Annotated in this window: 53 protein-coding genes, 1 tRNA gene and 1 rRNA gene (1 of these 55 only partly in view); 30 read left to right on the top strand and 25 right to left on the bottom strand. The window is 71.7% G+C overall.

Features of this window, described 5'->3' with window-relative positions:
* The first annotated feature begins 152 nt into the window (after positions 1–152).
* The 3 genes from rrf to KSO98_RS06025 all read left to right on the top strand — a co-directional run bounded on the left by rrf (position 153) and on the right by KSO98_RS06025 (position 2,162).
* Positions 153–269, top strand: a 5S ribosomal RNA gene (rrf, locus tag KSO98_RS06015).
* Between the two features lie 74 nt (positions 270–343).
* Positions 344–1,459 (top strand): tetratricopeptide repeat protein, encoded by a 1,116-nt coding sequence (locus tag KSO98_RS06020; RefSeq protein ID WP_225284162.1) that lies wholly within the window; start codon positions 344–346, stop codon positions 1,457–1,459.
* A gap of 172 nt (positions 1,460–1,631) precedes the next feature.
* Complete coding sequence (locus KSO98_RS06025; protein WP_225284163.1) at positions 1,632–2,162, top strand: DUF3145 domain-containing protein; 531 nt, start codon at positions 1,632–1,634, stop codon at positions 2,160–2,162.
* Positions 2,163–2,282: 120 nt separating this feature from the next.
* Here the strand turns inward: KSO98_RS06025 and KSO98_RS06030 are convergent, their stop codons facing one another.
* From KSO98_RS06030 to KSO98_RS06060, 7 genes are all read right to left on the bottom strand, one after another.
* A complete protein-coding gene (locus KSO98_RS06030; protein WP_225284164.1) occupies positions 2,283–2,813 on the bottom strand; it encodes a hypothetical protein in 531 nt (176 codons plus the stop codon).
* Between the two features lie 168 nt (positions 2,814–2,981).
* On the bottom strand, positions 2,982–4,442 hold the full coding sequence (locus KSO98_RS06035; protein WP_225284165.1) for an acyl-CoA carboxylase subunit beta: 1,461 nt from the start codon (positions 4,440–4,442) through the stop codon (positions 2,982–2,984).
* Positions 4,442–5,716, bottom strand: a complete 1,275-nt coding sequence (locus tag KSO98_RS06040) for a beta-ketoacyl-[acyl-carrier-protein] synthase family protein (RefSeq protein ID WP_225284166.1) — start codon at positions 5,714–5,716, stop codon at positions 4,442–4,444. Before KSO98_RS06040 ends, KSO98_RS06035 begins: the two co-directional genes overlap by 1 nt.
* A 43-nt stretch (positions 5,717–5,759) precedes the next feature.
* Entirely contained in the window at positions 5,760–6,008 is a 249-nt protein-coding gene (locus tag KSO98_RS06045; protein WP_225284168.1) for an acyl carrier protein, read from the bottom strand.
* Between the two features lie 63 nt (positions 6,009–6,071).
* Entirely contained in the window at positions 6,072–7,079 is a 1,008-nt protein-coding gene (locus KSO98_RS06050; protein ID WP_225284169.1) for a beta-ketoacyl-ACP synthase III, read from the bottom strand.
* Positions 7,079–8,263 carry an acyltransferase domain-containing protein gene (locus KSO98_RS06055; protein ID WP_225284171.1) on the bottom strand — a complete coding sequence of 395 codons (1,185 nt, stop codon included), beginning with the start codon at positions 8,261–8,263 and terminating at the stop codon, positions 7,079–7,081. Before KSO98_RS06055 ends, KSO98_RS06050 begins: the two co-directional genes overlap by 1 nt.
* A gap of 85 nt (positions 8,264–8,348) precedes the next feature.
* Positions 8,349–9,518, bottom strand: coding sequence for a PucR family transcriptional regulator (locus tag KSO98_RS06060; protein WP_225284173.1), 1,170 nt, complete (start codon positions 9,516–9,518; stop codon positions 8,349–8,351).
* Between the two features lie 147 nt (positions 9,519–9,665).
* Here KSO98_RS06060 and KSO98_RS06065 point away from each other — a divergent pair, with 147 nt between their 5' ends.
* Entirely contained in the window at positions 9,666–10,652 is a 987-nt protein-coding gene (locus tag KSO98_RS06065) for an alpha/beta fold hydrolase (RefSeq protein WP_225284174.1), read from the top strand.
* 63 nt (positions 10,653–10,715) lie between these two features.
* Here the strand turns inward: KSO98_RS06065 and aceE are convergent, their stop codons facing one another.
* A complete protein-coding gene (gene aceE, locus KSO98_RS06070; protein WP_225284175.1) occupies positions 10,716–13,496 on the bottom strand; it encodes a pyruvate dehydrogenase (acetyl-transferring), homodimeric type in 2,781 nt (926 codons plus the stop codon).
* Positions 13,497–13,697: 201 nt separating this feature from the next.
* Here aceE and KSO98_RS06075 point away from each other — a divergent pair, with 201 nt between their 5' ends.
* From KSO98_RS06075 to KSO98_RS06095, 5 genes are all read left to right on the top strand, one after another.
* Entirely contained in the window at positions 13,698–14,135 is a 438-nt protein-coding gene (locus KSO98_RS06075; RefSeq protein WP_225284176.1) for a DUF3052 domain-containing protein, read from the top strand.
* Positions 14,132–15,772 carry an AMP-binding protein gene (locus KSO98_RS06080; protein ID WP_225284177.1) on the top strand — a complete coding sequence of 547 codons (1,641 nt, stop codon included), beginning with the start codon at positions 14,132–14,134 and terminating at the stop codon, positions 15,770–15,772. Before KSO98_RS06075 ends, KSO98_RS06080 begins: the two co-directional genes overlap by 4 nt.
* Positions 15,769–16,242 carry a peroxiredoxin gene (locus tag KSO98_RS06085; RefSeq protein ID WP_225284178.1) on the top strand — a complete coding sequence of 158 codons (474 nt, stop codon included), beginning with the start codon at positions 15,769–15,771 and terminating at the stop codon, positions 16,240–16,242. The genes KSO98_RS06080 and KSO98_RS06085 overlap by 4 nt, the downstream gene beginning before the upstream one ends.
* 465 nt (positions 16,243–16,707) lie before the next feature.
* Positions 16,708–16,784, top strand: a tRNA-Val gene (locus KSO98_RS06090).
* A gap of 49 nt (positions 16,785–16,833) precedes the next feature.
* On the top strand, positions 16,834–18,732 hold the full coding sequence (locus KSO98_RS06095) for a methyl-accepting chemotaxis protein (protein WP_225284179.1): 1,899 nt from the start codon (positions 16,834–16,836) through the stop codon (positions 18,730–18,732).
* Positions 18,733–18,972: 240 nt separating this feature from the next.
* Here the strand turns inward: KSO98_RS06095 and KSO98_RS06100 are convergent, their stop codons facing one another.
* Together KSO98_RS06100 and KSO98_RS06105 are read right to left on the bottom strand one after the other, a co-directional pair.
* Positions 18,973–19,416 carry a hypothetical protein gene (locus KSO98_RS06100; RefSeq protein ID WP_225284180.1) on the bottom strand — a complete coding sequence of 148 codons (444 nt, stop codon included), beginning with the start codon at positions 19,414–19,416 and terminating at the stop codon, positions 18,973–18,975.
* 264 nt (positions 19,417–19,680) lie between these two features.
* Complete coding sequence (locus KSO98_RS06105; protein ID WP_225284181.1) at positions 19,681–20,448, bottom strand: alpha/beta hydrolase; 768 nt, start codon at positions 20,446–20,448, stop codon at positions 19,681–19,683.
* A gap of 38 nt (positions 20,449–20,486) precedes the next feature.
* Here KSO98_RS06105 and KSO98_RS06110 point away from each other — a divergent pair, with 38 nt between their 5' ends.
* The 3 genes from KSO98_RS06110 to KSO98_RS06120 are packed head-to-tail and all read left to right on the top strand — an operon-like array spanning position 20,487 to position 22,594.
* Positions 20,487–21,203 carry a lysophospholipid acyltransferase family protein gene (locus KSO98_RS06110; protein WP_225284182.1) on the top strand — a complete coding sequence of 239 codons (717 nt, stop codon included), beginning with the start codon at positions 20,487–20,489 and terminating at the stop codon, positions 21,201–21,203.
* Positions 21,204–21,209: 6 nt separating this feature from the next.
* Positions 21,210–21,710 carry a flavin reductase family protein gene (locus KSO98_RS06115; protein ID WP_225284183.1) on the top strand — a complete coding sequence of 167 codons (501 nt, stop codon included), beginning with the start codon at positions 21,210–21,212 and terminating at the stop codon, positions 21,708–21,710.
* Positions 21,707–22,594, top strand: coding sequence for a hypothetical protein (locus KSO98_RS06120; protein WP_225284184.1), 888 nt, complete (start codon positions 21,707–21,709; stop codon positions 22,592–22,594). Before KSO98_RS06115 ends, KSO98_RS06120 begins: the two co-directional genes overlap by 4 nt.
* A 117-nt stretch (positions 22,595–22,711) precedes the next feature.
* Here KSO98_RS06120 and glpK read toward each other — a convergent pair whose 3' ends face one another.
* Genes glpK through KSO98_RS06135 form a run of 3 tightly spaced genes read right to left on the bottom strand, consistent with a single transcriptional unit; the run spans position 22,712 to position 26,257 of the window.
* Entirely contained in the window at positions 22,712–24,181 is a 1,470-nt protein-coding gene (glpK, locus tag KSO98_RS06125) for a glycerol kinase GlpK (RefSeq protein WP_225284185.1), read from the bottom strand.
* Positions 24,178–24,846 carry a DUF1028 domain-containing protein gene (locus tag KSO98_RS06130; protein WP_225284186.1) on the bottom strand — a complete coding sequence of 223 codons (669 nt, stop codon included), beginning with the start codon at positions 24,844–24,846 and terminating at the stop codon, positions 24,178–24,180. Before KSO98_RS06130 ends, glpK begins: the two co-directional genes overlap by 4 nt.
* 10 nt (positions 24,847–24,856) lie before the next feature.
* Complete coding sequence (locus tag KSO98_RS06135; protein WP_225284187.1) at positions 24,857–26,257, bottom strand: hypothetical protein; 1,401 nt, start codon at positions 26,255–26,257, stop codon at positions 24,857–24,859.
* Positions 26,258–26,317: 60 nt separating this feature from the next.
* On the opposite strand from KSO98_RS06135, the gene KSO98_RS06140 reads away from it, so the two are divergent.
* Entirely contained in the window at positions 26,318–27,907 is a 1,590-nt protein-coding gene (locus tag KSO98_RS06140; protein WP_225284188.1) for a lipase family protein, read from the top strand.
* A 90-nt stretch (positions 27,908–27,997) separates the two neighbouring features.
* Here KSO98_RS06140 and KSO98_RS06145 read toward each other — a convergent pair whose 3' ends face one another.
* Complete coding sequence (locus tag KSO98_RS06145; RefSeq protein ID WP_225284189.1) at positions 27,998–28,750, bottom strand: endonuclease/exonuclease/phosphatase family protein; 753 nt, start codon at positions 28,748–28,750, stop codon at positions 27,998–28,000.
* A 66-nt stretch (positions 28,751–28,816) separates the two neighbouring features.
* Here KSO98_RS06145 and KSO98_RS06150 point away from each other — a divergent pair, with 66 nt between their 5' ends.
* Positions 28,817–29,368, top strand: coding sequence for a nucleotidyltransferase domain-containing protein (locus KSO98_RS06150; protein ID WP_225284190.1), 552 nt, complete (start codon positions 28,817–28,819; stop codon positions 29,366–29,368).
* Positions 29,369–29,453: 85 nt separating this feature from the next.
* Here the strand turns inward: KSO98_RS06150 and KSO98_RS06155 are convergent, their stop codons facing one another.
* On the bottom strand, positions 29,454–30,410 hold the full coding sequence (locus KSO98_RS06155; RefSeq protein ID WP_225284191.1) for a quinone oxidoreductase family protein: 957 nt from the start codon (positions 30,408–30,410) through the stop codon (positions 29,454–29,456).
* Positions 30,411–30,466: 56 nt separating this feature from the next.
* Between KSO98_RS06155 and KSO98_RS06160 the strand changes: the two genes are divergently transcribed.
* Complete coding sequence (locus KSO98_RS06160; protein ID WP_225284192.1) at positions 30,467–31,807, top strand: class II 3-deoxy-7-phosphoheptulonate synthase; 1,341 nt, start codon at positions 30,467–30,469, stop codon at positions 31,805–31,807.
* A 17-nt stretch (positions 31,808–31,824) separates the two neighbouring features.
* A complete protein-coding gene (locus KSO98_RS06165; protein WP_225284193.1) occupies positions 31,825–32,817 on the top strand; it encodes a threonine aldolase family protein in 993 nt (330 codons plus the stop codon).
* 1 nt (position 32,818) lies between these two features.
* Here KSO98_RS06165 and KSO98_RS06170 read toward each other — a convergent pair whose 3' ends face one another.
* The 5 genes from KSO98_RS06170 to pknB all read right to left on the bottom strand — a co-directional run bounded on the left by KSO98_RS06170 (position 32,819) and on the right by pknB (position 37,589).
* Positions 32,819–33,298 (bottom strand): GNAT family N-acetyltransferase, encoded by a 480-nt coding sequence (locus KSO98_RS06170; RefSeq protein WP_225284194.1) that lies wholly within the window; start codon positions 33,296–33,298, stop codon positions 32,819–32,821.
* Between the two features lie 34 nt (positions 33,299–33,332).
* The gene (locus KSO98_RS06175; protein ID WP_225284195.1) at positions 33,333–33,707 is read right to left on the bottom strand and encodes a hypothetical protein; all 375 of its coding nucleotides are present in this window, start codon (positions 33,705–33,707) and stop codon (positions 33,333–33,335) included.
* An 81-nt stretch (positions 33,708–33,788) separates the two neighbouring features.
* Positions 33,789–34,682 carry a DMT family transporter gene (locus KSO98_RS06180; RefSeq protein WP_225284633.1) on the bottom strand — a complete coding sequence of 298 codons (894 nt, stop codon included), beginning with the start codon at positions 34,680–34,682 and terminating at the stop codon, positions 33,789–33,791.
* Positions 34,682–35,569, bottom strand: a complete 888-nt coding sequence (locus KSO98_RS06185) for a deoxyribonuclease IV (protein WP_225284196.1) — start codon at positions 35,567–35,569, stop codon at positions 34,682–34,684. Before KSO98_RS06185 ends, KSO98_RS06180 begins: the two co-directional genes overlap by 1 nt.
* A gap of 19 nt (positions 35,570–35,588) precedes the next feature.
* Positions 35,589–37,589, bottom strand: a complete 2,001-nt coding sequence (pknB, locus tag KSO98_RS06190) for a Stk1 family PASTA domain-containing Ser/Thr kinase (protein ID WP_225284197.1) — start codon at positions 37,587–37,589, stop codon at positions 35,589–35,591.
* 107 nt (positions 37,590–37,696) lie between these two features.
* Here pknB and KSO98_RS06195 point away from each other — a divergent pair, with 107 nt between their 5' ends.
* From KSO98_RS06195 to KSO98_RS06205, 3 genes are read left to right on the top strand one after another with little or no spacing between them, the layout of a single operon-like run.
* Positions 37,697–38,080, top strand: a complete 384-nt coding sequence (locus KSO98_RS06195; protein WP_225284198.1) for an Rv2175c family DNA-binding protein — start codon at positions 37,697–37,699, stop codon at positions 38,078–38,080.
* Positions 38,081–38,094: 14 nt separating this feature from the next.
* Positions 38,095–38,535: a guanyl-specific ribonuclease gene (locus KSO98_RS06200; RefSeq protein ID WP_225284199.1), complete on the top strand. Its 441-nt coding sequence runs from the start codon at positions 38,095–38,097 to the stop codon at positions 38,533–38,535.
* Positions 38,532–38,936: a barstar family protein gene (locus KSO98_RS06205; protein ID WP_225284200.1), complete on the top strand. Its 405-nt coding sequence runs from the start codon at positions 38,532–38,534 to the stop codon at positions 38,934–38,936. Before KSO98_RS06200 ends, KSO98_RS06205 begins: the two co-directional genes overlap by 4 nt.
* Before the next feature lie 28 nt (positions 38,937–38,964).
* On the opposite strand, the gene KSO98_RS06210 is transcribed toward KSO98_RS06205, so the two are convergent.
* A complete protein-coding gene (locus tag KSO98_RS06210) occupies positions 38,965–40,044 on the bottom strand; it encodes a polyprenyl synthetase family protein (RefSeq protein WP_225284201.1) in 1,080 nt (359 codons plus the stop codon).
* 39 nt (positions 40,045–40,083) lie between these two features.
* Here KSO98_RS06210 and metF point away from each other — a divergent pair, with 39 nt between their 5' ends.
* Entirely contained in the window at positions 40,084–40,974 is an 891-nt protein-coding gene (gene metF, locus KSO98_RS06215; protein WP_225284203.1) for a methylenetetrahydrofolate reductase [NAD(P)H], read from the top strand.
* A 33-nt stretch (positions 40,975–41,007) separates the two neighbouring features.
* Positions 41,008–42,324 (top strand): phytoene desaturase family protein, encoded by a 1,317-nt coding sequence (locus KSO98_RS06220; RefSeq protein ID WP_225284205.1) that lies wholly within the window; start codon positions 41,008–41,010, stop codon positions 42,322–42,324.
* Positions 42,325–42,491: 167 nt separating this feature from the next.
* Here the strand turns inward: KSO98_RS06220 and KSO98_RS06225 are convergent, their stop codons facing one another.
* Positions 42,492–43,100 (bottom strand): DUF4126 domain-containing protein, encoded by a 609-nt coding sequence (locus KSO98_RS06225; protein WP_225284207.1) that lies wholly within the window; start codon positions 43,098–43,100, stop codon positions 42,492–42,494.
* 68 nt (positions 43,101–43,168) lie between these two features.
* On the opposite strand from KSO98_RS06225, the gene KSO98_RS06230 reads away from it, so the two are divergent.
* The 3 genes from KSO98_RS06230 to KSO98_RS06240 all read left to right on the top strand — a co-directional run bounded on the left by KSO98_RS06230 (position 43,169) and on the right by KSO98_RS06240 (position 44,933).
* Positions 43,169–43,654, top strand: coding sequence for a hypothetical protein (locus KSO98_RS06230; protein WP_225284208.1), 486 nt, complete (start codon positions 43,169–43,171; stop codon positions 43,652–43,654).
* A 4-nt stretch (positions 43,655–43,658) separates the two neighbouring features.
* The gene (locus tag KSO98_RS06235; RefSeq protein ID WP_225284209.1) at positions 43,659–44,390 is read left to right on the top strand and encodes a class I SAM-dependent methyltransferase; all 732 of its coding nucleotides are present in this window, start codon (positions 43,659–43,661) and stop codon (positions 44,388–44,390) included.
* A 96-nt stretch (positions 44,391–44,486) separates the two neighbouring features.
* Positions 44,487–44,933 carry an SCO2097 family morphological protein gene (locus tag KSO98_RS06240; RefSeq protein ID WP_225284210.1) on the top strand — a complete coding sequence of 149 codons (447 nt, stop codon included), beginning with the start codon at positions 44,487–44,489 and terminating at the stop codon, positions 44,931–44,933.
* 9 nt (positions 44,934–44,942) lie between these two features.
* Here the strand turns inward: KSO98_RS06240 and KSO98_RS06245 are convergent, their stop codons facing one another.
* Genes KSO98_RS06245 through KSO98_RS06255 form a run of 3 tightly spaced genes read right to left on the bottom strand, consistent with a single transcriptional unit; the run spans position 44,943 to position 49,520 of the window.
* Complete coding sequence (locus tag KSO98_RS06245; protein ID WP_225284211.1) at positions 44,943–47,282, bottom strand: transglutaminase TgpA family protein; 2,340 nt, start codon at positions 47,280–47,282, stop codon at positions 44,943–44,945.
* Entirely contained in the window at positions 47,282–48,556 is a 1,275-nt protein-coding gene (locus KSO98_RS06250) for a DUF58 domain-containing protein (protein WP_225284212.1), read from the bottom strand. The genes KSO98_RS06245 and KSO98_RS06250 overlap by 1 nt, the downstream gene beginning before the upstream one ends.
* A 4-nt stretch (positions 48,557–48,560) precedes the next feature.
* Positions 48,561–49,520 carry an AAA family ATPase gene (locus tag KSO98_RS06255; RefSeq protein WP_225284213.1) on the bottom strand — a complete coding sequence of 320 codons (960 nt, stop codon included), beginning with the start codon at positions 49,518–49,520 and terminating at the stop codon, positions 48,561–48,563.
* A 159-nt stretch (positions 49,521–49,679) separates the two neighbouring features.
* Here KSO98_RS06255 and mraZ point away from each other — a divergent pair, with 159 nt between their 5' ends.
* The 6 genes from mraZ to mraY all read left to right on the top strand — a co-directional run.
* Positions 49,680–50,096, top strand: coding sequence for a division/cell wall cluster transcriptional repressor MraZ (gene mraZ, locus KSO98_RS06260; RefSeq protein WP_225284214.1), 417 nt, complete (start codon positions 49,680–49,682; stop codon positions 50,094–50,096).
* Positions 50,097–50,285: 189 nt separating this feature from the next.
* Positions 50,286–51,296 carry a 16S rRNA (cytosine(1402)-N(4))-methyltransferase RsmH gene (rsmH, locus tag KSO98_RS06265; protein ID WP_372457767.1) on the top strand — a complete coding sequence of 337 codons (1,011 nt, stop codon included), beginning with the start codon at positions 50,286–50,288 and terminating at the stop codon, positions 51,294–51,296.
* Positions 51,293–51,760, top strand: coding sequence for a cell division protein FtsL (ftsL, locus tag KSO98_RS06270; protein ID WP_225284217.1), 468 nt, complete (start codon positions 51,293–51,295; stop codon positions 51,758–51,760). Before rsmH ends, ftsL begins: the two co-directional genes overlap by 4 nt.
* Positions 51,761–51,837: 77 nt before the next feature.
* Positions 51,838–53,652 carry a peptidoglycan D,D-transpeptidase FtsI family protein gene (locus KSO98_RS06275; RefSeq protein WP_225284219.1) on the top strand — a complete coding sequence of 605 codons (1,815 nt, stop codon included), beginning with the start codon at positions 51,838–51,840 and terminating at the stop codon, positions 53,650–53,652.
* 41 nt (positions 53,653–53,693) lie between these two features.
* Complete coding sequence (locus KSO98_RS06280; RefSeq protein WP_225284220.1) at positions 53,694–55,343, top strand: UDP-N-acetylmuramoyl-L-alanyl-D-glutamate--2,6-diaminopimelate ligase; 1,650 nt, start codon at positions 53,694–53,696, stop codon at positions 55,341–55,343.
* Positions 55,344–55,423: 80 nt separating this feature from the next.
* Positions 55,424–56,316, top strand: partial view of a phospho-N-acetylmuramoyl-pentapeptide-transferase gene (gene mraY, locus KSO98_RS06285; protein WP_225284221.1) — the 5' portion only. The gene runs 193 nt beyond the window's last position; only the first 893 of its 1,086 coding nucleotides appear in the window; it begins with the start codon at positions 55,424–55,426; the stop codon falls past the right edge of the window.

Here is a 56,316-nt window from a genome sequence, read left to right on the forward strand (position 1 = left end):
CAAACGCTCAACAAAACCAACAAACGCATAAACTGCGCAAAGTGTTCGCGTCCACGAACCAACATTGATACCACTGAATTGAATAGTGGCAGACGATGTAACCACAGAGTTTTCCCCGCTGGCCGCAATCGGCAGAGTGTGGGGTCTAGGGTTACGGCGGTCATAGCGTAGGGGAAACACCCGGTCCCATCCCGAACCCGGAAGTTAAGCCCTACAGCGCCGATGGTACTGCAACCGGGAGGTTGTGGGAGAGTAGGACGCCGCCGGACAATATTTCGCATAGGGGCCACCAGCAGGTGGCCCCTATGCTGCATTTACGCACGTTTTGAGGAAGGCTGAGTCCATGGCAGAGGATCGACGGAGCGGCGGACGTCCCGCTCAGGGTTCGGGACGCCCGCGTAGTACGGGTGGGTCCCGACCGACCAGTGGAGGTTCCAGCGCCCGCGGCGAGGGCAAGTCGTACGGCTCCAAGCCGGCCGGCGGCGGCTCCCGCGATGGCGCCCGCAGCGGCGGCCCCAAGCGCGACGGTGCTCCGAAGGCCTCCGGCTGGGGCAAGAGCTACGCGAAGGACGGCGACGCCAAGGGCAAGGACTCGCGTCCCGGCTCCGGCAAGGGTCCGTACGCCGGCAAGGGCGGCAGCAGCGCCGGTCGCAGCGGTGGTCCGAAGCGTGATGGCGAGCGCGGGGGTCCCCGCGGTGGTGAGCGTGGCGGCGAGCGCCGCCCGTACAGCCGCGAGCAGCGCGAGGAGCGCGAGCCCCGTACCGCTGACCAGGCCGCATACGACGGTCCGGAGCTGCCCGAGGAGATCACCGGCCAGGAGCTCGACCGCAGCGTCGCGGCGCACCTGAAGGGTCTGCCGGACAAGCTCGCTGCCCGCATCGCGCGCCACCTGGCCGCTGCCGGCATCTACATCGACGACAACCCGGAGCTGGCCTACCAGCACGCGAAGGCCGCCAAGAGCCGTGCCCAGCGGATCGCCGTGATCCGCGAGGCCCTCGGCGAGGCCGCGTACGCCGCGGGCCACTACGCCGAGGCGCTCTCCGAGCTGCGTGCTGCCAAGCGCATGAACGGTGCCACCGCGTACCTGCCGATCATGGCCGACTGCCACCGCGCGCTGGGTCACCCGGAGCAGGCCATCAAGCTGGCGCACAGCCCCTCGGTGGTGAACTTCAAGCCCGAGGCCAAGGCGGAGATGACGCTCGTCGAGGCGGGCGCGCGTTGCGACCTCGGCCAGATGGACGCTGCCCTGCGGGTCCTCGAGCTCTCGCCGCTGAACAACAAGAGCCGTGCGGCCTGGGTCGTGCGCCTGCGCTACGCCTACGCCGACACGCTCGAGGCCGCTGGCCGTCTCAACGAGGCGCTGCAGTGGTTCCACCGCACGTACGCCATCGACTCCGACGAGATGACCGACGCCGCTGCGCGCGCTGAGGACCTCGAGAAGCGCGTCGATCGGGACTGATCGGCGCCGCGTCGACAGCATGAGAGCGCGGGGTGCTGGCATCCTGCGCTCTCATGCGTCACAATGGCCCCACAACTACATAGATGTCATTCCATCACCACGTACCACCTGAAGTTCCGATGCCAGTCCGCTGGGGAAGGCGTTGCTCGCGCCGGAACGAAGGAGAACTACGGTGACTGGATACACGACATCGCACAGCACCACCCGGACCGCGACCCGGGGTGTGCTCTACGTGCACTCGGCGCCGTCCGCGCTGTGCCCGCACGTCGAGTGGGCCGTCGGCGGGGTTCTCGGTGTTGCTGTGAGTCTGGACTGGACCCCGCAACCGGCTCAGTCCGGCACCTACCGTGCTGAGCTCTCGTGGTCCGGCGCGGTGGGCTCTGCTGCAGCCGTCACGTCGGCGCTCAAGGGCTGGAACCACCTTCGGTTCGAGATCACTGAGGAGCCGACGTCCGGCTCCGAGGGGACGCGTTTCTCGTACACCCCCGAGCTCGGCGTCTTCCACGCCGTGACCGGGCTGCACGGCGACATCATGATCCCCGAGGACCGGTTGAAGGCCGCAGTGGTGAAGGCAGCGCTCGGCGAGACCACCCTCATGCTCGAGGTCGACAAGCTCCTCGGCAAGCCGTGGGATGACGAGCTCGAGACCTTCCGGCACGCCGGAGAGGGCGCGCCGGTCCGCTGGCTGCACCAGGTTGTGTGAGGCGAATGAGCGATCGGCAGCGCTCGCGAGGAGCGAGCGCTGGCCGCGAGCGAGGGCGTCCGGCGCGTAGCGCCACGATCGCGTCAGCGATCACCACGTAGAGGAGGCACTGCTGAGTCGTCAGGCTCGGTGGTGCCTCTTCTTGTGCTTGTGCTTGTGGATCGTCAGCCGGAACGGGTCGTCCGGGACCGTCGTGGTGGTCGTCGGGCCCTGCCCGTCGTTGGTGTAGAGCGCGCCATGCAGGACGAAGCGCCCCGGCTCGGTGTTGGAGCGGCAGATCGTCACGGTCTTGGTGCCGCTGAGCGGGTCGGCGCCGCTGAGGATGACGTCGGAGGCCTGGGAGATGCCACGCGGGTCGGTCACCAGGATCTCGAAGTCGAACTCCTGCCCGTCGGGGATCTGGAGCCGGTACCGGTACGCGTACTTCCGGCAGCCCTTGCGCAGCCGCTGGTCGGCCATGTCGAGGTGGCCGCTGATCGTCGTCGCCTGTGGCGAGGACGTCGCCGTCGGCCCGCCGAGCAGGCCGCCCAGGAGGCCGCCGAGAGGATCGCTGCTCGCCGCAGCGCTGGAGGCTCCTGCTCCGACGACGCTTCCCGCCAGGGCGAGGACCATCGCCGCACGCGCCAGCCGCTGACCACCGAGATGCTTCATGGAGGGAACAACGCAGCAGCGCGGCACGTGGTTACGTGCCGCGCTGCTGTTTTGGGAGGGAGGGAGGGTGTTCAGTGCCGCATGAGCGGCGCTACGCGCCGCTGGCTCGCGCGCTCGCGGCCAGCGCTCGAGCTCGTTCCTCGCTCGCGCTGTCGCTCGCTTACTTGCCTAGAGCGGGATGTTGCCGTGCAGTCCGCGGCGAACGCCGTCACGCTGGACGGCCTCGTCGAGGGCCTTGGCGATGGCGCTGCGGGTCCGGGCCGGCTCGACGATCTCGTCGACGACACCGATCTCGACGGCCTTCTCCACGCCACCGGCGATCCGCTCGTGCTCGGCGGCCAGCTCCTCCTCCACCTGCGGGCGGATGTCGGGGGAGACCTCGGCGAGCTTGCGGCGGTGCAGGACCCGGATGGCCGCGACCGCGCCCATCACGGCGACCTCGGCGCCCGGCCACGCGAAGACCTTGGTGGCGCCGATGGAGCGGGCGTTCATCGCGATGTAGGCGCCGCCGTACGTCTTGCGGGTGACCAGCGTGATCCGCGGGACCACGGTCTCGCCGAACGCGTGCAGCAGCTTGGCTCCGCGGCGCACGACGCCGTCCCACTCCTGGCCGACGCCGGGCAGGTAGCCCGGGACGTCCACCAACACGATCAGCGGGACGCCGAAGGCGTCGCACATCCGCACGAAGCGGGCCGCCTTCTCGGCGGAGGCCGAGTCGAGGCAGCCGCCCAGGCGCAGCGGGTTGTTGGCGACGACGCCGACCGTACGGCCGCCGAAACGGCCGAGGGCGGTGACGATGTTGGGCGCCCAGCGGGCGTGCAGCTCCTGAGTGGTCTCCGCGTCGAGCAGGGTCTCCACGAGCGGGTGCACGTCGTACGCGCGCTTCTTGGACTCCGGCAGCACGGCACTGAGGTCGACGTCCTCGACGTCCTCGACGCACAGGCCGCCCTGGTCGCCCAGGAGGGAGGCGACGATGCGGGCCCGCTCGAGGGCCTCCTGCTCGCTCTCGGTGAGGATGTGCACCACGCCGGAGCGGCGTCCGTGCGGCTCCGGGCCGCCCAGGCGCGCCATGTCGACGTCCTCGCCGGTGACCGAGCGGACCACGTCCGGGCCGGTGACGAAGATCCGGCCCTCGGGGCCGAGGATGACGACGTCGGTCAGTGCCGGGCCGTACGCGCCGCCGCCGGCGGCGGGGCCGAGGACGACCGAGATCTGCGGGATCCGGCCCGAGGCGTGCGTCATCACCTGGAAGATCCGACCGACGGCGTGCAGGGAGAGCACGCCCTCGGCGAGGCGGGCACCGCCGGAGTGCCACAGGCCGATGATCGGCACCTGGTCGGTCATGGCGCGGTGGTAGGCGTCGACGACGACGCGGCAGCCGGCGTCACCCATCGCGCCGCCCATGACGGTGGCGTCGGTGCAGAAGGCGACCACGCCGGCACCATTGACGGTGCCGCGCACGGCGAGCATGCCCGAGTCGTCGATCTCGGAGAGCAGCTCCAGCGAGCCCTCATCGAGCAGCGCGGTGAGGCGGGTCAGCGGGTAGCGGAAGTCGTCCTCCCGCGGCGGCTTGGCAGCAGCGGCCGGCTTGGCCGCCGCCGGGACCTGGACGTCAGCGGTGGCGGTCATCAGAAGCTCCCGAACGCGACCGCGACGTTGGCGCCGCCGAAGCCGAAGGAGTTGTTGAGCGCCACCACGTCGCCGGCGGGCAGTTCGCGCGCCTTGTCCGGGATGTCGAGCTCGACCTGCGGGTCCAGGTTGTCGAGGTTGATCGTCGGCGGCGAGACGCGGTCTCGGATCGCGAGCACGGTGGCGACGGCCTCGAGGGCTCCGGCACCGCCGAGGAGGTGGCCCGTCATGGACTTGGTGCTGGTCACCACGACGTTGGAGACCTGGGCGCCGAGGGTGGCGTGCAGCATCAGGCCCTCGGCGATGTCGCCCTGCGGCGTCGAGGTGGCGTGCGCGTTGACGTGCACGATGTCGGAGGCGCTGATCTCCGACTCGCGCAGCGCGCCGAGGATGGCACGGGAGCCGCCGCGGCCGAGGGGGTCGGGCTGGGCGATGTCGTGCGAGTCGGCGGTGATGCCGGCGCCGAGGACCTCGGCGTAGATCGTGGCGCCGCGGGCCTGGGCGTGCTCGAGACGCTCGAGGACCAGGACGCCGGAGCCCTCGCCGAGGACGAAGCCGTCGCGGGCGGTGTCCCACGGACGGCTGACCGTGGTCGGGTCGCCGCCCTCGGGACCGGAGGCCGTCTTCGACAGCGCCATCATGTTCGCGAAGGCGGAGATGTTGAGGGGGTGGATCGCGGCCTCGGTGCCGCCGGCGACCACGACGTCGGCGCGGCCGAGTCGGATCTGGTCGATGGCGTGGGCGATCGCCTCGTTGCCCGAGGCGCAGGCCGAGACCGGGGTGATGACCGCGGCGCGGGCGCCGACGTACAGGCTGACGTTCGCCGCGGGTGCGTTCGGCATCAGCATCGGGACGGCGAGGGGGGAGACCCGCCGCGGACCCTTCTCCCGGAGAGCGTCGTAGTTGTCGAGCAGCGTGATGACGCCGCCGATGCCCGACGCGAGAGCGACGCCGACGCGCTCCGGCTCGAGGCCGGGCTCGGCCTCGGAGCCGGCGGCGCCGGAGAACCCGGCGTCGCGCCAGGCCTCCATCGCCGCGACCATCGCGAGCTGGGCGGAGCGGTCGAGGCGGCGGGCCTTGACGCGCTCGAGGACCTCGGTCGGCTCGACCGCGGCCTGACCCGCGATCTTGACCGGCAGGTCCTCTGCCCAGGCCGCGTCGATGGTACGGACGCCCGAGCGGCCCTCGAGAAGGGCCTCCCAGGTGGACGGAACGTCTCCGCCGACGGGGTTGGTGGTGCCCAGACCGGTGACGACGACTCGGATGCGGCTCATGTGCTCTCCGGAAGAAGGTTGGTGTTCAGTGCTCAGCGGATGCTCAGGCGGCCTGAGCGTTCTCGATGAAGCTGACGGCGTCGCCGACGGTCTTCAGGTTCTTGACCTCGCTGTCGGGGATGGTCACGCCGAACGCCTCCTCGGCGGCGACGACGACCTCGACCATCGACAGGGAGTCCACGTCGAGGTCGTCCACGAAGGACTTGTCGAGCTGGACGTCGGAGGTGTCGACGCCGGCGACCTCGTTGACGATGTCGGCGAGCTGGGTGCGGATCTCTTCGGTGGTGGCCATGTGAGGCGACCTTTCTCTTTCGGTGGGCCTGGACCCGTTGCGGTGAACTGTGGGTGGGGTGGATCAGGGGACGATGACGACCTGGGCGGCATAGACCAGCCCGGCGCCGAACGCGATCAGGAGAGCGGTGTCTCCGGTCTTCGCCTCGCCGTTCTCGATGAGCCGCTCCAGGGCGAGCGGGATCGAGGCGGCCGAGGTGTTGCCCATGGTGGTGATGTCGCGGGCGATGGTCACCGACTCGGGCAGCTTCATCGAGCGGGCCAGGGCGTCCACGATGCGCAGGTTCGCCTGGTGCGGCACGAAGCAGTCGAGCTCGTCGACGCCGACGCCGGCGCGGTCGAGAGCCTCCTGGCCGACCTTGGCCATGGAGAAGGCCGCCCAGCGGAAGACGGGGTTGCCGTCCATCGTCAGGTAAGGCTGCTCGACCCGCTCGGCGGCGGTGCCCCAGGTCAGCCAGTCGACGTCCTGCTTGATCAGGTCGGCCTGCTCGCCGGCGGAGCCCCACACGACGGGGCCGATGCCGGGCACGTCGCTCGGGCCCACGACGGCCGCGCCGGCACCGTCGGCGAAGATGAACGCGGTGCCGCGGTCGCGCAGGTTCGTGAGGTCGGACAGACGCTCCACGCCGATGACCAGGACGTGCTTGGCGCTCCCGCCGCGGACGAAGTCCGAGGCCATCGAGATGCCGTGGCAGAAGCCCGCACAGGCCGCGGAGATGTCGAAGGCCGCCGGGTGGTCGGTGCCGAGCTCGTCGGCGACCAGAGCTGCCAAGGAGGGCGTCTGGAGCATGTGGCTGACGGTCGCGACGATGACGCAGTCGATCTGCTGCGGGTCGAGCCCGGCCGCCTCGATCGCCTTGCGGCCGGCGGCGACCGACATCATCTGCACGGTCTCCTCGGGCGTCGCCCAGCGACGCTCGGTGATGCCGGAGCGCGTCCGGATCCACTCGTCGCTGGAGTCGATCGCCTCGACGATCTCACTGTTGGGCACGACCCGGCTCGGGCGGTAGCCGCCGACCCCCATCAGGCGGGCGTGGCCGGGCGTGCTCGTCTCGGGCGTACGGATCGGCATCAGTGCACGCCCTCGGGGTGGAGGCGGAGCAGCGGCTGGCCGGGGGAGACGAGGTCGCCGTCCTCGACGAGCCACTCGACGACCTGGCCGCCGTGCTGGGAGGGGACCTGGATTCGGTCGCGCAGGCTGGCGACGTCACCGATGGTGGCGCCGGCCTCGATCAGCTCCTGGCCGCGGGCGGCATCGGCGAGGTGGAAGGTGCCCTTGGCGGGGGAGACGACCATCCGCCAGGTCGGGCTGGTCTCGATGAGGCTGCGCTCGCCGTGTTTCTGGCAGAAGGCGCGGGCCGCGTCGAGCTGGTCGGGGGTCTTGAGCGCGAAGGTCTCGACCCCCTTGAGCTGGCGCTTGATGATGCCCGTCAGGGTGCCGGCCGGCGGCATCTCCAGCACGCCGGTGACGCCGAGGTCGCTGAGCGTCTCGAGGCACAGGTCCCAGCGGACCGGGCGGGCGATCTGGCCGACGATCCGGCTGAGCACCTCGCGGCCGGCGTGCACGATCTGGCCGTCGCGGTTGCTGATGACGGGCGTACGGGGGTCGTGCACCGAGACCGACCGGGACAGCCTCTCGAGGCGCGCGACCGCGGGCTCCATGTGGCTGGTGTGGAAGGCGCCGGCCACCTTGAGCGGCATGATCCGCGCCTTGGCGGGGGCGTCGTCGGCGAAGGCGGCGAGCTGCGCGAGCGTGCCGGCCGCGACGATCTGGCCGGGGCCGTTGTCGTTGGCGGGGGTGAGACCGTGCTTCGCGATCGCGGCGAGGACCTCGTCACGGTCGCCACCGAGGACGGCGCTCATACCGGTCGGGGTGACGGCGGCGGCGTCGGCCATGGCTCGGCCGCGCTCGCGGACCAGGACCATCGCCTGCTCGGCGCTGATCACGCCCGCGCCGGCGGCGGCGGTGAGCTCACCGACGCTGTGGCCCGCCACCGCGCCGACCATGCCGAACGCGTCGGAGGGGTGCGGGAAGAGGTCCAGGGCCGCGACCAGGCCGGCGCCGACCAGCAGCGGCTGGGCGATCGCGGTGTCGCGGATCGTCTCGTCGTCGGCGACGGTGCCGTAGTGGACGAGGTCGAGACCGGCGACGGTCGAGAGCCACTCGAGGCGGGCCGCGAAAAGCGGGTCCTCGAGCCACGGGGTGAGGAATCCGGAGGTCTGAGCGCCCTGACCCGGCGCGACGATGACGAGCACGGTTCAACTCTGCCGACCTACCTGGGGGTAGGCCCCTCAGGACCCTCTGAAGATGTCGGCTGCAATTTTGTGTGGTTCCTACAAATCAGGCGTCGGCCTGGCGACCGAGGACCAGGGCCGTGGCGAGCGCGAACGCGTCGCGGGGCTCGCTGGGGCTCAGCCCGGTGAGCTCGGCGATCTGACGGATCCGGTAGCGGACGGTGTTCGGGTGGACGAAGAGCCGGCGGGCCGCGGCCTCGAGGTTGCTGCGACTCTCCAGGTACGCGGTCAGGGTCTCGACGAGGGCGGGACGCTCGGTGAGGGGGCGGTAGACCTCCGTGACGAGCTCCGTGCGTGCCGTCTCGTCGCCGGCTGCGGCCCGCTCCACGACCAGCTGCTCGGCCAGGACCGGCCGAGGCGCTCCGGGCCATCCGGGCGCGGCCCGGAACGCCGCCTGGGCGCCGGCGGCCGAGGCGTGGGCGTGTGCGACGTCGGCGACCCGTGGTCCCGCGACCACCGTGCCGGGGCCGAACAGGTCGACGACGGCGGTCGCTGCGGCCCGCTCGTCGGTGACCTCGCCCAGGACGATCACCAGCCGGTCGCGCTGGACCGCGCACAGCGCATGCAGGTCCGCGATGCGGGCGCGGCGCCGTACCTCCTCGAAGAGGTCGGTCTCCGCGTGGCCGGTGGGAGCGGTGCCGAGCACCACCATGATCGAGCCGCGCGCACCCCAGCCGAGGGCGCTGGCGCGGCCGAGGACCGCCTCGTCGGGATCGGCACGCAGGATGGCGTCGACGACCAGCGCCTCGAGGCGCGCGTCCCAGGCACCGCGCTGCTCAGCAGCGCGGGCGTAGACCGCGGCGGTGGCGAAGGCGACCTCGCGGGCGTAGTGCCCGATCGCGGTCCGCGCGATCGGCACCGCGTCGGCGGCGAGCACCTCGTCCAGGCTCTGCTCGACCACGTCGATGGAGAGCCGGATCAGGTCGACGGTCTGCTGCAGGGTGATCGCCCCGGCGAGGGCGCGGGGTGCGGAGCCGAAGACGCTGGCGGCCAGGTCGGGCTCGACGGTGCTGTGCTCGCCCTCGGCGTACCAGCGCACGAAGCCCTGGATGCCGGCCTGGACGATCATCCCGACCCAGGAGCGCTCCTGGGCAGACAGGGCGGCGAACCAGTCGAAGTCCGACTCCATCCGCCCGGTCGCGGTGGTGGCCAGCCAGCCGGTGGCGCGCTGCAGGGCCTGGGCTCCTGGTACGGCGGCGGGGCGAGGCGGCGTCACGGGCTGATCCTCCCACCAGATCGGCTCGGAGAAGCTCTTGGCGTCACACGATCGCAACCGATAGGACCTCCACTTATTGGGCACAGAGTGGTTGAATCATCGAATTGGACAGTCGGTCAGATGTCCGGGTGACACGAAGGAGACACCATGGCGCGCAGGGCAACGGTGGGCTCGCTGGCCGAGACGCAGTTCGCCACGGTGCATGGGCACCGCCGGGCGTACGCGATCGGTGGCCGTGAGATCGGCACCGCACCCGTCCTCCTCCTGCTCCACGGGCTGGCCTGCAACAGGCACACCTGGGACCCGGTGTGGGATCGGCTGGGGGAGAAGTACACCCTCATCGCGCCCGACCTGCTCGGCCACGGCGAGTCGGACAAGCCGCGTGGTGACTACAGCCCGGGCGGCTACGCCAACGGCATGCGCGACCTGCTGACCATCCTCGGCGTCGACAAGGTGACGGTGATCGGTCACAGCTTCGGCGGTGCGGTGGCGATGCAGTTCGCCTACCAGTTCCCCGAGCGCACCGAGCGGCTCGTGCTGGTCAACGCGGGCGGCCTCGGCAAGGAGGTCACGGTGCTGATCCGCGCCCTCGGTCTGCCGGGCTACCAGTACACCCTGGGCCTGCTGACCGCGCCGGTGATCCGCCAGGTCAACACCACCATCCTGCGCGGGCTCAAGGCCACCGGCCTGCGGGACCTGCGCGATCTCGACGAGGTCGCCGACATCGTCGACTCTCTCACGGACCCACGCGCCCGCTATGCGGTGCACAAGCTCGTGACCGGTGTGATGGACTGGCGGGGCCAGAACATCACGATGCGCGACCGGGCCTATCTCACCGAGCTGATGCCCCTGTGCGTGGTCTGGGGCGAGGACGACCACGTCCTGCCGGCCAGCCACGCGCAGACCGCGACCCAGTTCGCGCCGAAGGCACAGGTGACCGTCATGCCGGACGCCGGCCACTTCCCGCATCGCGACCACCCGGACGCGTTCGCCGACCTGCTGATCGACTTCGTCGACTCGACGGTTCCCGCGACGTACTCGCGTGCCCGCTGGCGCCGCCTGCTCACCACTGGTCCGCAGGCGCCCGCCCTGCGCGCGGTGCGCGAGGACGACGTGGCCTCCGAGCTGGCCTGAGCCGTTGACGAGGAAGGGCCCCGGGAGATCCCGGGGCCCTTCCTCGTGCTTGGGGGAGACGCGTCAGGCGTCGCCACCCTCCTGCTTGACGCCGCGCATCGTGGTCGGGTCATCGATCCGGTACGTCTCGAAGGCCTTCGACACGACCGAGCGGTCGACCTTGCCGGCGTCGGCCAGGGCCTGGAGGGCCTGGACGACGACGGACTGGGCGTCGATCTGGAAGAAGCGACGCGCGGCCGGTCGGGTGTCGGCGAAGCCGAAGCCGTCGGCACCGAGGACGCGGTAGTCGGCCGGGACCCAGCGGGCGATCTGCAGCGGGACCGCCTTCATGTAGTCCGAGACCGCGATGACCGGCGAGTCCGAGCCCGACAGCTTGTCGGTGATGTACGCGGTCTTGGCCGGGGCGCTGGGGTTGTTGAGGTTCCAGTGCTCCGAGGCGGCGGCGTCACGGGCCAGCTCGTTCCACGAGGTGACCGAGTAGGTGTCGGCGACGACGCCCCAGTCCTCGCGCAGCAGGCGCTCGGCCTCGGCGACCCACGGGAAGCCGACACCGGAGGCGAGCAGGCGTACCCGCGGTCCCTCGCCCTCACCGGCGGACACCTGGTGGATGCCCTTGAGGATGCCCTCGACGTCGACGCCCTCCGGCTCGGCCGGCTGAGCCACGGGCTCGTTGTAGACCGTGATGTAGAAGATCACGTTCTCGCCCTTGCCGTCCTCGCCGCCGGGGCCGTACATCCGCTCGAGACCGCTGCGCATGATGTGCGCGACCTCGTAGGAGAACGCGGGGTCGTAGTGCACGACGCCGGGGTTGGTGGCGGCGATCAGCGGGGAGTGGCCGTCGGCGTGCTGCAGGCCCTCACCGGTCAGGGTGGTGCGACCGGCGGTGGCGCCGATGAGGAAGCCGCGCGCCATCTGGTCGGCCATCGCCCAGATCGAGTCGCCGGTCCGCTGGAAGCCGAACATCGAGTAGAAGATGTAGAACGGGATCATCGGCTCGCCGTGGGTGGCGTACGAGGAGCCCGCCGCGGTGGCCGAGGCCATCGCACCCGCCTCGGAGATGCCCTCGTGCAGCATCTGACCCGAGGTCGACATCTTGTACTGCAGCAGCATGTTGCGGTCGACGCCCTCGAACTGCTGACCCGCCGGGTCGTAGATCTTGGCCGAGGGGAACATCGCGTCCATGCCGAACGTGCGGTACTCGTCGGGGGCGATCGGGACGATGCGCTTGCCGATGTTCGGGTCGCGCATCCAGTCCTTGAGCAGACGCACGGTGGCCATGGTGGTGGCGACCTTGTGGCTGCCCGCGCCCTTCTTGAGCTCGGCGTACGTCTTGTCGCCGGGCAGCTCGAGCGGCTTGGAGCGGTTCTCGCGCCGCGGCAGCGAGCCGCCGAGCACCCGACGGCGCTCGTTCATGTACTTGATCTCCGGCGAGTCCGGGCCGGGGTTGTACAGCGGGAACTTGCCGGTGGCGGCGTACTTCTCCTCGATCTCCTGATCGGTGATCGGGATCTCGAGCCGGTCGCGGAACTTCTTCGCGTCCTCGACGGTGAGCTTCTTCATCTGGTGGGTCGCGTTCTTGCCCATCAGGGCGTCGATCGTCCAGCCCTTGATGGTGTGCGCCAGGATCACGGTCGGCTGGCCGACGTGCTTGGAGGCCGAGTCGAACGCCGCGTACACCTTGCGGTAGTCGTGGCCGCCGCGCGGCAGCTTCTCGATCTCGCGGTCGGAGAGGTGCGCGACCATCTTGCGCAGGCGCGGGTCCGGGCCGAAGAAGTTCTCCCGGTTGTACGCGCCGTCCTCGACCGAGAAGGTCTGGAACGCGCCGTCCGGGGTGGAGTTCATCTTGTTGACCAGGACGCCGTCGACGTCGCGGGCGAGCAGGTCGTCCCACTCGCGGCCCCAGACGACCTTGATGACGTTCCAGCCGGCGCCGCGGAAGTTGGCCTCCAGCTCCTGGATGATCTTGCCGTTGCCGGTGACCGGGCCGTCGAGCTGCTGCAGGTTGCAGTTGATGACCCAGGTGAGGTTGTCGAGCTCCTCACGGGCGGCGATGCGCAGGGCACCCATCGACTCCGGCTCGGCCATCTCGCCGTCACCGAGGAAGGCCCACACGCGCTGCTGCGACGTGTCCTTGATGCCCCGGTTGTGCAGGTACCGGTTGAACCGGGCCTGGTAGATCGAGTTGATGCCGGTCAGACCCATGGAGACCGTGGGGAACTCCCAGAAGTCCGGCATGAGGCGCGGGTGCGGGTAGGACGACAGACCCTGGCCGACGCCGTGCTGCGCCTCCTGGCGGAAGCGGTAGAGGGCCTCCTCGGAGAGCCGGCCCTCGAGGAAGGCGCGGGCGTAGATGCCCGGGGCGGCGTGGCCCTGGATGAAGACCTGGTCGCCTCCGCCCGGGTGGTCCTTGCCGCGGAAGAAGTGGTTGAACCCGACCTCGTAGAGGGAGGCCGAGGACTGGTAGGTGGCGATGTGACCGCCGACCTCCAGGCCCTTGCTGTTGGCGCTGGAGACCAGCATGGCGGCGTTCCACCGGATCATGGATCGGACGCGGCGCTCGGTGTCCTCGTCGCCCGGGAACCACGGCTCGCGCTCCGGCGGGATCGTGTTGATGAAGTCCGTGCTCCGCAGAGCCGGTACGCCGACGGCGCGCTCACGGGAGCGCTCCAGGAGACGGAGCATGACGTAGCGCGCTCGGTCGCGGCCGCGGGCGTCGACCATCGAGTCGAAGGACGCCAGCCAATCCCGGGTCTCGTCGGGGTCGATGTCCGGAAGCTGTGTCGGCAGGCCCTCATGGATGACGGTGGCCGGCGTGCCGGAAGCAGGGGTGTTTTCTTCGGTCACATCTTGAATCGTGCCACTCCGCACCCCGTCGTGAAATTTACTGCGGAGTACGGATTTCCAGCGCGCCGGATTATCGGTTAACGGCGCGGAGGAATGGACCAGGGTTGCGTCCACGGCGTATCTCCGCTGGACTACTCACCACCGTGGGTGATTTGCACCGACGGTGAGACAACCTGTCAGCGACAAGATGCGGAGGACGACGTGAGCTCGACCGCGGGTGGAGGCTCCACCCAGACTGGCCCGGCGGGACCCGCCGAGCGCCTGGGATTCAAGGCCGGAATGGTCATCCAGGAGCTGGGATGGGACAACGACACCGATGACACGCTCAGGGTCGCGATCGAGGACGCGCTCGACGCCGAGATGGTGGACGGCGACTACGGCAACGTCGTGGACGCCGTCCTGCTGTGGTGGCGCGACGAGGACGGCGACCTCGTCGACGGCCTCGTGGACTCCCTCACCGACCTGGTCGGCGGAGGCGCCATCTGGCTCCTGACGCCGAAGGTCGGCCGCCCCGGTGCCGTCGACCCTGCCGACATCGCCGAGGCCGCGCCCATCGCCGGCCTCTCTCAGACCATCACCGCTGCCGTCAGCAGCGACTGGACCGCAACCCGACTGCTGGCGCCGAAGAACGTCGGATGATCCTGCGTCCCTCAGAGGCGCTGGCCAAGGCGGTCTCCGCCGGGTCCGGTGCGCTCGTGCTCGCCGGCTCCGGCGTCGTCAAGCCGTTCTCCCCGGCTGTCCTGGCGCGCCTCGGCAAGGCCGTCCTCGACTGGGGTCTCGGGCCCGCGGGCGGCTTCACCATGCTCGCCACCCGATACCCCGACCGGGTCGGCATCGTCGACGAGCTCGGTGAGATCACGTACGGCGAGATCCACCGCCGCACCAACGTGCTGGCCCGTGCGCTGGCTGCGCGTGGTGTCGGCGAGGGTGACGGCGTCGCGATCATGTGCCGCAACCACCGCGGCTTCGTCGAGGCGACCGTCGCGGTCGCCAAGCTGGGCGCCGACGCGCTCTACCTCAACACCGCCTTCGCCGGCCCGCAGCTGGTCGACGTGCTCGCTCGGGAGAAGCCGCGCGTGGTCATCCACGACGAGGAGTTCACCGCGCTGCTGGCCGGTGCCGAGATCGAGCAGCGCATCCTGGCCTGGACCGACACCGATGTGGCCGCTCTCAAGGCCGACGGTGTCGAGACGCTGGGGGAGCTCTCCACCAGGGGCAACGACTCCACCCTCGCCGCGCCCTCGCGGCACGGCCGGATCATCATCCTCACCTCCGGCACCACGGGCACGCCCAAGGGCGCGCCCCGCAACGAGGCCGGCATCGACGCCGCGATCGCGCTGCTGTCGCGGATGCCGCTCAAGGAGGGCTGGCGCACGCACATCGCCGCGCCGCTGTTCCACACCTGGGGCTTCGCCCACCTGATGCTCGCGATGCTGCTCGGCTCCACCATGGTGCTGCGCCGCCGCTTCGAGCCCGCCGACGCGCTCGCCGCGACCGAGGGCTGCGACTCGCTGGTCGTCATCCCCGTGATGCTGCAGCGGATGCTCGCCGTACCGGATGTCTCTCCGGACCTGTCCCGCCTCAAGGTCGTCGCCTCGTCGGGCTCCGCCCTGCCGGGCGACCTGGCCCTGGAGTGGATGGACCGCTTCGGCGACAACCTCTACAACATCTACGGCTCCACCGAGGTCGCCTACGCCTCGATCGCCACGCCCGAGGACCTGCGCACCGCGCCGACCTCGGCCGGCCGCCCGCCGTGGGGCACCATCGTGAAGATCCTCGACCCGCTCGGCGCCGAGGTGGCGCAGGGCGAGGCCGGGCGCATCTTCGTCGGCAACAGCCTGCTCTTCGAGGGCTACACCGGCGGCGGCCACAAGGAGATCGTCGACGGCCTCATGTCGTCCGGCGATGTCGGCCGCTTCGACGCCGACGGACGCCTGTACGTCGAGGGTCGCGACGACGAGATGATCGTCTCCGGCGGCGAGAACGTCTTCCCCAAGGAGGTCGAGGACTGCCTCGCCCGCCACGAGGCCGTCGTCGAGGTGGCCTGCATCGGCGTCGACGACGCCGACTTCGGCAAGCGCCTGCGCGCCTTCGTCGTGGTCAGCCGTGAGGTCGGCGAGGACGACCTCAAGGACTGGGTGAAGCACCACCTCGCCCGCTTCAAGGTGCCGCGCGACATCGTCGTCATGGGCGAGCTGCCGCGCAACGCCACCGGCAAGGTGCTCAAGCGTGAGCTCTTCGAGTGGGCCGGTGAGTCCGCGGGGGACGGGGCGTGACCGGGCTCGAGATCGGTGGGCTCGCCCCTGACTTCACCCTGCGCGACCAGTTCGGCCAGGACGTGACCCTCTCCTCCTACCGGGGCAGCAAGGCCGTGGCGCTGTTCTTCTACCCGTACGCGTTCTCGGGCGTGTGCACGGGGGAGATGGCCGGCATCCGCGACCGGCTCGCGGAGTTCATGACGTTCGACACCGAGGCGCTCGCGATCTCCTGTGACCCGATGTTCGCGCTGCGCGCGTTCGCCGACAGCGACGGGCTCAACTTCCCGCTGCTCTCGGACTTCTGGCCGCACGGCGAGGTCTCGCGTGCCTACGACGTGTTCGACGAGGCCCGGGGCAACCCGCGGCGCTCCTCGTACGTGATCGACAAGCAGGGGATCGTGCGGTGGGCGGTGCACAACGCGGCCGCTGAGGGCCGCGACCTCGACGAGCATCTGCGCGAGCTGGCCGCTGCGGCAGCGGTCGTCTAGGCGCTCCGCGCGCGCTCGTTCCGCGCTGACGCGCGCTCGTTCCGCGCTGACGCTCGCTCGTCCCGGCGCTCCGCGCCCGACTCGCTCGCTCACGGCCAGCGCCCGAGCTCGTCCCTCGCTCGCGCTGCCGCTCGCTCGCTCGTCCCGGCGCTCCGCGCCCGACTCGCTCGCTCACGGCCAGCGCCCGAGCTCGTCCCTCGCTCGCGCTGCCGCTCGCTCGCTCGTCCCGGCGCTCCGCGCCCGACTCGCTCGCTCACGGCCAGCGCCCGAGCTCGTCCCTCGCTCGCGCTGCCGCTCGCTCGCTCGTCTAGACCAGTTGGTCTCTTTTTCAACGAAACCGGACCACAGCGTCCCGACAGGTTGATATCGTCCTCCACGTTGAACCGGTGGCGACCCGAGACGCCGCCGGTTCGACTCATTTGGCCCCATGCGACGCCCACCCCGTAGGCTGTGCCGTCGCGTCACGGGCGCATAGCTCAGTTGGTTAGAGCGCTTCCCTTACAAGGAAGATGTCGGGGGTTCGAGTCCCTCTGCGCCCACCATTTCCGGAATTCGGGTCAGATTGGCGATCCCTTTGCCGTTGTGACGCGTATGACAGCCCTCGCGCCCGATCACGCCTCGGATCTCGACACCAACGAGGCGCTGCTCGCGCTCGACTACTCGGCCTACGACCACTTCGGGCACTCGGTGTATGTGGTCGGCCGGGATTACACGATGCAGCACCTCAACGCGGTCGGCATCGAGCGGATCCGGTTCATGACCGGCAACCCGGACCTCGCGCTCGAGCAGGCCCGGGGCCTGTCGCTGGATGCGCTCTACGTCCACCCCGAGTACGGCCGCGACATGCTGCGGGACGACTCGCACCTGCCGATGACGACCGAGTACGAGCTCTTCGGCTTCTGGCGCAAGATGTCGCTGGACGCGATCTACCAGCCCGGTACCGGGCGGTTCCTCGGCGCCGTGATGGCGGTCCAGGACGTCACCGAGCAGAAGAAGGCCGAGTTGGCCGCCCAGGCGACCGCCCGCAACGCCCGTGCGATGAGCGCCCTGCTGGCCGCGCTCGCCGACGCCCGGACGGAGGAGGGCGTGGTGGACGTCGTCATCTCGACGATCCTCGAGCACTTCGGCGTCTCGTACGCGGTCGGCTACAAGATCGTCGAGGACGAGGCGCTCTACTTCGGCCAGTCCAGCGAGGACGGCGCCACGGCCGCGGCCGCTCCCGCACAGGTCTACCGGCGCGGCGAGGGGCGGGGGCTCATCGGCCGCGCCTGGGCCGCCGACGCGGTCGCCGAGGGCGCGAACCTCGCCGACCTCGCCGACGACCCGCACCTGCGCCTGGCCGCGGAGGAGGGCTACGTCGCCGGCTTCGCGCTGCCCCAGGGACCGCGCGAGAGCGTCGGGTCCGGCGGCGTGATCGAGTTCCTGAGCAAGGAGCCGCTCGACTTCGACGCGATCCGCGACATCCTCGCCGACGTCGTGCTGGCCAGCCGCGACGCCTTCACCCGGGCCTACGAGGAGGCCCGTACGGCCGCCGTGGCCGCCGACACGGCCCGTCGCGTCGAGGCACTGCTCGCCGCCACCCGCCTGGTCGGGGACGGCGACCTCACGGTCGCGATCCCGTGCGAGGGCGACGACACCATCGCGCACGTCGCGAGCGCCGTCCAGGACGTCGTCTCGGCGATGCGCGGCTCGCTGCGCGAGATCGGCGAGACCGCGGACGGCCTGCTGGCCGCCTCGACCCAGCTCAACGCCGTCGCCGCCGGCGTGGGTGACGGCGCGGCGCTGACCTCCGCCCGCGCCGACTCCGCCTCGAGCGCCGCCGCTCAGACCTCCTCCGCGATCCAGACCGTGGCGACCGCCGCCGAGGAGATGTCGTCCTCGATCCGCGAGATCGCCCAGAACGCCAGTGAAGCGGCCACCACCGCCAGCGGCGCGGTCGGGATGGCCGGCGACGCCTCCACGACCATCTCCGCGCTGGGGGAGGCGAGCACCCAGATCAGCCAGGTGATCAAGCTGATCACCTCGATCGCCCAGCAGACCAACCTGCTCGCCCTCAACGCCACCATCGAGGCGGCGCGCGCCGGCGAGCACGGCAAGGGCTTCGCCGTGGTGGCCAGCGAGGTGAAGGAGCTCGCCGCGCAGACGGCGCGTGCGACCGAGGAGATCTCGACGCAGATCAGCACGATCCAGGGCCGTACCGGCGAGGCCGTCCACGCGATCGGCCAGATCGGCGAGGTGATCAGCCGGATCAGCGACATCCAGACCACCATCGCCTCCGCGGTCGAGGAGCAGACCGCGACCACCAACGAGATCGCCCGCTCGGTCACCGAGGCGGCCACGGGCGCCGACGGCATCGCCGCCGACGTCACCCAGGTCGCCAGCTCCGCCGTGGAGGCGAGCAGCGCGGCGGCGCAGACGCTCGCCGCGGCGAGCGAGCTCGACGCGACCGCCGGCCGACTTCAGGAGCTGGTGGCCCGCTTCACCCTCTGAGATGCAGGTGCAGTCTCAGGTGATGGTGCCGCTGGATGGGACCGGGCGCGTCCCGATGAGCGTGGGGATGGGGCCGGGTGAGTCGCCCGGACACCCCGAGCATCGCGACGCCGAGCACCCCCAGGAGCACCAGCGACTGAAGGGCGAACCACAGCAGCCAGGCGTTGGCGGACACAGCGCACCTCCTTGAGTGGATCTCTCCACGGTGCCACGCGATCGCCTCGCTGGCCAGGCCTGCGCCTAGAGTCGCGCGCCGTCGTCCCAGGGGTCGCGCGGCTCGCGCGGCATGGCGAAGACCAGGTAGCCGAAGCCGGCCAGGAACGCGAGCGCCAGACCGGCGACCACCCAGTTCGGGATCCACCAGTGGAGCGAGACGTGGGCGATGAACAGCAGCACCGCGCCGATCGGCGCACCGAGCAGACCGAGCCAGGCCAGGAACCGCTCCGGCGTGGTGCGGGGGAGCGTCGGACGAGGGGCCACGAAGCGGTCGTGCGCGTCGACGTCGTACGCGTCGTCGTACACGTCCGGGGTGAAGGACTCGTCCACGTCGTCGCCGAAGGGGACCACGGCGTCCTCGACGGCAGGCTGGTCGGCCAGCTCGGCACGTTCGCCGAAGTTCTCGACGATCTCGCGCCAGGCCGCGTCCTGGGCGGCCTCGTTCGGGTCGCTCACCGGTTCGCTCACTCCTCAAGACTAGGCGATCGAGCGAGCGACAGCGCCCGAGGGAGGAACGAGCTCGGAGGCGTTGGCCGGGAGCGAGTGAGCCCGCGCGCAGCGCAGGCGATCGAGCGAGCGACAGCGCCCGAGGGAGGAACGAGCTCGGAGGCGTTGGCCGGGAGCGAGTGAGCCCGCGCGCAGCGCAGGCGATCGAGCGAGCGACAGCGCCCGAGGGAGGAACGAGCTCGGAGGCGTTGGCCGGGAGCGAGTGACCCCGCGCGCAGCGCGGGGTCAGGGGGTGGTGACCTTCGCGATGAAGGCGGCGGACTCGTCGATGATCACCTGGGCGTCGTTGTCCAACGTCGCCACGTGGTAGCTGTTCTCCAGCCGTCGCAGCGTCACCGGCCCCGAGATCCGCGAGGTGATCAGCGGCTCGGAGGCCTCGTCGACGACGTGGTCCTCGGTCGAGCGCAGGTAGAGGACCGGTGCCGTCACCTTGGGCAGGTCGGCGACCAGCTCGGGCCACGCGCGGAACATCGAGTGCGCGGCCTTGAGGGGCGTACGGGTGTAGCCGTGCTCCTCCACGCCGGCCAGCTTGATGTCGCTGGCGATGCCGGGGAAGGACGGGACGAGGTGCTTGAGCACGGGAAGCAGCTTGACGTCGAGCCGCTTGGTCGCGAGCGCCGGGTTGACCACCACGACGCCCGCCACCGCGTCGGCGTGATCGGCGGCCAGGCGCAGCATCAGAGCGCCGCCCATCGACAGACCGCAGAGCACCACGACGTCGTTCTCGGCCTGCAGCTTGGCGAAGGCCCGCGACACCTCGCCGTACCAGTCGGGCCAGCCGGTGGTGTTCATCTCCTGCCAGGTGGTGCCGTGGCCGGGGAGCCGCGGCACCTCGACGCCGTACCCGAGCTCGGCCAGCGCCCGTCCCCAGCCCACCATCGAGTAGGGCGAGCCGGTGAAGCCGTGGGACAGCAGGACGCCGATGCGGCGACCGCCGGTGAGGTCGGGCTGGGCGGCGACCGAGAGCGGGGCGTGGAGATCAGACGCGGACATGGTCGGCATTCTGCACCAATCCCGATAGGGTCGGAGGCGTGAATGAGAAGGCGTTCTACGCGGTTTTGAAGCACGTCGTCATCGGCCCGTGGCTCAAGCTCGTCTTCCGGCCGAAGTACCAGGGCGTGGAGAACGTCCCGACCAAAGGCCCCGCGATCCTGGCCAGCAACCACCTCTCGTACGCCGATTGGCTCTTCATGCCGCTCGGGCTGCCGCGGATGGTGCGGTTCGTGGCCAAGGACGAGTACTTCATCCAGCCGGGCATCAAGGGCTGGTTCAAGAAGACGTTCTTCGCCGGCACCGGCAACGTCCCGATCGACCGCTCCGGCGCCTCGGCCGCCGAGGGCGCCCTGATCGCGGCCCAGCGCGTGCTCGGCGACGGCGAGCTCTTCGGGATCTACCCCGAGGGCACCCGCTCCCACGACGGCAAGCTCTACCGCGGCCGTACGGGTGTCGCGCGACTCGCACTCGAGTCCAAGGCGCCCGTCGTCCCGGTCGCCGTGATCGGCACGGACATCATCGCGCCGCCGGGCAAGACCTTCGGCAAGCTGGTGCGCCCGATCGTCCGCTACGGCAAGCCGCTCGACTTCTCCCGCTACGAGGGCATGGAGAACGACCGCTACATCCTGCGCGCGATCGCCGACGAGATCATGTACGAGATCCTGCGGCTCTCCGGCCAGGAGTACGTCGACCTCTACGCCACCGACGCGAAGAAGCGCGACCAGGCGGCCGAGAAGTCGAAGCCCGCTGCGTGATCCCCGGTGAGCATCCACAGCTCCCACCCGTTCCCGACGTCGGAGGATCCGGTCCGCCGGCTGCGCGGTCGGCTGGGCGGCGCGGTCGCGCTGGTCACCGCAGGTGCCGGTGAGGATCGCGCCGGGCTGACCGTCTCGTCGCTGATGGTGGCCGGCGGCGAGCCGGCCTCCGTGCTGTTCCTGGTCGATCCGGACAGCTCGCTCGCAGAGACGCTGGAGGTCGGGTCGCGCGCTGTCGTGCAGCTGCTGGCCTGGCAGCACCGGGGCCTCGCCGAGGCCTTCGCCGGTACGTCACCCGCGCCCGGCGGCCCGTTCCGTACGGGGTCCTTCGCCGACTCGGCATGGGGTCCGCGACTGGTGGACGCCACCGCCTGGGCGTCGGTGACGATCAGCGGGCTGCGCGAGATCGGCTGGTCGCTCGAGGTCGCCGCGGCGATCGACGAGATCGAGATCGGCTCCGACGAGGAAGCACTGCTGCACCGCCGAGGGCGCTGGGCACGGCCGTGAGCGAGGGCGTGGGCGAGCTGCTCGCGATCGCTGAGGAGCTCTACGCGGTGCCGCTCGGAGAGTTCACGGTGACCCGTGACGCTCGCGTACGGGAGCTCAAGGGCACGCCGCTCGCGGCGGCGGTGAAGGCGCTGCGCAAGCCGTCCGCGGCCGCGTGGGTGGTCGACCTGCTGGTGCGCCGCGAGAGCGATCAGGTGACGCAGATGATCGCGGTGGGCGCGGCGCTGCGGCAGGCTCAGGAGGGGATGGATGCGGGTGCGCTGCGCGAGCTGACCAAGCAGCGGCGCCAGCTCACCGGTGCCCTGACCGCCCGTGCCCGGGCGCTGTCCGGCCAGGCGGGGCTGAAGGTGACCGCGGCGGTCGCCGACCAGGTCGAGGAGACGCTGACGGCCGCGATGATCGACCCCGACGCGGCGCGTGCCGTGGCCTCCGGGCTGCTGGTGACGCCGCTGCGCGCGACCGGCGTCGGAGCGGTCGACGCGGGTGCCGCGGTCGCGGCGCCCGAGGCGCTCGGCTTCACCGTCACGCCGGTCGAGGCACCGGCGGTGACCCTGCGCGTCGTACCGGATCCCGACGCCGACCGGCGCGCCCTCGAGGCGGCGCAGGCGGCCCTGGCGGAGGCCGCGGCGGGCCTCGACGAGGCCGTGCAGGAGGAGGAGCGCGCGGCCGCGGAGGTCGCCCGGCTCGAGGCCGCATCACTGCAGGTGCAGGCCGAGCTCGACGAGCTGCGGCGCCGGCTCGCCGAGCTGGAGGAGTCGGCCCAGGAGATCGACGACGACCTCGCCGAGGCCGAGGACGACCGCGCCGCCGCGCAGGCCGACGTGGAGGCCGCCACGCGCGCCCGTGACCAGGCGGCGGCTGCCGAGGCGCGCCTGCGCCACTGAGGTCGCGGTGGCGTCGTGCCGAAGGGGTCGCTGTGGAGGCGGTGGCCGGACCCGCTCCGCGCGCGGGACTCGCCCGGGTGGGTGGTGGCGCCTACCGGCTCTGCGGGGACCGACCCGTCACTCGGCGGCCCAGGCCTTCGAGCGTTCGACGGCCTTGAGCCACTGCGCGTGGCCGGCATCGGCGGCACCCCGGTCGGGGGCGGGGGAGAAGGTGCGGTCGAGGGCCCAGGTCGCGCGCAGATCGTCGAAGGACGACCACAGCCCGACGCCCAGGCCGGCCATGAACGCCGCGCCGAGCCCGGTCGTCTCCACGATCGAGGGCCGGGAGACCTCGATGCCGAGCTGGTCGGCCTGGATCTGGCACAGGAGGTTGTTGGCCGCAGCGCCGCCGTCCACCTTGAGCGCAGCGACCGGAGGCATCGTGTCGACCACGTCGCGCACCTCGTACGTGATCGCCTCGAGCGTCGCCCGCACGATGTGGCCCCGGGTCGTGCCGCGGGTGAGACCGACGATGAGGCCGCGCGCGTGCGGGTCCCAGTGCGGCGCCCCGAGCCCGGTGAGCGCTGGTACGAAGACGACGCCCTCCGAGGACGGGACGGCGTTCGCGATCGCCTCGGTCTCGGCGGCCGACCCGACGATCTGGAGCCCGTCGCGCAGCCACTGCACGGCGGCGCCGGTGACGAAGATCGACCCCTCGAGCGCGTAGGTCATCTCTCCGGACGGCGCGCGCCAGGCGGCCGTGGAGAGCAGCCCGGCGTCCGAGCGCACCACCTCGGAGCCGGTGTTGGTCAGGATGAACGAGCCGGTGCCGTAGGTGCACTTCACCTCGCCCGGATCGAAGCAGGTCTGCCCGAAGAGCGCCGACTGCTGATCGCCCGCGATGCCGGCGATCGGCAGCGACAGGTCGAGGAACGAGCGCGCGTCCGTGGTCGCGATCGAGCCCCAGTTCGGCACCAGCTCCGGCAGGGCGTCGCGCGGCACCCCGAAGAGGCCGCAGAGCTCGTCGGACCAGTCGCCGGCGGCGAGGTCGAAGAGCAGCGTGCGCGAGGCGTTCGAGACGTCGGTGACGTGGTGCACGCCGCGCGTCATCCGGGTGACGAGGTAGGAGTCGACGGTGCCGACGGCGTAGCGACCGGACTCGACGTGGGCCCAGGTCTGCGGCTCGTGCTCGCGGATCCAGGCCAGCTTGGTGGCGGAGAAGTACGGGTCCAGGCGCAGCCCGGTCAGCTCGGAGATCCGGGCCTCGTGCTCGGTCATCGAGGAGCAGTACGAGGCCGTGCGACGGTCCTGCCACACGATCGCGCGCCGCGGCGAGCCGAGCGTCTCGCGATCCCACAGCACGACCGTCTCGCGCTGGTTGGTGATGCCGATCCCGACCAGCTCGTCGCGGTCGAAGCCGTGCAGGGCGGCGCGCACCGCCTCCAGCGTGGCCTGCCAGATCTCCTCCGGCGCGTGCTCCACCCAGCCCGGCTTGGGGAAGTGCTGTGCGAACTCCTGGTAGCCCCGCGCCACGATCGCGCCGGACTCGGAGACCACCAGCGCGGTCACGCCGGTCGTGCCGGCGTCGATCGCCAGGATCGCGCTCACAGCTCGCCCGCCGCCCACGCCGCGCGGTGGGCGTCGTTGAGGTCGAGCAGCCGGGCCAGCTCCGCGATCGGGTCGCCGCCGGGGAGCAGCGCAGCGTCATCGACGCGCAGGTCGGCGACGATGTCGTCCTCGCCGTCGTAGCCGGCCTCCTCGCGTACGACGAGCAGGGCCGCCGACTGGCGACCGCGGCTGTCGCCGCCGGCCTCGTCCCCGGCTCGCAGCGCGGCGATCAGCCGGCGCTCCAGCGACGGCTCGTCCTCGGCGGCCCGCCAGGCCTGCTCCATCGCCTCGATCACCTCGGGGCCGGTCAGCAGGTTGCCCTGGATCGCGTAGCCCTCGCCGGTGACACCGCCCGCCCACGGCTGGCAGGCGCTGCCGGTGTGGGAGGCGGCCTGCCCGTCCACGTCGACGATGCCGACCTGGCGCTGGAGGTATCCGGGATCCTCGTCCAGCAGGGTCTGGAGCGCGACGCCGGCCGTGGCGCCGTCGTCGAGGTGGGAGAGCGCGAGCCCCTTGTACGCGACGTTGACGTGCGCCTGGGTGGCGATCGCGCCGACCCCGGCGACGGCCGCCGGCACCGCGTTGCCGACCGCGAAGAACCGCGAGGCGACCGCCACGCCCCACGTGCTGCCGTCTGCTGACCTGGCCACGATCGAGAACGTCATGGGAGGGACGCTACTGGTTGAGCGTGACCCCTGGCGCGGTCAACACGATCCAACGACCTTCGCGAGCCGCGGTGGTCCAGCCGTCGTTGGAGAGGGTCTCGATGGTGCCCGCGTTGCGGCTGAGGAGCGCGGCGCAGCGCACGTCGTACCGCTTGAAGACATCGACGTACGGCGAGGAGGGATCGAGGATGCTCAGGTCGAGGATCTGCTCGGAGTAGGGGTCCTGGCGGTTGTCGGCGAAGACCGTGACCCCCGGGGTGAACCAGATCAGGTAGGCGCCCGAGTCGTAGCTGGTGTAGACGTGGCCCGGGCACGACTCGACGGCCCGCTCGATGCGCTCGCCGATCGGGTGCCAGGCCAGCGACGCCGGCGCCGACAGGTACGTCGCCGCGATCGCCACCGGCCCCACGATGCCTGCGCCGACGAGGATCGGGCGGGCGAGGGGCACGGTGTCGCGGGGGCGTACCCGCGGCGTCGCCGGGCGGAGCAGCTCGATCGCCAGCGGGATCGCGGCGATCACGAACATCGTCATGTTGCGGCGGGCGTCGATCGCCAGCGGCAGGGTGGCGAGCGTCGAGACCAGACCCAGCGCGGCTGGCCAGGTCCGGAGGCGACGCCGCGACGCCGGGCGCAGGGCGCTGACCGCGACCAGGACGACGACGCCGCCGACCCACGCCCAGAACGCGCCGCTGAAGAACGACAGCCCCTCGTACGCCGGCTTCCACTCGTTGATCCGGTCCTCGAACGGCCGGCTGCCCGAGGTCAGCACGTAGTGCCACAAGCCGGTGCCGAGCGGCGTCAGGAGGGTGGCGAGCGCGCCCAGAGCCGTGACGACGAGGAGGGGACGCAGGAACCGGCGGCGCTCGCGGAGGAGGAGCGCGGCCAGGCAGGCGGCGCCCAGCGCCAAGCCGCCGTACACGACGCCACCGTGGGCGTTGGCCCACACCAGCATCAGCGGTGGGCACCACCACCAGCGCTGCTCGCGCAGCAGCCACAGGATGAGTGCGAAGCAGAGCATGCTCACCATCTGCGGGCGCAGCGACCAGCTCCCGGCCAGGGCCGGGATGGCGAGGACCAGCACGACGAGGTCGGTGCGTCGTACGGTGCCCGAGGCGGTGGAGAGCGCGAGGGTCCCGCCGGCCAGCAGCGCCGCGCACAGGGTGAGCAGCGGCAGCCCGCCGATCACGTGCACGGGATAGATGAGCGCCTGCCAGAGCCACTCGTGATCGGGCCAGGGGTCGCCGGCGGCGGTGTAGGAGTAGCGGTCGACGAGGCTGATCGTGCGGTGGTGCCAGATGTCGCGCCCGGCCCGCAGCGCCCACCAGGTGTCGCCCTGCGTGCTCGTCACGCACGCGGCGATGACGGTGCCGACCAGGAGGACCAGGCGGCGGGCGAAGACCGGGAAGAGCACCGCCTGATTGTTGCGGCGATAGTGGTAAAAATCCGGCGAACATGCCGCATCATGTGGTGCATGTCACGCCTCACTCGGTGGGCTGCCTCTGCCGCCGCCACCGCCGTCGTCCTCGCCCCTGCCCTGAGCGGTGGAGCCGCGCACGCGGCCGCCTCCAGCTACCCGAGCGGCGATCCGTTCTACCGCTACGACACGACCGGAGCCACGCCGACGCCGTACGTCCCGGACGCGGGGACGACCCCGGGGCAGGTTCTCGACACGCGCGACCATGTGACCCTGCCCGTGATGGCCGACCTGCTCAAGGCGCTGGCCTACTCGCACGGCGCCGCACTGGACTCGTTCTCGATCGACGCGACCCAGCTGCTCTACCGGACCCAGGACGAGCTCGGCCACCCCAGCGCCACGGTCACGACGGTGCTCCGGCCGGAGGATCTCCCGAAGCCGGTCACCAGCAGGGGAGTCGTCGCCTACCTGAGCTACTACGACGGCCTCAGCGACACCTGCGACCCGAGCTACACCCTGCAGAACGGCAAGCTCGACGGCGAGAAGGCCGCGATCAGCCAGCTGCTCGAGTCCGGCTACACCGTCACCATCCCGGACTTCGAGGGCGAGGGCCTCGACTGGGCCGCGGGCCACGAGGCCGGCTGGAGCACGCTCGACGCCCTCCGGGCGACCGAGAAGAGCCTCTCGCTGCCGACGAGCACCAAGGTCGCGACCGTCGGCTACTCCGGCGGCTCGATCGCCGGTGAGTGGGTCGCCGAGCTCCAGCCGACGTACGCGCCGGAGCTGAACCTGGTCGGCACCGCGATCGGCGGCGTGCCGGCCAACCTGCGCCACCTGGTGAACTACGTCAACAGCGACGCCGACGCGGACCGCGACAGCTGGTTCGGGGTCATCCCGGCCGCGACCGTCTCGCTGGGTCGTGCGACCGACCAGGACTTCAGCTCGCTGCTCAGCGCCTACGGCGACCAGGTCGCCACCGACGTCAGCACCAAGTGCATCGGCGACTTCGCCAACAAGTACTCCGGCAAGCACCTCTCCGACCTGGTCAACACCGGCGTCGACTTCATGGCGGACTCACGGGTCGCCGCCATCCTCGACCGCCTCACGATGGGCAAGGGCGCTACGCCGACCGCGCCGATGTTCATGATGAACGGCCGCAGCAGCGACGGCATCGGCGACGGCGTGATGGTCGCCGACGACGTCAAGGCGCTCGCGGCGAACTACTGCAGTCGCAACGTCGCGGTGCAGTACGACGAGCAGAGCGGCCTGCACGGCGCTGTCGGCCAGACCTTCATGGTCAAGGCGATCGGCCTGGTCCCCGGTGGCGGCTTCATCGACAAGTGGTTCAACGGCACCGACACCCCGGCCGACTACAACTGCGCCCCCCGGGTCATCGGCGACCCGGCTCCGCCGCTGCCGAAGGTGACGATCCGGGCGCTCTCGCGCGGCCACCACGACATCGTCATCGTGACCGCGCCCCGCGGTGCCACGGTGAAGATCTTCGTGGCGGGCCACAAGAAGGTCGTCGCTCGCGCGGTCGCGAAGAAGGGTCATGCGCGGCTCAGCATCGCCGATCACAACGGCAAGCGCGTCACGCACTACCGCGTCCTCGTCGGCGGCACGACGTATCGGGTCGCGATGCGCTGATCGTCGACCGGTGGCTCCGTCCACGTGTGTCGGGCCTCCCTCCCGGGCGGAGGCCGGGCTCACGGGCACGGAGCCACCGCTCGATGCCGGTCACTCCAGGTCGATGACGAGGGCCAGGTGGTCGGAGACCGGGAGCTGCCGGACGGACGCCCGGGCAGTGCCGTCGAACCCGTCCGCGAGGACGTGATCGAGCTGCGCCGTCGGTGACTCGACGGGGAAGGTGGCGCTGGGCTCGCCCAGGGGTGTCAGTCCGCTCACCCGCGCGGCTTTCGCGGCCCCCATGTTGAGGTCCCCGGTGAGCAGCAGGGGCCGCGGCGTCGCCTGCAGGGCGCGCACCAATGTGCGCAGCTGGTGCCCATGCCACCACGGCAGGAACGACAGGTGGGTGTTCGCCACCGTCAGGGTGCCGAGCGGCGCGTCGATCGTCGCCGCCATCGCGACCCGCGGCTCCTCCCGGACGAGGGAGGGCAGCCGTCGCCCGGGGAAGCGCATCGGCGCGGGGCCGGGTACGACGGGCAGCCGCACCACCTCCCACGACGTCACCGGGAAGCGACTCAGCAGCGCGATCCCGTACGCCGCGCTGTCGGGCTGCTCCTCGCCGGTCGCCGCGGTCCAGGTCGCTCCCGGACTCCCGGCGAGCGCGGCCACGAACAGATGGTGGTCGGCCCCCATCGCGTCGGCCGCGACGGCTGTCAGGTCGGCGCGCCCGGAGCGGACCTGGTTGCGATCCACCTCCTGCAGCGCCAGGACATCGGCGTCGAGGCTCTTGATCGCGTCCGCGAAGATCGCGATGTCGACCTCGGAGCGCTCGGGGGAGCGGCCGTGCAGGATGTTGAAGGTCACCAGGCGCACACCCGCCCGGTAACCACCCGGAGCATGTGCGATCACCCCGAGGGGTATCGGAGCGCCATGCCGGACGAGGTACGCCGCGGGCTGCGCGAGGCCCTCAAGACCGTTGCGGTCGCGCTCAAGGAGGTCGGGGTGCCGTTCGCGCTCGCCGGCAGCTACGGGCTGTGGGCGCGCGGCGGCCCGGAGCCCGACCACGACGTCGACTTCCTGGTCGCCGAGGAGGACGCGCCGCGGGTGATGGAGCGCCTCGCCGAGCACGGCCTCCAAGTCGTGCAGCCGCCGGAGGACTGGCTGTTCAAGATCTTCATCGACCAGGCGATGGTCGACGTCCTCTTCCGCACGGCCGGCGTGCCGGTCACCCGCAAGCACTTCGACGGCGTCGACGAGATCGAGGTCGAGTCCGTCGCGATGCCGGTCCTCTCGGCGACCACGCTGATGATCGACAAGATGCTGGCGATGGAGGAGCACAGCTGCAACCTCACGGCAGCCCTGCCCGCGGCCCGGGCCGTGCGCGAGCAGATCAAGTGGGACCACGTGCGCGAGGCGGTCGAGGACAACCCGTACGCCTCCGCGTTCCTCTACCTCCTCGACCGGCTGCGCATCACCGAGTAGGCGGAAGCGCGTCGCGCCTGGCTCCCGCGCTCGCGGCCAGCGCCAGAGCTCGTCCCTCGCTCGCGCTGTCGCTCGCTTTCTCACCTCAGGGGAGCAGGACGACCTTCCCCGCCGCATGGTTCTCCGCGACGAACCGGTGCGCCTCGCGCACCTCGGCGAGCGGCAGCTCCTTGACGACCCGCACCTTCAGCCGGCCCTCGCGCGCGAGCTGCGCCAAAGGTGCACGGGCGGCTGCGCGGATCTCCGTCCCCGGATCCGCGCCGGGCCCGCCGCCGAGCGCCTTGATCCCGGACTCGATGGCGGCAGGCCTGACCATGATCGTCGCGATCCGCTCGCGCTCGACCAGGGCCAGCGAGAGGGCCAGGGCCTCATCGGTGCCGGCGGCGTCGATGGCGGCAGTGGGCTCGCCCACCTCCTCCGCGGCCGCGGCGACGCGCTCGCGCAGGCCCTCGCCGTACGCGATCGGGTAGGCACCCAGCTCGCGCAGCAGGTCGTGGTTGCGCGGCGAGGCGGTGCCGATCACCCGGGCGCCGCGGTCGACGGCCAGCTGGATCACCGCCTGTCCGACCGCGCCGGCCGCGCCGTGCAGCAGCACCACGTCGCCCTCGCCGACCCCGGTCGCCTCCAGGGTGTGGATCGCGGTCGCGCCGGCGAGCAGGAGCCCGGCGGCCTCCGACCAGGGGAGCGATGCCGGCTTGGGCACCACGTCGTCGGCCGGTACGAGAAGCGCCGAGGCGTACCCGCCGTCGACGCGGAACGCGATCACCTCGTCGCCGACGGCGACCGTCGAGACGTCCGGTCCGACCGCCTCCACGACGCCCGCGACCTCCGCCCCCAGCCGGAACGGCACCGGGCCGCGGCCACGCATGCCCTGACGGATCTTGAGGTCGACCGGGTTCACCCCGATCGCCTTCACCACCAGCCGCACCTGGCCCGGGCCGGGAGGCGGGAGCTCCTCCTGCCGCAGCTGCAGGACGTTCTCGTCGCCATGGGCGTCGGCGCTGACGTAGGTCGCTGTGAGCGGAGTCACGGGCTGGGTCATGTCCACGGCAACCAACCCGTTGGGCACTACATTCCACGCGCGCGTACCCTTGCGGCGTGATCCCGTCGCTTGAAGAGCTCCACAAGATCGGCGCCGCCCAGCAGCCGACCTACCCCGACCAGGCCGCGCTCGACGCCGCCGTGGATCGGCTCCGTGTCCTTCCTCCGCTGGTCTTCGCGGGCGAGTGCGACGCTCTCAAGTCGAAGATCGCCGCGGCGTCGCGCGGTGAGGCGTTCATCCTGCAGGGCGGCGACTGCGCCGAGACCTTCAACGACGCCACCGCGGACAACACCCGCAACAAGCTGCGCGTGCTGCTGCAGATGGCCGTCGTGCTCACGTACGCCGCCTCGGTGCCGGTCGTGAAGATCGGCCGTCTCGCCGGTCAGTACGCCAAGCCGCGCTCCAGCGACCTCGAGACCCGCGTCGTCGACGGCCAGGAGATCACCCTGCCCGCCTACCGCGGAGACGCGGTCAACGGCTTCGACTTCACCCCCGAGTCGCGCATCCCCGACCCGCAGCGCCTGCTCGACGTCTACCACGCCTCGGCCTCGACGCTGAACCTCGTGCGCGCGTTCACCACCGGTGGCTACGCCGACCTGCGTCAGGTGCACGCCTGGAACTCCGAGTTCGTCGCCAGCAGCCCCGTCGGCGCCCGCTACGAGGCGATGGGCAAGGAGATCGACCGCGCCCTCACCTTCATGAAGGCGATCGGCGCCGACCCGCGCGAGTTCCACGGCGTCGACTTCTACTCCTCGCACGAGGCACTGCTCATGGAGTACGAGCACGCCATGACCCGCATCGACTCGCGCACCGACGAGCCGTACAACGTGTCGGGCCACTTCGTGTGGATCGGCGAGCGCACCCGCCAGCTCGACGGCGCCCACGTCGAGTACTTCAGCCACATCAAGAACCCGATCGGCTGCAAGCTCGGTCCGACGGCCACCGCCGACGACGCGCTCCAGCTCGCCGCCAAGCTCAACCCGCAGAACGAGGAGGGCCGCCTGACCTTCATCACCCGCTTCGGTGTCGACAAGATCCGCGACGGCCTCCCGCCGCTGGTCGAGAAGGTCACCGCGGAGGGCGTGAAGGTCGCGTGGATCAGCGACCCGATGCACGGCAACACCTTCGCCGCCTCCAACGGCTACAAGACCCGCCGCTTCGAGGACGTCCTGGGCGAGATGCAGGGCTTCTTCGACGTGCACAAGGCGCTCGGCACCGTGCCGGCCGGCATCCTGGTCGAGAACACCGGCGACGACGTCACCGAGATCGTCGGCGGCGGCGAGGAGCTCTCCGAGGAGGGCCTGGCCCGTCGGTACGAGTCCGTCGTCGACCCGCGCCTCAACCGCGTCCAGTCCCTGGAGATGGCCTTCCAGGTCGCTGAGCTTCTTCGCAGGTGAGTCACTAGGGTGGCCCGGTGATCGATCTGCGCTCCGACACCGTCACCCGTCCCACCGACTCGATGCGCGAGGCGATGGTCCGCGCAGAGGTCGGTGACGACGTGTACGGCGAGGACCCGACGGTCCGTGCGCTCGAGGAGCGCGTGGCTGCGATGTTCGGCAAGGAGGCGGCGCTCTTCACCCCGACGGGGTCGCTGGCCAACGTGCTGGCCGTGCGCACCGTGGTCGAGCCGGGCCAGGAGGTGCTCTGCGAGTCCGCGGCCCACATCGCCCGTGCCGAGCTCGGCGCGCACGGCGCGGTCTCCGGGCTCACGATGCGTACCTGGCACCACCCGCGCGGCCAGATCGACCTGCCCCAGATCGAGACGCTCTTCGCGCCCGACCTCGGCCCCTACTTCGTGCAGACGAAGGCGATCGCGGTCGAGAACACCCACAACTTCGCCGGCGGCGCGGTCCTGCCACTCGCCGATCTGCAGGCGCTGCGCGCGTACGCCGACCGGGTGGGGGTCGCGATCCACCTCGACGGCGCCCGGGTCTGGAACGCGCACGTCGCGACCGGCGTCGGGCTCGAGGAGTACGGCGCGATCGCGGACGTGCTCGCGGTCTGCCTCTCGAAGGGCCTCGGCGCCCCGATCGGCTCGCTGGTCGTCGGCTCCGCCGAGGCGATCGCCGCGTCCCGGGTGCGGCGCAAGCGGATGGGCGGCGGGATGCGCCAGACCGGGATCCTGGCGGCGGCGGGCCTGCATGCGCTCGACCACCACGTCGAGCGTCTCGCCGACGACCACGTCCACGCCCGCCTGCTCGCCGAGGCGTGCGGCGTCGACCCGGCCGGCGTCGACACCAACATCGCCGTCGTCGTGCGCGACGACGCCCCGGCCTTCGTCGCGGCGGCGCGGGAGCAGGGCGTGCTGGTGAGCGCGGTCGGCCCGAAGGCCGTACGGATCGTCACCCACCTCGACATCAGCAAGACCGACGCGGCGGCCGCGGCGGCGATCCTGGCGAGGCTCTGACTCAGCCCCGCGACCAGCGGAACTGCAGGATCTCCTCGCCGTCCTGGAGCTGGGAGCGGTTGGCGGTGTCGGTGAAGCCGGCCGCGAGCAGCACCCGTTGACCGCGGCGGTTGTCCGCGCGGGTCCAGGCCGAGAGGTGCTCCCAGGATCGGTTCTGCAGGTCACGCAGCAGCCGCGTGCCGATGCCGCAGCCCCACAGTGCGGGGTCGACGTACAGCATCGCGAGGTGACCGGTGGTCGGGTCGGGGCGCCGATCGGGGCTGTGCTCGTCGACGAACGTCTCCGCGACCAGCACGCCCGCTGGGCGGGTGCCGTAATGGGCGAGCAGGAGCAGCTCGGCGCCCTCGATCCGCTCGCGCACCCGGCTGGCGCGCAGCTCCCCGGCCGGCCGGCGACGCGCATGGTTGGCAGCCCGCCAGACCCGCATCGCCAGGTCGCGCCCCTCCGGGGCGTCGACGACGTCGATCAGGGTCCGGGGCACGTTCGAACCATAGAGGACCCCGCCGGGGCGCCTCTCAGTGAAAGAGCAGGACGAAGCCGAGGACCACGATGACGGCCATCGCGACGAGCGCTGCCAGGAGCGTCGTGCGCCAGGTGGAGACCGGCTGGGACTGCGCGGAGGCGACCGCCGACGACATCATCGGGATCGACGGCATCCGGACCCGGGTCGCGTCGTCGAGCGAGTCGGCGATGCGGGGGAGTGCCACCGCGGTCGCGGTGACAGCGCCGCCGACGGCCGCACCCGCGCCGACGCCCACGCGTGTCTCGGCGCCCTGGTCCCACAGCGGGTAGCGGGCGTTGCCCGGGTTCTCATGCCCGCACTTCGCACAGAACCGACCGCGCTCCAGGCCCCGGCCGAGCTCCTTGCCACACCGTCCGCACAACTCCATGGACTGAGCCTCCCCTTCATCGCGCCCCTGAAACCAGAAATCTTTGGCCACTTGTCAGAAAACGTTCGGTGATCGGGGTTGCTACTGGGCGGGGTGGAGGACCTCGGCCTCGACCTTGCGCCGTGGCGCGAGCTCGACCAACAGCATCGCTGCCAGCACCATCAGGCCGCCCAGAAGCATCCGCGCGGTGAGAGACTCGCCGCCGAAGAGGACCGCGAAGAGCGCGGCGAAGACCGGCTCCATCGACATGATCACCGCGGAGCGGGTCGGAGGCAGGTGCGCCTGCGCCCAGACCTGCGCCAGCATCCCGAGCGCGCCGACGATCGCGGCCATGTACGCCATCCGCACCCAGTCGGGGCCGTTGTCGGGCACCGTGATGCCGCCCGGAGCCGCGCCGACCAGGCAGATCACCGAGATCACCGCCAGCTGCACGATCGAGGAGCCCATCGCGCTCTCCGCGGTCGACCAGGCGCCGAGCCCACAGATGTGCAGCGCGTAGAGGAAGGCCGCGATCAGCACGAGCAGCTCGCCGCCGCCGACCTCGAGGCCGCGCAGCGAGAGCACCGCCATGCCGCCGGTGGCGAGCAGGACCGCGATCCAGGCCGCCCCCGGGATCCGCTGGCGCAGCAGGGGAGCGGCGAGCAGCGGCGTCATCACCACGTACAGGCCGGTCACGAAGCCGGCGGTCGAGGCGGGCGTACGGTCCAGGCCGAGCGTCTGCAGGATCTGAGCGAGGCCGTAGATGACCCCCAGCCCCGCGGCCTGCCACAGCTGCGCGCGCGACAGGCGCCGTACGGCCCGGGGCGCGATCAGCGCCAGCACGACCGTGGCGATCGCGAACCGGACGCCGAGGTAGTCGACGACCGGAACGCGCTCGACGAGGTCCTTCGTCATGAAGAACGTCGAGCCCCACCCCATGGTGAGGGCGAGGAGGGCGAGCGCGCCGAGCGTCTCGGTGCGGGTGTCGCGCTGCATCACGCGCCGACCAGCTCCAGGGCCTCGGCACGCAGCTGCTTGAGCAGCGCGATGTCGGGGCTGCCGGGGTCGGTCGAGCCCGGCGTCTCCAGGATGAACGGCACCCCGGCCGTCGCCGGGTGCGCGAACAGCTCGCGGAAGGCGTCGGCGCCGATGTGGCCCTGGCCGATGTTCTCGTGGCGGTCCTTGAAGGCGCCGCGTACGTCCATCGAGTCGTTGGCGTGGATCAGCCGCAGCCGATCTGGGCCTCCGATCTCGACGATGCGCTCCAGCGTGGCGGCGACGCCGCCGGGCTCGTCGAGCGGAGCCCCGGCCGCGAAGACGTGGCAGGTGTCGAGGCAGACGCCGGCCTTGGGATGCAGATCGAGCGCGCCGAGGTAGGCGGTCAGATCGTCGACGCCGGCGCACAGCGAGCGGCCCTGACCGGCGGTCGGCTCCAGAAGCAGCCAGGGGCCGTCCTCGCCGAGCGCGTCGAGCACCGGCATCAGCGCCTCGCGGACCTGCTTCAGCGCCGCGACGTGCTGCGCCTCCGCGTCGCCGTCCGTGCTCACGAACGAGCCGGTGTGCACGACCACGCCCTCGGCGCCGATCTCGGCGGCGCGCATGAGGTTGTGCGCCACCACGGCGGCGGACTTCTCGTATGTCGCCGGCGTGGGGGAGCCGAGGTTCACCAGGTACGGGGCGTGGATGAAGGCGCGGTAGCCACGCGCCTCGATCTCCGTACGGAAGGTCCTGTCCTGGGCCGGGTTGCCGGCCGAGAGCGCCCAGCCCCGCGGGTTGCCGACGAAGATCTGCAGCGTCTCGCAGCCGAGCTCGTCGGCGGTCGCCAGCGCTCCGGCCCGGAGGCCCTTGCCGACGGGGACATGGGAGCCGATCGGGTTGCGCACGAGGTGGGACTTTAACGTCTCAGAAGAGCGAGAGCGTCACTGTCGAGCCCACCTTGACCTTCTCGCCGGAGCCCGGGTCGACGGAGAGGACGTATCCGAGGCCGGCGTAGAAGGTGGAGTTCTTCACCTCGACCTTGAGCCCGAGCGCCTCGAGGGCGGCGCGCGCGTCGTCGACGCCGCTGCCGCGCAGGCCGCCGGGGATCGTGACGAGCGGCGGGCCCTTGGAGATCAGCAGCGAGACGGTGTCGCCCCGGTACAGGGTGCCGGTGCCGGGGAACTGGCTGATGACCCTCCCCTCCTCGACCGTGTCGCTGTAGTCGGAGTCCTTCTTGACGACGAGACCGGCCTTCTCCAGCACCTTCTCGGCCTGCTCGGCGGACTTTCCGACCCAGCTGGCGACCTGGATCGGCTTGCGGCCCTTGCTCACCGTGACGGTGACGGCAGTCCCGGGACGCAGCACGACGCCCGCCTTCGGGCTCGTCGAGATGACCTTCCCCTCGGCGACGGTCTCCGACCAGGCCTTGACCGGCTCGGGGACGTCCATCTTGATGGCCGTCAGGGCGGCCCTGGCCTCGTCGAAGGACTTCCCGGCCTCGTCGGGCACGGGGTACTCCTCGACGCCCTTGGAGACCGTGATGGTGACGGTGCCGCCGTCCAGCACGCGTCCGCCCGGGTCGGGGTCGGAGTCCATCACCCGGCCCTTGGCGACGGTGTCGGAGTAGGCCGGCGGAGCCACCTTCACGTGCAGGCCGGCGGCCTCGAGCTTGCTGACGGCCTGGGCCTGGGTCAGCTGCAGCACGCCGGGTGCGTCGGCGTACCGGCCGAAGCCGAACCACCACGCGCCGGCGCCCACCGCGAGGGCGAGGAGCAGCGCGAGGACGAACGCGACCGGGCCGCGACGCTTGCGACGCGGCTTGGGAGGCTTGGTGCTCACCAGGGCGGTGCCGCCGGAGCGGCCCATGTTCGGGGTGGTCCGGTGCACCTGCTGGGTGCGGTCGCCGAGCGGAGCGCCGGCGCCCCGCCGGACGAGCATCGCCTCGGTGGCCTCGTCGAGGCCGCCCGTACGGACCGGCAGGGCGAGGTCGGCGACCAGCTCCGGGTCGTCGACGATGCCGGCGGCGAGCGCGTGCTGGACGCGGCGCAGCTGGTGCAGCAGCACCCCGGCGTCGGCCGGTCGCAGGGCGCGGTCGCGGGCGGTGGCGCGGGCCACCAGCGCGTCGACGTACGCCGGCAGGCCGGGCACGGCGCGCGACGGCGGAGGCACGTCGGCGTGGACGTGCTTGTAGGCCACCTGGATCGGGGTCTCGCCGGCATGCGGCTTGGTCCCGGTGAGCAGCTCGTAGAGCAGGACGCCGGCGGCGTACACGTCGGCGCGTGCGTCCGCGGTGCCGTCGGTGACCAGCTCGGGCGCGAGGTAGGAGACGGTGCCGATCAGGACCCCGGTGGAGGTGTGCTGGGTCTCGGAGCTGACCGCGCGGGCCAGGCCGAAGTCGGCGACCTTGATCTGGCGTCCGTCGGAGGAGATGAGGACGTTCTCCGGCTTCACGTCGCGGTGCACCAGGCCCGCGCGGTGAGCTGCGGCGAGCGCGCCGAGCACCGGTTCCATCACGGCCAGCGCCTTGCGGGCGGGCATCGGCGCCTCGGCGGTGACGGTGTCGCGCAGGGTGTGGCCCGGGACGTACTCCATCGCCAGGAAGACGATGCCGTCGTCCTCACCCTGGTCGTAGACGGCCACGACGTTGGGGTGGGCCAGACGGGCGGCGGCTCGCGCCTCTCGTACGAAACGCGCGGCGAACGCGCCCTCGTCGCTCCCGTCGTGCCGTCGATCATCGAGCCCGGCGTGCATGATCTTGATCGCGACGGTGCGGTCGAGCCGGTTGTCGTGCGCGGTGTAGACCGACGCCATCCCGCCGCGCGCGATCCGGTCGGTGATCCGGTAGCGGCCGTCCAGGGTGCGACCGATCATCGGGTCCTGGGAGCGCGCCTCGTCGCGCGCCCGACCACGACGGTCTGCCTGCACCGTGAAACCCTCCTGCTGATCCGACCGGGGAAGGAGTCGGAAGCCCCATCGTACGGAGCGGCGAGTGAGTTTCCCGCCACGACACGTGAGGTGACAGAGTGTGGGTCATGTCCGATCAGTTGCCTCTCGCCGATCACAACCTCGCCGAGCTCGTCACCGAGTGGATCGACTGGGCCGAGGCCGGCAAGCTCCTCGGCATCACCCCGGCGACCGTGCGCACGATGGTGCGCGAGCACCAGCTCGCCGCCGCCGTCCCGAACCCGGGGGAGAAGGGCGCCGGCCAGCGTGTGCCCGCCCTCCTCATCCAGGACGGCCTGCCGGTCAAGGGCCTGCCGGGCCTGCTGACGACGATGCACGACAACGGGTACGACGACCGCGAGATCATCGCCTGGCTCTTCATCGACCAGGATCTGCCGGGCCGGCCGATCGACGCGCTGCGCGAGAATCGCGGCTCCGAGGTCAAGCGGCGCGCGCAGGCGCTCGCCTTCTGATCGGGGCCGGGGGGATGCCGATCAGCAGGAGGACGGTCTCCGGCATCGTCGGCGTGATCGTGGTGCTCGTCGGAGCGCTCGTCGGCGTCGACAAGGTCGACGGCGGGTCGGATGCGCCCGCCTCCTCTGCGAGCTCGACGGTCACCGGTGCGGACTCGGCGGGATCATCCACCGACTCGACGTGGATCGACGCGTCGTCGCTGCCTGCTGAGGCGCGCGAGGTGCTGACCGAGATCGACCACGGCGGCCCGTTCGAGTATCCGGGCAAGGACGGCTCGGTCTTCGGCAACTTCGAGGGCCATCTGCCTCACCAGGCGTCGGGCTACTACCACGAGTACACCGTGGACACCCCGGGTGCGAGCACCCGTGGCACCCGCCGGATCATCACGGGCAGGGACGGCGAGCTCTACTGGACCGCCGACCACTACGAGACCTTCCAGCGGATCCGCCGATGAGCGCCGACCACGGGCTCGGGAGCCTGCTCGCGAAGGAGCTTCCGCTCGGGGTCTACCGGCTCCCGGGCCGGTACGACGGCGAGCAGATCGAGCGGATGGCGCTCGACGCCGGCTGGCTCTTCGCCCCGGTCTGGGGCACCGGCACCAAGCAGGGCATGCTGGAGGCGATCGGCGAGGCGCTGGGCTTCGGCGACCACTACGGGCGCAACCTCGACGCGCTCGCCGACTGCCTGCGCGACCTGGTCGCCGACACGCTGCTGCTGTGGGCCGACTGGGCCGGGCTCGCCGAGAACTACCCGGCGGCGATGGCGGGCATCGTGCAGGTGCTCGGCCAGGCCGAGCGGCTCGCGGTCGTGCTCGTGGGGCAGGGCCCCGAGGTCGACGTACCCGCGCTCGCCTAAGCGCCCCGCGCCTGCCTCGCTCGCTCGTCTAGACCGTGCGCTGGGTGGCCGCGTCGGCCAGCCCCCGCAGGACCTCGCGGGCGTACGCGTCGATCGGGGCCGCCTCGAGAGCGACGACGGCCTGATCGGCCAGGTCGGTGATCATCTGCTCGACCTTCGTCGCGGCGCCGGAGTCGGTGATGATCGAGCGCAGGCGATCCACCGCGGCGTCGCTCAGCGGGCGCCCGAGCGAGTGGTCGAGCAGCTCCGCGTCGGAGTCCGAGGCCCCGGCGAGCGCGTGCGCGACCAGGACGGTCCGCTTGCCCTCGACCAGGTCGTCGCCGGCCGGCTTGCCGGTGGCGTCGGGGTCGCCGAAGACGCCCAGGAGGTCGTCGCGCAGCTGGAAGGCCTCGCCCAACGGCAGCCCGAAGGCGCTCAGCGCCTCCAGGTCCCCCTCCGAGGCGCCAGCCAGGGCGGCGCCGATGTGCAGCGGCCGCTCGATGGAGTACTTGGCCGACTTGTAGCGCAGCACCGTCATCGCGGTCTCCACGTCGGCGAACCCGCGCGCCTGCACCGACACGTCCAGGAACTGCCCGGCGATGACCTCCGAGCGGGTGATGTCGAAGAGCCGCAGCGCGGCCAGCACCCGCTCGACCGGGAAGCCCGAGCTGCGCAGCATCTCGTCGGCCCAGGCCTGCAGGAGGTCGCCGAGCAGGATCGCGCCCGCGGCGCCGTACTGCTCCGGCGAGCCGCGCCAGGCCGCCTCGCGGTGCTGGGCCTCCAGGACGCGGTGCGACGACGGCCGCCCGCGCCGGGTGTCGGAGGCATCCATGTAGTCGTCGTGGACCAGCGCGGAGGCGTGCAACAGCTCGAGGGAGGAGCACGCCCGCACCAGTGCGGCCTCGTGCGCGGCGCCATCACCCGCGCCGGGGGCGAACGCGCGGTGTCCCCAGTGGCAGAACGCGGCCCGGAAGCGCTTGCCCCCGGTGACGGAGGCCCGCGCCTGCTCCAGGAGGCGCTCGGCGTCGGAGCCGAGCGGGGCGAGCAGCGCGCCCTGGGCGTCGAGGAAGTCGTCGAGCGCCCCCTGGACGCTGCTGCGGAATCCGTCGGCGTCCCACGTGGTGCTCACGAAGCCACCCTATCGGTGGGGCACTCGTAGAATTCCGGCATGGTCGACCCCATCAGCAACCGCATCGCCGAGCGCCTCCGCACCGGCGAGCGGTCGTTCTCGTTCGAGTTCTTCCCGCCGAAGGACGAGGCGGGCGAGGAGCAGCTGTGGAAGGCGATCGAGGCGCTCGAGCCGTACGCGCCCTCGTTCGTCTCGGTCACCTACGGTGCCGGCGGCTCCAGCCGTGACAACACGATCCGGGTCACCAGCCGCATCGCCCGCGAGACCAGCCTGCTGCCGATGGCGCACCTGACGATCGTCGGGCACACCGTCGAGGAGATCGACGCGGTCCTGGACGAGTACGCCGCCTCCGGGATCGAGAACGTCCTGCTCCTGCGCGGTGACCCGAAGGGCGGCCCGACCCAGGAGTGGACGCCGACGCCCGGCGGTCTGAGCTACGCCGGCGAGCTGGTGGAGCGCGTGGCCGCGCAGCGCGACTTCGGCATCGGCGTGGCCGCCTTCCCCGAGCGGCACCCGGCCTCGCCGTCGATCGAGCACGACGCCGACATCCTGGCCGCCAAGGCCCGGGCGGGCGCCGGCTTCGCCATCACGCAGATGTTCTACCGCTGCGAGGACTACTTCGCGCTGGTCGAGCGCGTCCGCGAGCGGGGCGTCGACATCCCGATCCTGCCGGGCATCATGCCGATCCTGAACCTCGCCGCGATCAAGCGTCAGGGCGAGCTGATCGGCACCTCGGTGCCCGACCACGTGGTCGCTCGGATCGAGAAGCACGGCGACGACGCCGCTGCGGTGCGCGCCGAGGGCATCGCGATCGCCGCCGAGATGTGCGAGGAGCTTCTCGCCGGCGGCGCCCCCGGCCTGCACTTCATCACGCTCAACCGCTCGACCGCGACGCTCGAGATCTTCGATCGCCTCAACGTCCAGGTCTGATCCGGCTGGTGCCCACCCGCTAACGTTCCGCGCGTGGCACGTGTCGTGGTGATCGGTGGCGGGTACGGCGGCATGGCCTCGGCGGCCAGGCTGGCGAAGCTCGGCCACGGGGTGACGCTGCTCGAGGCGGCCGACGAGCTCGGCGGCGCGCTGCGCCCGGTCGAGCAGGACGGGTTCACCTGGGACGGCGGCCCGGCCACCACGCTGCTGCCCGCCGTCATGCGCGACCTGTTCCGCAAGTCCGGGCGGCCGCTGGAGCGCGAACTCGAGCTGGAGCCGCTCGAGGTGATCCGCGAGCACCGCTTCGAGGACCGCACCCGGCTGCTGATGCCGGCCTCGCGCGCCGGCCAGATCGCGGCGTTCGACGATCTCGGCAAGGGCTTCGGTCGGCAGTGGACCGACTTCGTCGACGGCTTCGCCGAGGACTGGGAGGTCCTGCGCCAGCACTACTTCGAGGTCCCCTGGACGCCCGGCGCGCTCCCGCCCGAGGTGGCCGCGCGCCTCGACTCGCGCGAGACGCTGGCCAAGCGGATCCGCCGCTCCTTCCGCGACAAGCGGCTGCGGATGGTGGCCGGCTTCCCGCTCGAGGCCGAGGGCCACAACCCCCGCGACGTCCCCGCCTGGGCCGGGCTCGTGCACTACCTGGAGCAGCGCTTCGGGGTCTGGACGTTCCCCGGCGGCATGCACCAGCTGGCCGGCCTGATGGCGGCCCGCCTCGCGACCCGCAAGGTGGAGGTGCTCACCGCCACCACGGTGACCGACGTGATGCTGCGCGACGGCCGGGTCGCCGCAGTCGCGTTCAGCGGGCCGGACGGCGACTCGCAGATCGGGACCGAGTACGTGGTCAGCGCCGTCGACCCGCGTCGTCTGCCGGTCACCGAGCGCTACGCGGACAAGACCCTGCCGGCGATGCCGCCGCAGATCTTCCACCTCGGCCTCGAGGAGGCCCCGACGCTGCCCGCGCCCGAGATCGTGCTGCACGGCGACCCGTACATGGTGGTCCGTGCCGCCGGGAACGCCTGGACGGTGCACGTGCGCGGCCGACTGCTGGAGGACGTCACCATCGCGCTCGCACGCCACCGGCTCGACGTGCGCCAGCAGGTCGTCACCCGGGTCGACCTCGGCCCGCGCGAGCTCGTGGGCCAGTGGGGCGGATCGCCCCACGGGATGCTCTGGATGGGCCGTAACACCGTCCACCAGCGCCTCGGCCCCACCACACCCGTCCCGGGCCTCTACGCCGCCGGCGCCCACGCCACCCCCGGCGCGGGCCTGCCCTTCGTCGGGCTCTCCGCCGCACTGGTCGCCCAGGCGATCACCACCGACACCGGCGGGGGTGACCTCCGCGCCTGACGCGCCGACCCTGCCGCTGCGTCCACTGAAGTCGCTCGCCGGCAACGTCGCCGCGCTCAGCCAACCGCACCCAACGCCACGTCGGTGTACCGAGCGGCGTCCTCGGCCGGGGACAGAGTCCCGCCGTGCACGTCGATGACCGGTTCGGACGCCCGATCGCCGCCGGACTATCCGGTCCGCTGCCACTTGAACAGCGGCTCGACGCCCTCCTTGGCCTTCCAGCGCCGCCAGCCGCGCCGGATCAGCCTCGCGAGGAGGTAGACGACCACCAGCCCGACGATCAGCAGGACGCCCGCGATGAGCGCGGCGAGGTGCGGGTGCGCGACCGCCAGCGAGACCACGCCGAGCACGAGGCCGTCCTCGCCGAGGCTCAACCCGATGTTGGTGAACGGCTCGGGGGAGGCGTTGACCGCGAGCCGGCTGCCCGCCTTGACGGTGTGTGAGGCCAGCGCCGAGCCGCCGCCGACCACGCCCATCACGGCCTGGTCCAGGGAGGTCGCGTCCCCGGCGAGCAGGACGCCGATGGTCGCGCCGATGATCGGGCGGATGACGGTGGAGACAGCGTCCCAGGCCGAGTCGACGTACGGGATCTTGTCGCCGACGAACTCGATCACATAGAGCAGCGCCGCCACGATCAGCACCGGCCACGAGCCGAGCACGTCGGGGATGCGGTCGGTGTCGTCGACGCGGTCCGCGATGCCGAGGATCAGCACGACGAGGTACGAGTTGAGGCCGCTGCCCCAGCCGGACGAGAACGCCAGCGCGAGATTCTCCACGCGCCGATCCTGCGCTCTACGGGCCCGGCAGTCCACCGTCTGTGGTGGCGTCGGGCAGAATGAGGCCCGTGGTGGACGAGAGACCGATCGAGCTGACGTACGCACTGCGGGCCCTGCTCGCTCTGGTCGTGGCCGGCGGGATCACGGTGCTCTTCGTGGTGCTCTTCCGCGACTCCCTGGTCGAGGCGTGGGCGCGGGGCAACCCCGCGACGAAGGAGCTCCTCGAGACCGGCGGCCTGGACGCGGTCCGCGCCGGCACCGTCAAGCCGCCGCACTTCATCGCCCCGGCGCTCACGCTCTACGTCGTCATGCTCGGCCTGCTGTGGGTGCTCTCGAACTTCCTGCGCAACGGCTTCGAGTGGGGGCGCCTCGGCATCACGGTGCTGCTGCTCGGCTCCGCGACCGCCAGCATCGGCGCGATCCTCACCGCCCCGCCGATGCTCTTCGTGATCTGCACCGCCGTCGCCATCGTGATCGGCGTCAGCGCACTGACCCTGATGTGGCTCCCGCCCGTCACGCAGTACATCCACCCGCGCACGACGACGGAGGACTGACCTGATGAGCGGTGCACCGATGAGCAGCCCCAGCGAACGCCGTGCCACCGCGCGCGACACCATCGTGTGGGAGGCGCTCCAGTCACACCTCCAGGGCGGCCCGCTCGACGTCGTCGACATCGGCGGCGGCACCGGCGGATTCGCCGTCCGCGTCGCCGGACTCGGCCACCGCGTCACCGTCATCGATCCCAGCCCCGACGCGCTCGCCGCCCTCGACCGCCGTGCCCGCGAGGAGGGGGTCGCCGTCACCGCCCAGCAGGGCGACCTCTCCGACCTGCTCGGACGGGTCGGCCCCGGGGGCGCGGACGTGGTGCTGTGTCACGGCGTCCTCGAGCACGTCGACGACCTCTCGGACGCGATGACCACCCTGCACGACGTGCTGCGACCGGGCGGCGTGCTCAGCCTGATGGTCGCCCAACGCACCGCGGCCGTGGTCGCCCGCGCCATGGCCGGCCACTTCGCCCAGGCGCTGGCGATGCTCGACGACACCGGCCCGACCGGTCGTACGGGGCGCCGCTTCACCGCCGGCGAGGCGACCGTCGCCGCGGTGGGGGCCGACTTCGAGGTGCTGGCCGTCCACGGCGTACGCGTCTTCGCCGACCTCGTGCCCGGCTCGCTCCTCGACCTCGAGCCCGGCTCCACGGCGGCGCTCGTCGAGCTGGAGCGGGCGGTCTCGACGCGCGCGGAGTTCCTGCCGCTCGCCTCGCAGCTGCACCTGTTGGCCGTCCGAGCATGAACTGACGCGTCGCAGGTCACAGAAAATCGGTTGGTCCGCTACCGCGCCTGCCGATGCCTGCCTAGACTTGTCCATACCCCAACGTAGGAGGTTCCGGTGCCACTGTCGGAAGAGGAGCTGCGACTGCTCGAGCAGATGGAGCGCGCCCTTTCGGCCGAGGACCCGAAGTTCGCCTCCACCCTGCGCGGCCACTCACTGAAGCGGGCGGCCCAGCTCCGGGCGGCCCTCGCGGCGACCGCCTTCGTGGTCGGCGTCGCGCTGTTGATGGCTGGTGTCATCACCAGCCTCTGGGCGCTCGGGATCGTCGGCTTCCTGGTCATGCTCGGCGCCGCGTTCGTCGGCCTGTCCGCGATGCGCGGCCGTCCGCTGACGGTCCACAGCGCGTCGCGCATCTCGCCGAACCACCCGGCCGGCAGCCGAGCCTCGCACGGCTTCACCGTCCACGACGGGGGTCGCCGCAACCGTCCCGCCCGCAGCAGCGGCACCTTCATGCAGAAGGTCGAGGAGCGCTGGCGGCGCCGCAAGGGCGGCTACGGCTGGTAGCCAGCCCGCTCAGCCCACCCGGTCGAGGTCGACCGCTGACTCCATCGCGCCCGCCCGGCGACCGAGCACCGAGCGCGGCCACCACGCCGCGCGGCGGGCCGAGAGCGGCGTATCGCCCTCCTCCAGGCCTGCGATGACAGCGCGCACGACCTGAGGATCGAGCGGCTCGCTGCTCGACGCGTATCGCTCCCGCTCGACGGCGTCGACGAGCCGGTCGAGTGCCGCCCGGCCGGCGTCGGAGCCGACGTAGCCCTCCACGAGCGGGCGGGTGTCGCGCGGTGAGAGGCCCCCGGACCACGGCACCCCGAGGTCGATGGCGGTGTCGCGCAGCTCGGCCCAGCCGTCCTCGGCGCGGATCGGGTCGGCCCCGATCCCGAGGCGCAGGGTGCGGCGACGACGGCGCACGACGCCGGGCAACGCGAGCGCGAGCGCGAGCAGACCCAGCACCAGCACGCCGGCCAGCCACCAGCCGAGGTGGTGGTGCGTGCGAGCGCCGGTGGTGAGGTGGCTGGCGCCCGGGTCCGCAGCGACACTGGGCGCCGCGGTCGGCTTCGCCGAGGCGCTGGCCGACGCGGACGCGCTCGGTCCGGTGGTCGGGTCGGCGGCGGGGCCCGGGTCGTGGGCGTACGACGGCACCGTGGTGCCGGCCGCTGCCGGTGTCGGCTCGAAGCGGACCCACCCGGCGCCGGCGAAGTAGAGCTCCGGCCAGGCGTGCATGTCGTGGCTGGAGAAGAGGTAGCTGCCGTCGGGCTCCTGATCGGGGTTGAGGAAGCCGACCGCGACGCGGGAGGGGATGCCCAGGGTGCGCGCCATCGCCGCCATCGCCGCCGAGTACTGCTGGCAGTAGCCGGCGCGCCCGGACGGGTTGAGGAAGGTCGCCAGGTCGGTGCCGCCGGAGCCGAGGGTGACCTCGGTGGAGTAGGTGAAGTTCCCGGTGCGGCGGAACCAGGTCTGCAGCGCGACCGCCTTCTCGAGCGGCGTCGCGGCGTCGCGGGTGACCTCGTGCGCGAGCTGGGCGACGATCGGCGGCAGGTCGGCGGGCACCGACGTGTAGAGCGCCGAGACCAGGCCGTTCCCCGCGCTCATGCCGTTCAGCGCGGCCGCGGTCAGGTCGATCCTGACGCGGTCCGCGGTGTAGCTCAGCCCGGCGGTGGTCAGGCGCTTGTCGGCGGCGATGAAGTCGTCGGTGGAGGCGTCGTAGCGCCAGTCGCCGTCCGCGTGGATCTCGTTGATCGGCGCGGGCGTGGGCAGCCACCGGGAGGCGAACGCGTCGGTGATCGAGATCCGGTACGGCGTCTGCGCGAAGGTCTGTGAGGTCGGCAGCCCGGCGATCGGGATGTGCCCGTCGGCGACCTGGCCCTCCGGGATGCTGCGATCGCCGGCCGTCCACTGGGTGGAGCTGAAGCGGGTCAGCACCGCGATCCGCAGATAGCTCGGATCCGTGTCCTCGGTGCGCACGTGGATCAGCGGCACGTCGCGGCCCTGCACGAGGTTCTGCCGGACGTCGATCATCGGGTTGGTGACGCTCACCTTGCCGTTGCCGCCGCCGTTGCCGCCCCAGCCGCTGAAGTCGGCCTTCGTCGAGGGCAGCGCCAACGGTACGAGCAGCGCCAGCACCGTCGCGACGGCGCCGATCGCGGCCGTGACGCCCCAGGCGCGCAGGTGCGGGCGCGATCCGTCGGGCTTCGAGCGCGACGCGTCGCCGTCGGGGGAGTCCACCTCACGGCCCCAGCGGCTCAATCGGTCGTCCTCGGCGAGGACCACCTGGGCGAGCCAGCCGAGCGCGACCAGGGCGAACAGGCCCGGGGCGACGCCGCGGCGGCCCGCGCCGGTCACGTCGGGGTCGCTGCCCATCACGCTGATCGGGACCGCGACCACCGCGAGCAGGACCAGGCCGGCGATCGCCGGGAGGCGGACCGTACGGGCGAGCAGGTCGGCGAGCACGAACGCCACGGCGGCACCGCAGAGCACCAGCGGGAGCACGCCTCCGACCACCGGTACGGGCGGGGAGAAGTGCAGGATCGCGTTGCCGGCGGCGACGAAGGCGTCCTCGAGACGCATCCGCGGGGCGTACGGCAGCGGGACCGGCGTGCCGGCGATCCGGATGGAGACGACCGACCAGGCCGCGGCCATCTGGAGCAGGATTGTCAGCACCCGCAACGAGGGCCAGGCCGAGGGCGCCGCGATCCGCAGCGCGGCGCCGATCCCAGCGACCACGGCGCCGGTGAGCACGATCGTCCCGGTCGCGTGGGAGAGGCCGTCGGCGATCCGGCTCCAGGTGGCGATCGCCAGCAGGACCGTCGCCGCGGTCAGGGCGGTGAGCAGGAGCTCGCGGGCGGCGCGCACCATCAGCTCACTCCGGTGGCGGTGGTCGTGGAGCCGCTGGCGGGCAGGCCCGCGGCGAGCTGGCGCCATGCGCTCTCGAGCCGGTCGCCCGAGCGCAGCAGGGTGGTCCGCCAGCCCTGCGTGCCGAGCAGCGCGGCCCCGTCGATCGGGGTCGCGGTCTGACCCGGCCCGGCCAGACCCCAGGTGTCGACGTCGAGCAGCAGGGCGAGCGCGGCGGGGGACTGCTGACGCATCCGGCGCAGGGCCGGGGCCTCGGTGCCGTCCATGCCGCCGAGCACGGCGACGAGCAGGCCGCCCACGCCAGGGCCGTCGAGCCAGTCGATCTCGAGCCCGAGTGCCGGCACCGTCCCGATCATGGCGAGCGCCTCGAGCAGGGTCGCGCGGCTCGGGACGTCGAGCGACGAGCGCTGCCACGCGGTCAGGTCGCGCCCATCGGTGGTGACCAGCCGGACGGCGTATCCGCGCTCGGAGAGGTGGAGTGCGACCGAGGCGGCCGCGCTGACCGCTGTCTCGAACGAGGCCGACGAGCCGCCGCCGCGATGCGCGCCGAACCGGTTGTCGAGCACGACGGTCGCGCGTGCCTGCCAGTGCTGCTCCTCGCGGCGCACCATCAGCTCACCGACGCGCGCCGAGCTGCGCCAGTGCACCCGGCGCAGGTCGTCGCCGCGGCGGTACTCGCGCACGGTGACGTCCTCGGCGCTCGCGCCGGCGAAGGCGCGCGGCCGGTTGTCGCCGGAGCCGCTGCGCGCGGTCGTGAGGGTGATGGGGTCGAGCGGCACGGTGCGCGGCGTGACGATGAGGGGAGCGGTGGAGGAGAACGTACGACCGACCCGGACCAGGCCGAAGGGGTCGCCCACGTGGGCGGTCATCGGTCCGAGCTCGAAGCGGCCCCGCACCTCGGCGCGGACCTGGTAGTCGAGCTCGCGCGTGCGGCGCAGCCGGCGCACCACGAAGCGGGGCTGCGCCCCGAGCGCGAACGGCACCGACTCCTCGAGCAGCAGCGGCGCGGCGGGCAGGCCGCCGGAGTTGCTGATGGTCACCCGGACCTTGGCCGGCTGACCGGCGGCGACCACGCCGGGGGCGACCACGCGCTGCAACCCGAGCCGGTAGCGGCTGCGGGCCACGACGGCCACGACCAGCAACGGCAGCGCGATCAGCAGGACGCCGATGCGGGTGAGCCCGGGCTGGCCGAGCACGATCGCGCAGACCGTGGCGGTGATGCCGGCGGCCAGGAACGCCCGGCCCCGGACGGTGAGTCCTCGCAGCGCCTCGCGCATGGCGTCAGGCCGACGGCACGGGTACGGCGGAGACCAGGCTGCGCAGCACCTCGGTGACCTGGCGACCGGCCAGGGCGGCCTCCGCGCTGGGCAGCAGCCGGTGCGCGAGCACGGTCGCGGCGAGCGCGGTGATGTCGTCGGGCAGCACGAAGTCGCGGCCCTGGAGAGCCGCCGAGGCCTTGGCGGCACGGATCAGGTGGAGGGTCGCGCGCGGCGAGGCGCCGAGGGAGAGCTCGCCACTGGCGCGGGTGGCGGCGACGATGCCCACGGCGTACCGCTGGATCGGCTCGGCGACGTGGATCTGGTTGACGATGCCGATCAGCTTGCGGATCTCCGCGGCGTCGGTCACCGGCTCGAGGTCGTCGAGGGGGTTGGCGCCCGCGTGGTTGGCGATCATCGCCATCTCGGCGGCGGCCGGCGGGTAGCCGATCGAGACGCGCGCCATGAAGCGGTCGCGCTGGGCCTCGGGCAGGACGTACGTGCCCTCCATCTCGATCGGGTTCTGCGTCGCGATGACGAGGAACGGCGCCTCGAGCTGGTACGTCATCGCGTCGACGGTGACCTGATGCTCCTCCATGCACTCCAGGAGCGCCGACTGGGTCTTGGGGGAGGCCCGGTTGATCTCGTCGCCGATCACGATGTTGGCGAAGACGCCGCCGGGGCGGAACTCGAACTCCCGGGTGTTCTGGTTGAAGATCGACACCCCCGTCACGTCCGAGGGCAGCAGGTCCGGCGTGAACTGGATCCGGCGCACGGTGCCGTCGATGGATCGCGCCAGCGCCTTGGCGAGCTGGGTCTTGCCCACCCCCGGCACGTCCTCGATCAGCAGGTGGCCCTCCGCGAGGAGCACCACGAGGGTCGAGTGGACGACGTCGGACTTGCCCTCGATGACGCGCTCCACATTGGCGCGGATGCGGTCCGCCACGCGGGCCACGGTCTCGAGATCGGCGCTGCTCGTACTCACGGCGCCCACCGTACGACCTCCACGGTCGGGGTGTCTGTGCGAATCCGGGAGAGAGGGGGAGCGAAACGGGTCGAAAGTGGTTGACGGTGGGGGGAAGTGGAGTACTGTGGGGCGAAGTGGAGGGATAAGCCACGGAAGTGGAGGGGCGCCATGTTCTTCATGGGGACTTTCACTCCCAAGCTCGACGACAAAGGGCGGCTGATCCTTCCGGCCAAGTTCAGGGAGCGGCTGGAGGACGGCGTGGTGGTGACACGAGGTCAGGAGAAGTGCCTGGTCGTGTGGCCCGACGACGTGTTCGCGGCCGAGGCCGCCCGGGTGATGGCGCAGCCGAGGGAGATGCGGGGGACGCGCGACGTCACCCGCTCCTTCTTCGCCGGCGCTGACCAGGTGGTCCCGGACAAGCAGGGGCGGATCGCGATCCAGCCGCTGCTCCGGGCCTACGCGGGTCTCGAGAAGGACGTCGCCGTGATCGGCGTGGGCGACCGGATCGAGATCTGGGACCAGGCCAAGTGGCTGGCCTACGACGAGGAGACCGCGGAGAAGTTCTCCGACCTCGACGCGGCACCCCAGCCCTAGGAAACAACGAACAGAACAGCGGATCCGCAGGACGAGTTCTCAGTCCCGCTCTCTCCGATGTCCCTGGAGCACTTCCCCGGTTCCAGACACGGCATCCCAAGGGCCATCCACACCGGCCCGGGAGCGGGCATGAGAACTGGCTCTGCGGGTCCGCCTTTTCCAGCGCGTACGACCACGCGAGACGTAGAGATGAGGTGGAGCGAAGTGGAGCAGCAGCACGTACCCGTGATGCTCGACCGCATCGTGGCGCTCCTCTCGCCCGCCCTCGCCCACGGCACCCCCGAGGCCCCCGCCGTCCTGATCGACGGCACCACCGGCCACGGCGGCCACACCGAGGCGGTCCTGGGCCGGATCCCGGGCGTGCGGGTGATCGGCATCGACCGCGACACCTCCGCCCTGAGCCTCGCCGGCGCCCGGCTCGAGCGCTTCGGCGACCGGTGGACCGGCGTGCACGCCAACTACGACGAGATGGAGGACGTCGTCGCCGACCAGGGCCTCCCGCACGTCGACGCCGTCCTGCTCGACCTCGGCGTCTCCTCGATGCAGCTCGACCAGCGCGAGCGCGGCTTCGCCTACTCCGAGGACGCACCGCTCGACATGCGGATGGACGCCAGTCGCGGCATCACGGCCGCCGACGTCCTCAACACCTACTCCGCCGGTGAGCTCACCCGCGTGCTGCGCGAGTACGGCGAGGAGAAGTTCGCCTCCAAGATCGCCCGCGCGATCGTGCGCCGCCGCGAGAGCGAGCCGTGGACCAACAGCGGCGCCCTGGTGGAGCTGCTCTACGCCGAGATCCCCGCGCCCGCCCGTCGTACGGGGGGCCACCCGGGCAAGCGGACCTTCCAGGCGCTGCGGATGGAGGTCAACGACGAGCTCGGCGGCCTCAAGCGGGCCTTGCCGGCCTCGCTCGACGTCATCGGCATCGGCGGCCGGGTGGTCGTCGAGTCCTATCACTCCCTCGAGGACCGGCTGGTCAAGCAGGCGTTCACCGCCGCGACCAGGCTCGACGTCCCGCCGGACATGCCCTTCATCCCGGAGGGGATGGAGCCCGACTTCAAGCTCGTCACCCGCGGCGCCGAACAGGCCTCGCCGGTGGAGATCGAGCAGAACCCGCGCGCGGCGTCGGTGCGCCTGCGCGCCATCGAGCGCGTCAGCAACAAGAGCAGCAGTCAGTCAAGGTCCACGGGGGGACAACGATGAGCAACACCGCAGCAGCAGCAGCAGCAGTCCGGTCCGTACGCCGGATCGCCTCGTGGACCGATCCCGCCGCGCTGCAGCGCGCCCGGCTCACCGTGGTGCCGCGCACCCGCCGGACCGCGCCGCGGCTGCCGTTCATCGCGCTGATCACCACCCTGCTGCTCGGCGGGGTGATCGGGCTCCTCATGTTCAACACCTCGATGCAGCAGGCCGCGTTCGTGGAGAACCGGCTCCGCGTCCAGGCCGACAACCTGGCCGCGCGCCAGCAGGCGCTGGAGTCCGACCTGCAGCGGCTCAACGACCCCGAGACCATCGCGGTCAAGGCCCAGGCCCACGGGATGGTCATGCCGGGCAGCCCGGCCGTGCTCAACATCGCGACCGGCAAGATCGCCGGGGTGCCTATGCCGGCCACCCCCGCCAACAACGTGCAGCTGTGGGCCACGCACCGTCGTCCGACAGCCCGCTGACGCGACACGCGCCCGCGCTCCCCGGACGGGCCTGTCCGGCAGGGTAGACAAGTGCTGATCGGCAAGACCTGCAACAGATGAGAGACCCAGTGCGCCCCAACGAGCAGAGCCGTGGCTCGCGTCGCGGCTCGCCGCACCTGCGGTTGAAGGTCGGCTTCCTGCTGATGGCGATCGTGCTCTCGTTCTTCGCCGCCCGGCTGGTCCAGCTGCAGGGGTTCGACCCGCACTCGTACGCGCAGGCGGCCGAGAAGGAGAACCTCCACACCCAGGTGCTGCCCGCCCAGCGCGGCCGGATCCTGGACCGCAACGGCGAGCCGCTCGCGGACTCCGCCGACGGGCTGATGATCACCGCGGCGCCCTCCATCACCGCGGAGAAGGCGCCCGAGCTGGCCACCCTGCTGGCCACCAAGCTCGACCTCGACTACAGCACCGTGCTGGCCGCGCTCACCGGCCGCAGCCGCGGCAGCACCGCGCTCTTCGCCTACGTGGCGCGCAAGGTCCCGGCGGCGAAGGCCACCGAGGCCGTCGACGACGCCCGCGCGCAGGGGTTCAAGGGTCTCTACCTCGACGACGACCCGATCCGGGAGTACCCCGCCGGGGACGTCGCGGCCAACATCGTCGGCTTCCTCGGCACCGACGGACCGCTCGCCGGTCTGGAGAAGTCGCTCAACGGCGAGCTCGCCGGCAAGGACGGCAAGACCACGTACGAGGTCGCCAGCCAGGGCACGCGCATCCCGCTGGGGGACTCCACCACCGTCGAGCCGGTCAACGGCACCGACGTCCGCACCACCATCGACGGCGAGCTGCAGTACTACGCCCAGCGGGTGCTGCGGCAGGCCGACGAGCAGTGGGACGCGCTCAACGGGATGGCGGTCGTCCAGGACGTGAAGACCGGCGAGATCCTCGCGCTCGCCGACGACCCGACCTTCGACGCCTCCAACCCGGGTGCGTCCCCCAAGGCCGACCGTGGCGCCCGCTCGCTGAGCGAGGTCTACGAGCCGGGCTCGGTGGAGAAGGTCCTCACGCTCTCGTCGTTGATCGACGCCGGCAAGGTCACCGACCGCACCCAGCTCGTCGTGCCGGGCGAGCTGCACCGTCAGGACCGGGTCATCCACGACTGGTTCAGCCACGGCACCCTGCACCTGACCCTCGCCGGGGTGGTCGCGCAGTCCTCCAACATCGGCACCGTGCTGGCCGCCGACAAGTTCGGCAACGGCCAGCTGCGCCAGTACCTCGACCGGTTCGGGCTCGGGCGGCGCACCAACGTCGGCCTGGCCGGCGAGTCGCCGGGCATCCTGCCGAGCACCGCGCAGTGGAACCACCAGATCCAGGACCGCGTCGACTTCGGACAGTCGGTCTCGGTCAACGCCCTGCAGATGGCCAGCGCGGTCAACACCGTGGCCAACGGCGGCGTCCGGATCGACCCGAGCCTGATCCTGGGCCACGCCACCACCGACTCCGGTCAGGTCGTCGGCACCGACGAGGCCACCAGCCGGCGCGTGGTCAGCGAGCAGGCCGCGACCCAGATGATGAAGATGATGGAGCGCGTCCCCGACCCGCGTACCGGCGTCGCGCCGCAGACCCAGATCGCCGGCTACCGGGTGGCGGGCAAGACCGGTACGGCCCAGCGCGCCGTCGACGGCCGCTACGACGGCAGCCTCACCGTCTCGTACGCGGGCTTCGCCCCGGCCGACAACCCACGCTTCACCGTGTACGTCGTGATCAACGACCCGCGCGCCGGGCACGCCGGCGGTGGCTCGACGGCCGGTCCGGTGTGGCAGAAGATCATGAGCTTCGCGCTGCGTCGCTACGGGGTGGCGCCGACCGGTGCGAAGGCCTCCGACCTGCCGACGATGTGGGGCAAGGGCGTCGACCCGCACGGCCGACCGTGAGCAGCGATCGGGCGCCCGAAGGGCGCTAGCCTGTGCGCACCATGAGCACCTCCGACCGCGAGTGGCGCGAGCGCCAGCGTCAGATCGCCACCACCCGTCCGCAGCGTCCCCAGCGGACCCGGCTGGGCGCCCTCGCCGCCGAGGTCATCGCCGAGACCGGTGCTCCCGCGATGGCACTCGCCGGCGACCCGGACACCGAGATCAGCGGGCTCTCGCTGAGCTCGCAGCGGATCCTGGACGGCGACCTGTACGCCGCGCTGCCCGGCAGCCGGGTGCACGGCATCGAGTACGTCGAGAACGCGGTCGAGGAGGGTGCCGTCGCGATCCTTACCGATCAACAGGGCATCGACATGGTGCGGCCCAACTCCGCGATCCTGAGCGGGATCCCCGTGCTGGTCGCCGCTGAGCCGCGGGCCCTGCTCGGCCGCCTGGCCGCCCGGATCTACGGCGACCCCGCGACCTCGATGCGGATGATCGGCGTCACCGGCACCCAGGGCAAGACGACCACGACCCGGCTGATCTCCGGTGGCCTCGACGCGGCCGAGGTCAAGGCGGGCGTGATCGGCACGGTCGGCACCCGGGTCGCGGGTCGCGACATCCAGACGGCGCTCACCACGCCCGAGGCGCCGGACCTGCACGCCCTCTTCGCGGTGATGCGCGAGTCCGGCGTGGAGGCCTGCGCCATGGAGGTCTCCAGCCATGCGCTGGTGATGGGGCGCGTCGACGGTGTCGTGTACGACGTCGCGGTCTTCCTCAACCTGGGTCGCGACCACCTCGACTTCCACGCCGACGTGGAGGACTACTACCGCGCCAAGGCGTCCCTCTTCACTCCCGAGCGCGCCCGACTGGCGATCATCTCGATCGACGACGAGCACGGCCGCCGGCTGGCGAAGGAGACCACGATCCCGGTCCGCACCTTCTCCATCCAGGGCCGATCGCTGCTCGGCCCGAAGGCCGACTGGCGCGCCCGAAACATCCACCTCGAGGCGGACGGCTCCACCTTCACCGCGGTCGGCCCCAGCGGCCGCTGGGACGTCCGGGTCCCGCTGGCGGGCGACTTCAACGTCAGCAACGCGCTCGCCGCCGTCGCGGCGGTCGCCGAGGCTGGGCTCGACGTCGACGCGTACGTCGCGGGCCTCGCCGCCTCCGGCGGCGTGCCCGGCCGGCTCGAGCGGATCGACGAGGGCCAGGACTTCACCGTCGTCGTCGACTACGCCCACAAGCCCGACGCGGTCGAGGCCGCGGTCCGTACGCTGCGCCCGCTCACCTCCGGCCGGGTCATCACCGTCCTGGGTGCGGGCGGCGATCGCGACAGCGGCAAGCGCCCGATCATGGGCGAGATCGCCGCGCGCCTGTCCGACATCCTGGTCGTGACCGACGACAACCCGCGCAGCGAGGAGCCGGGCCCGATCCGGGCGGCGATCCTCGAGGGCGCCCGCGACGGTCGCGCTGAGCTGCGGGAGATCGGGGATCGCCGCGAGGCGATCATCGACGCGATCTGCGAGGCCCGTACGGGCGACATCGTGCTGATCGCCGGAAAGGGCCACGAGACCGGCCAGACGGTGGGGGAGCGCACCCATCCGTTCGACGACCGCGAGGTCGCGCGCGAGGTGCTGCGAGCCCGGCTCGCGGAGGAGGGCGCCGAGTCTGACGCCGGCGACGAGAGCAGTCTCACAACCGATGACGACTGACGGCGGGGCATCGCGCCAAGCGCCGGTCGCGTGGTGAAGAATGACCTGGTTCGTTGTTGTCTGACTGAAGGTGTGGGTGCATGAGAGCGATCCTGTTGAGCGGCGTCATCTCGCTGCTCCTCTCGCTCCTCGGAACCCGGTTGGCGATCCGCCAGTTCACCCGGTGGGGCTATGGCCAGGAGATCCGCGAGGACGGCCCGACCAGCCACCACACCAAGCGCGGCACGCCCACCATGGGTGGCGTCGCGATCGTGCTCTCCGCGGTGCTCGCCTACCTCGTCGCGAAGGTGGCCGAGGGCGACGGCCCGAGCGCGAGCGGCTGGCTGCTGGTCTTCCTCTTCGTCGGGTGCGGTCTCGTCGGCTTCCTCGACGACTTCATCAAGGTCTTCATGCAGCGCAACCTCGGGCTGCGCAGCGGCGCCAAGATGGTCGGCCAGACCCTGGTCGCGGTCGTCTTCGCCATCCTGGCGACCACCGCGTTCGCCGACGAGCGCGGCGTGCACCCGGCCTCGCACTACCTCTCCACGATCCACGACTGGGGCTGGCGCCTGCCGCTGGTCATCGTGGTCGTGCTGATCTGGCTGATCGTGACCGCTGCCAGCAACGCGGTGAACCTCACCGACGGCCTCGACGGCCTGGCCGCCGGCATCTCGGTGATGGTCTTCGGCGCCTACACCCTGGTCTCGATCTGGCAGAACAACCAGCGTTGCGGCCGCCCCGACGTCGATCAGCTGCACTGCTACACGGTGCGCGATCCGCTCGACCTGGCGGTCCTGGCCGCCGCGATCACCGGCGCCTGCTTCGGCTTCCTGTGGTGGAACGCCTCTCCGGCCAAGATCTTCATGGGCGACACGGGCTCGCTCGCGCTCGGCGGCGCGCTCGCCGGCTTCGCGATCATGAGCCGTACGGAGCTCCTGATGGTCGTCATCGGCGGCGTCTTCGTCCTGGAGACCCTCTCGGTGATCCTGCAGGT

It is taken from the genome of Nocardioides nematodiphilus (assembly GCF_020216525.1).
GTDB lineage: Bacteria > Actinomycetota > Actinomycetes > Propionibacteriales > Nocardioidaceae > Nocardioides > Nocardioides nematodiphilus.

Excerpts from the sequence above, each read along its gene's own strand:
- KSO98_RS06020 (WP_225284162.1), top strand. The coding sequence starts at position 344 with ATGGCAGAGGATCGACGGAGCGGCGGACGTCCCGCTCAGGGTTCGGGA.
- KSO98_RS06030 (WP_225284164.1), bottom strand. The coding sequence starts at position 2,813 with ATGAAGCATCTCGGTGGTCAGCGGCTGGCGCGTGCGGCGATGGTCCTC.
- KSO98_RS06035 (WP_225284165.1), bottom strand. The coding sequence starts at position 4,442 with ATGACCGCCACCGCTGACGTCCAGGTCCCGGCGGCGGCCAAGCCGGCC.
- KSO98_RS06040 (WP_225284166.1), bottom strand. The coding sequence starts at position 5,716 with ATGAGCCGCATCCGAGTCGTCGTCACCGGTCTGGGCACCACCAACCCC.
- KSO98_RS06045 (WP_225284168.1), bottom strand. The coding sequence starts at position 6,008 with ATGGCCACCACCGAAGAGATCCGCACCCAGCTCGCCGACATCGTCAAC.
- KSO98_RS06050 (WP_225284169.1), bottom strand. The coding sequence starts at position 7,079 with ATGCCGATCCGTACGCCCGAGACGAGCACGCCCGGCCACGCCCGCCTG.
- KSO98_RS06065 (WP_225284174.1), top strand. The coding sequence starts at position 9,666 with ATGGCGCGCAGGGCAACGGTGGGCTCGCTGGCCGAGACGCAGTTCGCC.
- KSO98_RS06080 (WP_225284177.1), top strand. The coding sequence starts at position 14,132 with ATGATCCTGCGTCCCTCAGAGGCGCTGGCCAAGGCGGTCTCCGCCGGG.
- KSO98_RS06095 (WP_225284179.1), top strand. The coding sequence starts at position 16,834 with ATGACAGCCCTCGCGCCCGATCACGCCTCGGATCTCGACACCAACGAG.
- KSO98_RS06105 (WP_225284181.1), bottom strand. The coding sequence starts at position 20,448 with ATGTCCGCGTCTGATCTCCACGCCCCGCTCTCGGTCGCCGCCCAGCCC.
- KSO98_RS06130 (WP_225284186.1), bottom strand. The coding sequence starts at position 24,846 with ATGACGTTCTCGATCGTGGCCAGGTCAGCAGACGGCAGCACGTGGGGC.
- KSO98_RS06140 (WP_225284188.1), top strand. The coding sequence starts at position 26,318 with ATGTCACGCCTCACTCGGTGGGCTGCCTCTGCCGCCGCCACCGCCGTC.
- KSO98_RS06150 (WP_225284190.1), top strand. The coding sequence starts at position 28,817 with ATGCCGGACGAGGTACGCCGCGGGCTGCGCGAGGCCCTCAAGACCGTT.
- KSO98_RS06155 (WP_225284191.1), bottom strand. The coding sequence starts at position 30,410 with ATGACCCAGCCCGTGACTCCGCTCACAGCGACCTACGTCAGCGCCGAC.
- KSO98_RS06175 (WP_225284195.1), bottom strand. The coding sequence starts at position 33,707 with ATGGAGTTGTGCGGACGGTGTGGCAAGGAGCTCGGCCGGGGCCTGGAG.
- KSO98_RS06180 (WP_225284633.1), bottom strand. The coding sequence starts at position 34,682 with ATGCAGCGCGACACCCGCACCGAGACGCTCGGCGCGCTCGCCCTCCTC.
- KSO98_RS06195 (WP_225284198.1), top strand. The coding sequence starts at position 37,697 with ATGTCCGATCAGTTGCCTCTCGCCGATCACAACCTCGCCGAGCTCGTC.
- KSO98_RS06200 (WP_225284199.1), top strand. The coding sequence starts at position 38,095 with ATGCCGATCAGCAGGAGGACGGTCTCCGGCATCGTCGGCGTGATCGTG.
- KSO98_RS06205 (WP_225284200.1), top strand. The coding sequence starts at position 38,532 with ATGAGCGCCGACCACGGGCTCGGGAGCCTGCTCGCGAAGGAGCTTCCG.
- metF (WP_225284203.1), top strand. The coding sequence starts at position 40,084 with ATGGTCGACCCCATCAGCAACCGCATCGCCGAGCGCCTCCGCACCGGC.
- KSO98_RS06235 (WP_225284209.1), top strand. The coding sequence starts at position 43,659 with ATGAGCGGTGCACCGATGAGCAGCCCCAGCGAACGCCGTGCCACCGCG.
- KSO98_RS06245 (WP_225284211.1), bottom strand. The coding sequence starts at position 47,282 with ATGGTGCGCGCCGCCCGCGAGCTCCTGCTCACCGCCCTGACCGCGGCG.
- KSO98_RS06250 (WP_225284212.1), bottom strand. The coding sequence starts at position 48,556 with ATGCGCGAGGCGCTGCGAGGACTCACCGTCCGGGGCCGGGCGTTCCTG.
- mraZ (WP_225284214.1), top strand. The coding sequence starts at position 49,680 with ATGGGGACTTTCACTCCCAAGCTCGACGACAAAGGGCGGCTGATCCTT.
- rsmH (WP_372457767.1), top strand. The coding sequence starts at position 50,286 with ATGAGGTGGAGCGAAGTGGAGCAGCAGCACGTACCCGTGATGCTCGAC.
- ftsL (WP_225284217.1), top strand. The coding sequence starts at position 51,293 with ATGAGCAACACCGCAGCAGCAGCAGCAGCAGTCCGGTCCGTACGCCGG.
- KSO98_RS06275 (WP_225284219.1), top strand. The coding sequence starts at position 51,838 with ATGAGAGACCCAGTGCGCCCCAACGAGCAGAGCCGTGGCTCGCGTCGC.
- KSO98_RS06280 (WP_225284220.1), top strand. The coding sequence starts at position 53,694 with ATGAGCACCTCCGACCGCGAGTGGCGCGAGCGCCAGCGTCAGATCGCC.